The organism is Streptomyces sp. NPDC058371 (assembly GCF_042723265.1).
Taxonomy (GTDB): Bacteria; Actinomycetota; Actinomycetes; order Streptomycetales; family Streptomycetaceae; genus Streptomyces.
On the sequence record NZ_JBHXJC010000008.1, the window covers coordinates 255,931 to 313,601 of the forward strand.

General features: G+C 71.4%; 47 protein-coding genes (1 of these 47 running past the window's edge). 14 read left to right on the forward strand and 33 right to left on the reverse strand.

The genetic code is table 11. The features are described from left to right. Positions 1-126 precede the first annotated feature (126 nt). Complete coding sequence (gene leuA / locus ACFWM2_RS24205; protein ID WP_383283512.1) at positions 127-1,848, reverse strand: 2-isopropylmalate synthase; 1,722 nt, start codon at positions 1,846-1,848, stop codon at positions 127-129. Between the two features lie 321 nt (positions 1,849-2,169). Here leuA and ACFWM2_RS24210 point away from each other — a divergent pair, with 321 nt between their 5' ends. From ACFWM2_RS24210 to ACFWM2_RS24230, 5 genes are all read left to right on the forward strand, one after another. Beyond that, on the forward strand, positions 2,170-3,240 hold the full coding sequence (locus ACFWM2_RS24210; RefSeq protein WP_383283515.1) for a M4 family metallopeptidase: 1,071 nt from the start codon (positions 2,170-2,172) through the stop codon (positions 3,238-3,240). Positions 3,241-3,272: 32 nt separating this feature from the next. Further along, complete coding sequence (locus ACFWM2_RS24215; protein WP_383283518.1) at positions 3,273-3,539, forward strand: protealysin inhibitor emfourin; 267 nt, start codon at positions 3,273-3,275, stop codon at positions 3,537-3,539. A gap of 73 nt (positions 3,540-3,612) precedes the next feature. Next, complete coding sequence (locus ACFWM2_RS24220; protein WP_383283521.1) at positions 3,613-4,929, forward strand: GH1 family beta-glucosidase; 1,317 nt, start codon at positions 3,613-3,615, stop codon at positions 4,927-4,929. Beyond that, positions 4,926-6,188 carry an MFS transporter gene (locus ACFWM2_RS24225; protein WP_383283524.1) on the forward strand — a complete coding sequence of 421 codons (1,263 nt, stop codon included), beginning with the start codon at positions 4,926-4,928 and terminating at the stop codon, positions 6,186-6,188. Before ACFWM2_RS24220 ends, ACFWM2_RS24225 begins: the two co-directional genes overlap by 4 nt. 316 nt (positions 6,189-6,504) lie before the next feature. After that, positions 6,505-7,314 (forward strand): GNAT family N-acetyltransferase, encoded by an 810-nt coding sequence (locus ACFWM2_RS24230; RefSeq protein ID WP_383283527.1) that lies wholly within the window; start codon positions 6,505-6,507, stop codon positions 7,312-7,314. A gap of 214 nt (positions 7,315-7,528) precedes the next feature. Here ACFWM2_RS24230 and era read toward each other — a convergent pair whose 3' ends face one another. Further along, the gene (gene era / locus ACFWM2_RS24235; protein WP_383283530.1) at positions 7,529-8,497 is read right to left on the reverse strand and encodes a GTPase Era; all 969 of its coding nucleotides are present in this window, start codon (positions 8,495-8,497) and stop codon (positions 7,529-7,531) included. 169 nt (positions 8,498-8,666) lie between these two features. On the opposite strand from era, the gene ACFWM2_RS24240 reads away from it, so the two are divergent. After that, a complete protein-coding gene (locus ACFWM2_RS24240; RefSeq protein WP_383283533.1) occupies positions 8,667-9,980 on the forward strand; it encodes an ammonium transporter in 1,314 nt (437 codons plus the stop codon). Continuing rightward, positions 9,977-10,315, forward strand: a complete 339-nt coding sequence (locus ACFWM2_RS24245) for a P-II family nitrogen regulator (RefSeq protein ID WP_383283536.1) — start codon at positions 9,977-9,979, stop codon at positions 10,313-10,315. Before ACFWM2_RS24240 ends, ACFWM2_RS24245 begins: the two co-directional genes overlap by 4 nt. A 68-nt stretch (positions 10,316-10,383) precedes the next feature. On the opposite strand, the gene ACFWM2_RS24250 is transcribed toward ACFWM2_RS24245, so the two are convergent. The 3 genes from ACFWM2_RS24250 to ACFWM2_RS24260 all read right to left on the reverse strand — a co-directional run bounded on the left by ACFWM2_RS24250 (position 10,384) and on the right by ACFWM2_RS24260 (position 12,663). Further along, entirely contained in the window at positions 10,384-10,860 is a 477-nt protein-coding gene (locus tag ACFWM2_RS24250) for a hypothetical protein (protein ID WP_383283539.1), read from the reverse strand. Between the two features lie 446 nt (positions 10,861-11,306). Continuing rightward, positions 11,307-11,660 (reverse strand): cytidine deaminase, encoded by a 354-nt coding sequence (locus ACFWM2_RS24255; protein WP_383283542.1) that lies wholly within the window; start codon positions 11,658-11,660, stop codon positions 11,307-11,309. 82 nt (positions 11,661-11,742) lie between these two features. Then, the gene (locus ACFWM2_RS24260; protein ID WP_383283544.1) at positions 11,743-12,663 is read right to left on the reverse strand and encodes a helix-turn-helix transcriptional regulator; all 921 of its coding nucleotides are present in this window, start codon (positions 12,661-12,663) and stop codon (positions 11,743-11,745) included. Between the two features lie 47 nt (positions 12,664-12,710). Between ACFWM2_RS24260 and ACFWM2_RS24265 the strand changes: the two genes are divergently transcribed. After that, on the forward strand, positions 12,711-14,153 hold the full coding sequence (locus ACFWM2_RS24265; protein ID WP_383283547.1) for an MFS transporter: 1,443 nt from the start codon (positions 12,711-12,713) through the stop codon (positions 14,151-14,153). A gap of 71 nt (positions 14,154-14,224) precedes the next feature. Here ACFWM2_RS24265 and ACFWM2_RS24270 read toward each other — a convergent pair whose 3' ends face one another. The 7 genes from ACFWM2_RS24270 to ACFWM2_RS24300 form a co-directional block, all read right to left on the reverse strand. Then, positions 14,225-14,584 carry an MmcQ/YjbR family DNA-binding protein gene (locus ACFWM2_RS24270; RefSeq protein WP_383283550.1) on the reverse strand — a complete coding sequence of 120 codons (360 nt, stop codon included), beginning with the start codon at positions 14,582-14,584 and terminating at the stop codon, positions 14,225-14,227. Then, positions 14,581-15,888 (reverse strand): hemolysin family protein, encoded by a 1,308-nt coding sequence (locus ACFWM2_RS24275; protein ID WP_383283553.1) that lies wholly within the window; start codon positions 15,886-15,888, stop codon positions 14,581-14,583. The genes ACFWM2_RS24270 and ACFWM2_RS24275 overlap by 4 nt, the downstream gene beginning before the upstream one ends. A 19-nt stretch (positions 15,889-15,907) precedes the next feature. After that, positions 15,908-16,405 (reverse strand): rRNA maturation RNase YbeY, encoded by a 498-nt coding sequence (ybeY, locus tag ACFWM2_RS24280; RefSeq protein WP_383283556.1) that lies wholly within the window; start codon positions 16,403-16,405, stop codon positions 15,908-15,910. Positions 16,406-16,417: 12 nt separating this feature from the next. After that, on the reverse strand, positions 16,418-17,485 hold the full coding sequence (locus ACFWM2_RS24285) for a PhoH family protein (protein ID WP_383283559.1): 1,068 nt from the start codon (positions 17,483-17,485) through the stop codon (positions 16,418-16,420). A gap of 214 nt (positions 17,486-17,699) precedes the next feature. Continuing rightward, complete coding sequence (locus ACFWM2_RS24290; RefSeq protein ID WP_383283562.1) at positions 17,700-18,809, reverse strand: carbohydrate kinase family protein; 1,110 nt, start codon at positions 18,807-18,809, stop codon at positions 17,700-17,702. A gap of 150 nt (positions 18,810-18,959) precedes the next feature. Then, positions 18,960-20,255, reverse strand: coding sequence for a glucarate dehydratase family protein (locus ACFWM2_RS24295; protein WP_383283565.1), 1,296 nt, complete (start codon positions 20,253-20,255; stop codon positions 18,960-18,962). Next, complete coding sequence (locus tag ACFWM2_RS24300) at positions 20,252-21,247, reverse strand: 5-dehydro-4-deoxyglucarate dehydratase (protein ID WP_383283568.1); 996 nt, start codon at positions 21,245-21,247, stop codon at positions 20,252-20,254. Before ACFWM2_RS24300 ends, ACFWM2_RS24295 begins: the two co-directional genes overlap by 4 nt. A gap of 113 nt (positions 21,248-21,360) precedes the next feature. On the opposite strand from ACFWM2_RS24300, the gene ACFWM2_RS24305 reads away from it, so the two are divergent. Further along, positions 21,361-22,152, forward strand: a complete 792-nt coding sequence (locus ACFWM2_RS24305; RefSeq protein ID WP_383283570.1) for an IclR family transcriptional regulator — start codon at positions 21,361-21,363, stop codon at positions 22,150-22,152. 495 nt (positions 22,153-22,647) lie between these two features. On the opposite strand, the gene ACFWM2_RS24310 is transcribed toward ACFWM2_RS24305, so the two are convergent. The 10 genes from ACFWM2_RS24310 to hrcA form a co-directional block, all read right to left on the reverse strand. Then, positions 22,648-23,640, reverse strand: a complete 993-nt coding sequence (locus ACFWM2_RS24310) for an adenosine deaminase (protein ID WP_383283573.1) — start codon at positions 23,638-23,640, stop codon at positions 22,648-22,650. A 104-nt stretch (positions 23,641-23,744) separates the two neighbouring features. Further along, positions 23,745-24,650 carry a ribonuclease Z gene (locus tag ACFWM2_RS24315; protein ID WP_383283576.1) on the reverse strand — a complete coding sequence of 302 codons (906 nt, stop codon included), beginning with the start codon at positions 24,648-24,650 and terminating at the stop codon, positions 23,745-23,747. 6 nt (positions 24,651-24,656) lie between these two features. Continuing rightward, entirely contained in the window at positions 24,657-25,010 is a 354-nt protein-coding gene (locus tag ACFWM2_RS24320) for a histidine triad nucleotide-binding protein (RefSeq protein WP_383283579.1), read from the reverse strand. 141 nt (positions 25,011-25,151) lie between these two features. Beyond that, positions 25,152-28,421, reverse strand: a complete 3,270-nt coding sequence (locus ACFWM2_RS24325; RefSeq protein ID WP_383283582.1) for a S41 family peptidase — start codon at positions 28,419-28,421, stop codon at positions 25,152-25,154. A gap of 82 nt (positions 28,422-28,503) precedes the next feature. Further along, complete coding sequence (locus tag ACFWM2_RS24330; RefSeq protein WP_383283585.1) at positions 28,504-29,073, reverse strand: hypothetical protein; 570 nt, start codon at positions 29,071-29,073, stop codon at positions 28,504-28,506. Between the two features lie 96 nt (positions 29,074-29,169). Further along, on the reverse strand, positions 29,170-29,562 hold the full coding sequence (locus ACFWM2_RS24335) for a VOC family protein (RefSeq protein ID WP_383283588.1): 393 nt from the start codon (positions 29,560-29,562) through the stop codon (positions 29,170-29,172). A 24-nt stretch (positions 29,563-29,586) separates the two neighbouring features. Continuing rightward, positions 29,587-30,336, reverse strand: a complete 750-nt coding sequence (locus tag ACFWM2_RS24340; protein ID WP_383283590.1) for a 16S rRNA (uracil(1498)-N(3))-methyltransferase — start codon at positions 30,334-30,336, stop codon at positions 29,587-29,589. Continuing rightward, entirely contained in the window at positions 30,333-31,418 is a 1,086-nt protein-coding gene (locus tag ACFWM2_RS24345) for a nitronate monooxygenase (RefSeq protein WP_383283593.1), read from the reverse strand. The genes ACFWM2_RS24340 and ACFWM2_RS24345 overlap by 4 nt, the downstream gene beginning before the upstream one ends. Positions 31,419-31,585: 167 nt before the next feature. Next, positions 31,586-32,722 (reverse strand): molecular chaperone DnaJ, encoded by a 1,137-nt coding sequence (gene dnaJ, locus ACFWM2_RS24350; protein ID WP_383283596.1) that lies wholly within the window; start codon positions 32,720-32,722, stop codon positions 31,586-31,588. Further along, positions 32,723-33,739, reverse strand: coding sequence for a heat-inducible transcriptional repressor HrcA (gene hrcA / locus ACFWM2_RS24355; protein ID WP_383283599.1), 1,017 nt, complete (start codon positions 33,737-33,739; stop codon positions 32,723-32,725). Between the two features lie 204 nt (positions 33,740-33,943). Here hrcA and ACFWM2_RS24360 point away from each other — a divergent pair, with 204 nt between their 5' ends. Both ACFWM2_RS24360 and ACFWM2_RS24365 read left to right on the forward strand, forming a co-directional pair. Continuing rightward, the gene (locus ACFWM2_RS24360) at positions 33,944-34,684 is read left to right on the forward strand and encodes an MBL fold metallo-hydrolase (protein WP_383283602.1); all 741 of its coding nucleotides are present in this window, start codon (positions 33,944-33,946) and stop codon (positions 34,682-34,684) included. Positions 34,685-34,729: 45 nt separating this feature from the next. Beyond that, positions 34,730-35,533 carry a DUF3097 domain-containing protein gene (locus ACFWM2_RS24365; protein ID WP_383283605.1) on the forward strand — a complete coding sequence of 268 codons (804 nt, stop codon included), beginning with the start codon at positions 34,730-34,732 and terminating at the stop codon, positions 35,531-35,533. Between the two features lie 103 nt (positions 35,534-35,636). Here the strand turns inward: ACFWM2_RS24365 and hemW are convergent, their stop codons facing one another. Both hemW and ACFWM2_RS24375 read right to left on the reverse strand, forming a co-directional pair. Continuing rightward, the gene (gene hemW / locus ACFWM2_RS24370) at positions 35,637-36,869 is read right to left on the reverse strand and encodes a radical SAM family heme chaperone HemW (protein WP_383283608.1); all 1,233 of its coding nucleotides are present in this window, start codon (positions 36,867-36,869) and stop codon (positions 35,637-35,639) included. Positions 36,870-37,052: 183 nt separating this feature from the next. Continuing rightward, on the reverse strand, positions 37,053-39,158 hold the full coding sequence (locus ACFWM2_RS24375) for a SpoIIE family protein phosphatase (protein WP_383283611.1): 2,106 nt from the start codon (positions 39,156-39,158) through the stop codon (positions 37,053-37,055). A gap of 183 nt (positions 39,159-39,341) precedes the next feature. Between ACFWM2_RS24375 and ACFWM2_RS24380 the strand changes: the two genes are divergently transcribed. Further along, complete coding sequence (locus ACFWM2_RS24380) at positions 39,342-43,496, forward strand: HAMP domain-containing protein (protein ID WP_383283614.1); 4,155 nt, start codon at positions 39,342-39,344, stop codon at positions 43,494-43,496. A gap of 14 nt (positions 43,497-43,510) precedes the next feature. Next, the gene (locus ACFWM2_RS24385) at positions 43,511-44,095 is read left to right on the forward strand and encodes a two-component system response regulator (protein ID WP_383283616.1); all 585 of its coding nucleotides are present in this window, start codon (positions 43,511-43,513) and stop codon (positions 44,093-44,095) included. A gap of 74 nt (positions 44,096-44,169) precedes the next feature. Here ACFWM2_RS24385 and ACFWM2_RS24390 read toward each other — a convergent pair whose 3' ends face one another. Then, positions 44,170-46,056: an AMP-dependent synthetase/ligase gene (locus tag ACFWM2_RS24390; RefSeq protein WP_383283618.1), complete on the reverse strand. Its 1,887-nt coding sequence runs from the start codon at positions 46,054-46,056 to the stop codon at positions 44,170-44,172. 305 nt (positions 46,057-46,361) lie between these two features. Continuing rightward, positions 46,362-48,230, reverse strand: coding sequence for a translation elongation factor 4 (lepA, locus tag ACFWM2_RS24395; protein ID WP_383283621.1), 1,869 nt, complete (start codon positions 48,228-48,230; stop codon positions 46,362-46,364). 666 nt (positions 48,231-48,896) lie between these two features. On the opposite strand from lepA, the gene rpsT reads away from it, so the two are divergent. Next, positions 48,897-49,163 (forward strand): 30S ribosomal protein S20, encoded by a 267-nt coding sequence (rpsT, locus tag ACFWM2_RS24400; protein WP_383283624.1) that lies wholly within the window; start codon positions 48,897-48,899, stop codon positions 49,161-49,163. Between the two features lie 585 nt (positions 49,164-49,748). Here the strand turns inward: rpsT and holA are convergent. From holA to ACFWM2_RS24435, 7 genes are all read right to left on the reverse strand, one after another. Further along, a complete protein-coding gene (gene holA, locus ACFWM2_RS24405) occupies positions 49,749-50,735 on the reverse strand; it encodes a DNA polymerase III subunit delta (protein WP_383283627.1) in 987 nt (328 codons plus the stop codon). 515 nt (positions 50,736-51,250) lie between these two features. After that, entirely contained in the window at positions 51,251-51,496 is a 246-nt protein-coding gene (locus ACFWM2_RS24410; RefSeq protein ID WP_383283629.1) for a hypothetical protein, read from the reverse strand. Between the two features lie 135 nt (positions 51,497-51,631). Next, complete coding sequence (locus ACFWM2_RS24415) at positions 51,632-52,444, reverse strand: arylamine N-acetyltransferase (RefSeq protein WP_383283632.1); 813 nt, start codon at positions 52,442-52,444, stop codon at positions 51,632-51,634. A gap of 103 nt (positions 52,445-52,547) precedes the next feature. After that, positions 52,548-55,094, reverse strand: a complete 2,547-nt coding sequence (locus ACFWM2_RS24420) for a ComEC/Rec2 family competence protein (protein ID WP_383283634.1) — start codon at positions 55,092-55,094, stop codon at positions 52,548-52,550. Next, positions 55,091-56,206, reverse strand: coding sequence for a helix-hairpin-helix domain-containing protein (locus tag ACFWM2_RS24425; protein WP_383283749.1), 1,116 nt, complete (start codon positions 56,204-56,206; stop codon positions 55,091-55,093). Before ACFWM2_RS24425 ends, ACFWM2_RS24420 begins: the two co-directional genes overlap by 4 nt. A 463-nt stretch (positions 56,207-56,669) precedes the next feature. Next, positions 56,670-57,515: a DegV family protein gene (locus tag ACFWM2_RS24430; protein WP_383283637.1), complete on the reverse strand. Its 846-nt coding sequence runs from the start codon at positions 57,513-57,515 to the stop codon at positions 56,670-56,672. Positions 57,516-57,587: 72 nt separating this feature from the next. Then, positions 57,588-57,671, reverse strand: the 3' portion of a protein-coding gene (locus tag ACFWM2_RS24435; protein WP_383283639.1) for a hypothetical protein. 645 nt of this gene lie beyond the right edge of the window; 84 of the gene's 729 nt are visible here — the last part of the coding sequence; the start codon falls outside the window, past its right edge; its stop codon occupies positions 57,588-57,590.

Here is a 57,671-nt window from a genome sequence, read left to right on the forward strand (position 1 = left end):
GTTGGGTGGGGGGGAGGAACCAGGGGGGAAACCCCAGGGATCTTGAACGGGGGGTTGGCAGGGAAAGACTGGGCCCCCCTCGACCCAAAAGGGCGGACGGGGCCACAAAAGCGCCGGTCAGGCTCCTCAGCGAGCCGCGCGGTTGACCGCGGAGACGACGGCCTTCAGCGAGGCACGTGTCGTATTCGCGTCGATGCCGATTCCCCACAGAACCTGGCCGTCGATCGCGCACTCGATGTACGAGGCGGCCTGCGCGGACGCGCCCTCGCTCATCGTGTGCTCCTGGTAGTCCAGCAGCCGTACGTCGATGCCGATGGACTGCAGGGCGTCGAAGAACGCGGAGATCGGGCCGTTGCCGGTACCGGTCAGCACCGTGTGCTCTCCGTCCACCGACGCCTCGACGGTCAGCGCGTCGATGCCGTCGCGGTCCGTCGTCGTCTGGCCCGTCTTGACCTGGACACGGCCCCAGGCGTTCTCGGGGTTGGGCAGGTACTCGTCCTGGAAGATCGCCCAGATGTCCTTCGGGGTGACCTCGCCGCCCTCGGCGTCCGTCTTCGCCTGGATGATCTTCGAGAACTCGATCTGCATCCGGCGCGGCAGGTCCAGCTTGTGGTCGTTCTTCAGGACGTACGCGATACCGCCCTTGCCGGACTGCGAGTTGACCCGGATGACGGCCTCGTACGAGCGGCCGACGTCCTTCGGGTCGATCGGCAGGTACGGGACGGCCCACTCGATGTCGTCAACCGTGACGCCCTTGGCGGCCGCGTCGGCCTCCATCGCGTCGAAGCCCTTCTTGATGGCGTCCTGGTGGGAGCCGGAGAAGGAGGTATAGACCAGGTCGCCCACGTACGGGTGGCGCGGGTGGACCTCCATCTGGTTGCAGTACTCGGCGGTGCGGCGGATCTCGTCGATCTGGGAGAAGTCGATCTGCGGATCCACGCCCTGGCTGAACAGGTTCATGCCCAGGGTGACCAGGTCGACGTTGCCGGTGCGCTCGCCCTGCCCGAACAGGCAGCCCTCGATGCGGTCGGCGCCGGCCATCAGCGCCAGCTCGGCCGCCGCCACCGCCGTACCGCGGTCGTTGTGCGGGTGGACGGACAGGCAGACGTACTCGCGGCGGGACAGGTTCCGGCTCATCCACTCGAAGCGGTCCGCGTGCGTGGACGGGGTCGAACGCTCCACCGTGGCAGGCAGGTTGAGGATGATCTCGCGGTCCGGGCCGGGCTGCCAGACGTCCATGACCGCTTCGCAGACCTCCAGGGCGAAGTCGATCTCGGTGTCCGTGAAGATCTCGGGGCTGTACTGGTAGCCGAAGGCGGTCCGCTCGTCCAGCAGCTTCTCGGCGTACTCCACGACCAGCCGGGTGCCGTCGACGGCGATCTGCTTGATCTGGTCCTTGGAGCCGCGGAAGACGACCCGGCGGAAGACGGGGGCCGTGGCGTTGTACAGGTGGACCGTCGCACGCTTGGCGCCGACCAGGGACTCCACCGTGCGCTCGATCAGGTCCTCGCGGGCCTGGGTCAGTACGGAGATCGTGACGTCGTCGGGGATCGCCGTCTCGTCCTCGATGATCGAGCGGACGAAATCGAAGTCGGTCTGGCCGGAGGCGGGGAAGCCGACCTCGATCTCCTTGTAGCCCATCTTCACCAGCAGGTCGAACATCTCGCGCTTGCGGGCGGGCGACATGGGGTCGATCAGCGCTTGGTTGCCGTCACGCAGGTCGGTGGAGAGCCACCGGGGAGCGACGGTGATCCGCTGGTCCGGCCACGTACGGTCGGGGATGTCGACCTGGTCGTACGGGTGGTACCGGTGGATCGGCAGGGAGGTGGGCTGCTGACGGTTCGGCATGATGCGAGGGCTCCTCGAAGGTGTCCGAAAGGACGGCCGACGGCGCAACGCCAGACTCCGCGGGGAGGGGGTCGGCCTACGACTACAGGCCCTCGCCGCGGCAGCTAAGGAGAAGCAGCCCGAAACGCATGATGCTCCGCAGCCTAGCCGAGCCGAGCCGGTCGCGGGGGCCTGTATCAGTATGCGGGACCGGCGACACGATCCAGACAAAAAGTGCGCCATACCACTTACGGGCGGAGGGCATGGTTCCTTATTGCCGCATTTCACCAATCATGGTTGCAGGTGGTGACAGGCATATGACTCAGTGCAAGGGTGCCGGGCATGACCACCAACGGGGGCTTCGAGCCCGTCTTCTGCACCATCGTCCCGCCCCATGTCCTCGACACACTCGCCCAGCAGGAGGACCCCGCGCTCGCCGGTCCGGCCCGCCGCACCCTGGAACGCGACGCCCTGGAGCGCACCCACCGCCGGCTGACGACGGTCATCGGCGCCCCCGCCGTCGCTCCCCCCAAGGACGCGGCCGAGGACAAGCCGCACCGCACCCTCTACGACGCCCGCCACCACCAGGACCTGCCCGGCCGGAAGGTGCGCGGCGAGGGCGACAAGCCCGGCAAGGACGCCACGGTCAACCGCGCCTACGCCGGCCTCGGCGCCACCTTCGAGCTCTATCTGAAGGCGTACGCCCGCAACTCGATCAACGGCGAGGGCGTGCCGCTGAACGCCACCGTGCACTTCGACCGGGACTACAACAACGCCTTCTGGAACGGCGAGCAGATGGTGTTCGGCGACGGTGACGGCGAGATCTTCCTCGACTTCACCATCCCGGTCGACGTCATCGGTCACGAACTGACCCACGGCGTCACGCAGTACACCGCGAACCTCACGTACTTCGGCCAGCCGGGCGCCCTCAACGAGTCGATGTCCGACGTCTTCGGCTCGCTCATCAAGCAGTACACACTCGGCCAGACCGCCGCCGAGGCCGACTGGCTGATCGGCGCCGGCCTGCTCGCCCCGCGCGTCACCGGCAAGGCGCTGCGCTCCATGAAGGAGCCGGGCACCGCGTACGACGACGACGTGCTCGGGAAGGACCCGCAGCCGGCGACCATGGACGACTACGTCCGCACCGGTCGCGACAACGGCGGTGTCCACATCAACTCGGGCATCCCCAACCACGCGTTCTACCTGGCCGCCAACGCCCTCAGCGGCCACGCCTGGGAGCGGGCGGGCCAGATCTGGTACGACGTGCTGACCGGCGGTGAACTGGGCCAGCAGGCCCTGTTCACCGACTTCGCCAAGCTCACGGTCGCCGCGGCACGCACGCGCTTCAACGACGGCGAGGAACTGCAGGCCGTCCTGAAGGCATGGGAACAGGTCGGAGTACCTACGTCCTAGCCCCCGGCCCCGACTCGCACTAGACAGGACCCATGCGTATTCAGGTAAGGCGCACGGGCGGATTCGCGGGCATCGAGCGTCATGGCGAGGTGAACACCTCGGGGCGCCCCGATGCCCACGAGTGGCACACCCTGGCCGAGCAGGCGCTCGCCGCCGGCCGGGGCGCCGCCCCCATCGGCGTTCCGGACGGCTTCAGCTACGAGATCACGGTGGACGGAAAGACGGTGTACGCAGCCGACCCGAAACTGACGGAGGAGCAACGCCAGCTGATTTCCCGGGTGTTGAAGGAGGGCGCGTAAAGGGCGAGGGCGCCCCACAATCCGTAACTGCCGTTTCACACCGCCCCGTTGACTTCCGTTACCGCCGGTACGGATGATCGCGCGCATGGCGACGAACCCCCTTCCGCAGTTCCCGCCCGGCTTTCTCTGGGGCGTGTCCACCTCGGCCCACCAGATCGAGGGGGCCGCCGACCTGCGCGAACCCTCCGTCTGGGACGCCTTCACCGCCGAGCCCGGACGGGTCAAGGACGGCTCGACGGCGGCGGTGGCATGCGACCACTACCACCGCTATCAGGAGGACGTGGCGCTCCTCGCCGGTCTCGGTGTGGACGCGTACCGCTTCTCCGTCTCCTGGCCCCGGGTGAACTCCCCCGGCGGTCTGGACTTCTACGACCGCCTCGTCGACGAGCTGTGCGCGGCTGGCGTACGGCCGGTGCCGACGCTCTTCCACTGGGACCTGCCGGTGGACCTGGACTGGCTGAACCGCGACACGGCGGAGCGCTTCGCCGAGTACGCCGCGGTCGTCGCCGGGCGCCTCGGCGACCGCGTGCAGAAGTGGATCACCCTCAACGAGCCCGCGGAACACACCCTGTTGGGGCACGCCCTGGGTGCGCACGCGCCGGGCAAGCAGCTGCTGTTCGACGCGCTGCCGGTGGCCCACCACCAGCTGCTGGCGCACGGTCTCGGTGTACGGGCGCTGCGCGCGGCCGGCGTCACGGACCTCGGGATCGCCAACTCGCACGGCCCGACCTGGGCGGCCTCGGAGCGGCCCGAGGACGTGGCGGCGGCCGACTTCTACGACATTCTCCTCAACCGGCTGTTCGCGGACCCGCTGCTGCTGGGCCGCTACCCGGACGGCATCGCCGAACTCCTCCCGGGCGACGTGGAGTCGGACCTGAAGGTCATCGCGGAACCACTGGACTGGTACGGGATCAACTACTACCAGCCGACCAAGGTGGGCGCCCCCGAGGGCGCGGAGATCGAGTTCTCCGGCCTCACGCTCCCAGCCGAACTCCCCTTTTCCGTAAGGGAGCTGACGGGCTATCCGGTCACCGACTTCGGCTGGCCCGTCGTACCGGAGGCGCTGACGGAGCTGCTCACCGGCTTCCGCGACCGCTACGGCGACCGGCTCCCGCCGGTCGTCATCACCGAGAACGGCTGCTCCTACGAAGGCCTGGACGACCAGGAGCGGATCGCGTTCCTCGACGGCCATGTCCGGGCGCTGCACCGGGCGTGGGAGGCCGGCGTCGACGTACGCGGCTACTTCGTGTGGTCGCTGCTGGACAACTTCGAGTGGGCGGAGGGGTACGCCAGGCGCTTCGGGCTGGTCCACGTCGACTACGACACGCTGGAACGGACACCGAAGGCGTCGTACGCCTGGCTGCGGGACGCCCTGCGGACCCGGGGATGACGGCGGAGCCGGCACCACCCCTGGCGCCGGCCCTCGCCGAGCCGGTCGAGCGGGTCGGCCGCGGCTGGACCGCGTCGCTCTCGCTCGCCAACGGGGCGATCTGGGTGGGCTGGTACGGCCCGCTGCAGATCCTGCTGGCCTCCCAGGCGGCGGACTTCGCGCCCGGCACGGGGATGTCGAAGGAGACCGTGCTGGCGTGGGTGACGGGCGCGGGCGCGGTCGTCTCGCTGGTCGCCAACCCGTTCTTCGGCGCGCTGTCGGACCGCACGACGGCACGGCGGGGGCGCCGTACGCCGTGGATCGTCGCGGGGGCGGCGGGCGGCGCGCTGTCCCTGCTGCTCCTCGCGGGCGCGGGCGGGGTGTGGACGATGGCGGCGGGGTGGTGCCTGGTCCAGTTGACCCTGAACGCCGCCTTCGCCGCGGTCACGGCGGCGGTGCCGGACCGGGTGCCGCGGCTCCAACGGGGTTCCGTGGGCGGCTGGTTGGGGGCCGCGCAGATCCTGGGCGTGGTCGGGGGCACGGGGCTGGCGACGGTGACCGGCGGGGTGGTCGCGGGCTATGCGGCCTGCGCGCTGTTCACGCTGGTGGGCGTCCTGCCGTACGTCCTCGGCCACCGGGATCTGCGGCTGCCGCCCGCGGCCCGGCCGCCCTGGTCCCGGCGCGCCTTCCTGGCCTCCTTCTGGCTGAGCCCCCGCCGCCATCCGGACCTGGCCTGGGCCTGGCTGACCCGCTTCCTGATCAACCTGAGCAACGCGCTCGTACTGCTCTACCTGCTCTATTACCTGCGGGACCGGCTGCATTACGCGGACCCGGAGGAGGGCGTGCTGATCCTCACGGCGGTGAACGGGGTGACACTCCTCGCCACGGTCGTGGTCGGCGGCGCCTGGTCGGACCGGGTGGGCCGCCGCAAGCCCTTCGTCATCTGGTCGGGGGTGCTGATGGCGGTGGCCACGGCCGCCCTCGCCGGCCGGCAGACCTGGCCGGGCGCGATCGTCGCCGCGGCGGTCCTCGGCGTCGGCTTCGGTGTCTTCACCTCGGTGGACTTCGCACTGATGACGGACGTCCTGCCCAGAGCGATGGACCGCGGCAAGGACCTCGGGGTGATCAACGTGGCCAACGCCCTCCCCCAGGTCGCCGCCCCCGTCCTGGCCGCCCCGCTCGTGACGTACCTGGGCGGCTATCGCGTCCTGTACCTGGTGGCTGCGGTGATCGGGCTGGCCGGGGCGCTGCTGGTGGTGCGCATCAAGGGGGTGGACTGAGCCGGCGGAGCTCACTCGACAGTCGCCGGGGCCGGGTTGGCGCCTTACCGAGGCCGGGTTGGCGCCCTACCGAGGCCGGGTTGGCGCCTTACCGAGGCCGGATCGGCGCCTTGCCGGGGCAGCGTTGACGCCTGCCGGGGCCCGTTGGCGCCTTGCCGAGGCCCGTTGGCGGCCGCTGAGGCCGCGTTGACGGCCACCGGCCCGGCCCGGCGATGACCGTCGGAACCGAGCTCCATGGTCGCCGGGGCGGGCTGTCGATCGCCGCCGGGGCCGAATTCAGGTGCCAGGGCGGGGCTGTTCGTCTTGGATGGCGGCCATGACCACCCTGCATCAGTCCCACGGCCGGCTCGAGCGCTACTACGACGCGGTACCGCGCGCCTCGGCCCGGGCCGAGGACTTCGGACCACTCACCCTCTTCGTCCGGGAGACCACCGGCTTTCCGTACTACGCGCGGCCCACGCAGGGCTGGACGGGCCGGGCGGCCGGCGCCGAGGACATCGACCGGGTCCGGGCCCGGCAGCGGGAGCTGGGAGTGCCCGAGGCGTTCGAGTGGGTGGCGGAGGTGACTCCGGACCTGCGACGGGGAGTCGAGGCGTCGGGCCTTCGGGTGCACGACCATCCGCTGATGATCCGGGACGGGGACGCGCCGCTGCCCGCGCCGCACCCCCTGGTCCGCATCCTCGGCCCCGAAGACCCGCTCCTGGCAGGCGCGTTGGCGGTGCCGCACCTGGCCTTCGCGACGCCCGGCACCGCGGTGGGCGAGGCAGGACCCGCCGAACTGACCGCCGAGACCACCGCCCGCGCCGGTGACGTGCCCGCCGCCGCGGACCGCATCCGGGCGGGCCGCACGGTGCTGGCCGCGGCGGTCGAGAACGGCGGCGTCCTCTGCTCCGGGATGCATCTGCCCGTCGGCGGGGTGAGCGAGATCGCGGGTGTCGGCACCCTGCCGTCCGCACGCCGGCGCGGCCTGGGCCTCGCCGTCACCGCCGCCCTGGTGACCGACGCGAGGACCCGCGGCGTCGAGACGGTGTTCCTGTCGGCCGGGGACGACGACGTGGCCCGCATGTACGGCCGGCTCGGTTTCCGGCGGGTCGCCACGGCACTCATCGCGGAGCCCCCGGAATAGCTGCAGCGTCCGTCCCCATCCGGCCCGGTCCGCTGCTGATCCCCGACCGGCTCACGACGCACCCGCGCAGATCATGACCGTCTACGGCGGTGTCCTCGCCCGGAACGCGAGGGCGACGCCGCTCGCGGGCGAGGCGGCAGCCGACTGCAATGTCGTACGGCGTCTCTTCACGGACCCGCGGGCCCTGGCCTGCGGATCCCCAGGACCCGGACCCTCAGAAGCCCAGCTTGCGCAGCTGGCGGGGGTCGCGCTGCCAGTCCTTGGCGACCTTCACATGGAGGTCGAGGAAGACCGGCGTACCCAGCAGTGCCTCGATCTGCTTGCGGGACTTGATGCCGACCTCCTTCAGCCGCTTGCCCTTGGGCCCGATGATGATGCCCTTCTGGCTGGGCCGCTCGATGTAGACGAAGGCGTGGATGTCGAGCAGGGGCCTGTCGGCGGGCCGGTCCTCGCGCGGCAGCATCTCCTCGACGACGACGGCGATGGAGTGCGGCAGTTCGTCCCGCACTCCCTCCAGGGCCGCCTCGCGGATCAGCTCGGCCACCATCACCTGCTCGGGCTCGTCCGTGAGGTCGCCCTCGGGGTAGAGCGCGGGTCCCTCGGGCAGCAGCGGGACGATCAGATCGGCCAGCAGGTCCACCTGCTCGTCGGCGACCGCCGACACCGGCACGATCTCGGCCCACTCGAAGCCGAGCTCCGTACCGAGCTGGTCGATCGCGATGAGCTGCTCGGCGAGTGTCCTGCCGTCCACGAGGTCGGTCTTCGTGACGATCGCGATCTTCGGCGTCTTCTTGATCGACGCCAGCTCCTTCGCGATGAAGCGGTCGCCGGGGCCCAGCTTCTCGTTCGCGGGCAGGCAGAAGCCGATGACGTCGACCTCGGCCCAGGTGGTGCGGACGATGTCGTTGAGCCGCTCGCCGAGCAGCGTGCGCGGCTTGTGCAGCCCGGGGGTGTCCACCAGGATCAGCTGGGCGTCCGGGCGGTGCACGATGCCCCGGACCGTGTGCCGCGTGGTCTGCGGCTGGTCCGCGGTGATCGCCACCTTCTGGCCGACCAGAGCATTCGTGAGGGTGGACTTGCCCGCGTTGGGGCGGCCCACGAAGCAGGCGAAGCCGGCGCGGTGGGGTGCCTCCGAAGATTCCGGCGGCTCGGGAGGCTGGGTACGAACGCTCATGGCGCCCATTGTCCCTGATCGTCGGAGGCCCGGTGCACGCCGTGCGCCCCGGAGCGCCGCGGTGAGCTTCCGGAAACGCCCTCGCAACACGAAACACGCCGGAAACGCGGGTGTGCGCCGTCCGAAACGCGGGCCGGTGACCCTCTGACGGACGCCCCCGCACCGAGGAGATCCGTCCGTGGAGACCGTCCCCCTGGCCGCCGCTCGCATCGACACCGGCGACACCGCCTGGCTGCTCGCCGCCACCGCGCTCGTACTGCTGATGACCCCGGGCCTGGCCCTCTTCTACGGCGGCATGGTCCGCACGAAGAGTGTCCTCAACATGCTGATGATGAGCTTCGTGTCGATCGCCCTGGTCACGGTCGTCTGGCTGGCCGCCGGCTACTCCCTCGCGTTCGGCGACGACGCGTTCGGCGGGCTCGTCGGCGACCTGCGGCACGCCGGCATGGCGGGCCTCGGCCCGGACAGCGTCCACGGCACCGTGCCCACCCTGCTCTTCGCGACCTTCCAGCTGACCTTCGCGATCATCACGGCCGCGCTGGTCAGCGGCGCGATCGCGGACCGCGCGAAGTTCGGGGCATGGCTGGTCTTCGTGCCGCTGTGGGCGCTGCTCGTATACGTTCCCGTCGCCCACTGGGTGTGGGGTCCCGGCGGCTGGATCCTGGACAAGCTGGGTGCGCTGGACTTCGCGGGCGGTCTGCCGGTCGAGATCACCTCGGGTGCCTCCGGACTCGCCCTGTGCCTGGTCCTCGGCCCGCGTCTTGGCTTCAAGAAGGACGCGATGCGCCCGCACAACCTGCCGATGGTGATGCTGGGCGCCGGTCTGCTCTGGTTCGGCTGGTTCGGCTTCAACGCCGGCTCGGCGCTCGGCGCCAACGGCCTGGCCGCCGCCGCCTTCCTGAACACCCTCGCCGCCGGCTGCACCGGCCTGCTCGGCTGGCTCTTCGTGGAGCAGCGGCGCGGCCACCCCACCACCCTGGGCGCGGCGTCCGGCGCGGTCGCGGGCCTGGTCGCCATCACCCCGTCCTGCGGGTCGGTGTCGCTGATCGGCGCGCTGGTCGTGGGTCTCGCCGCCGGTGTCGTCTGCTCGTACGCCGTGGGCTGGAAGTTCAAGCTGAACTACGACGACTCGCTGGACGTCGTCGGTGTCCACCTGGTCGGCGGCATCATCGGCACGCTGCTCATCGGCGTCTTCGCGACGGAGGCGATGACGGGCGGGGCGGAGGGCCTCCTGTACGGCGGCGGACTCGCCCAGCTCGGCAAGCAGCTGGTCGCCGTCGCGGCCGTGGGGGCGTACGCATTCGTCGTCACGTACGGCATCGGCAAGCTGCTCGACCGGCTCCTGGGCTTCCGGGCGGACGAGGAGCAGGAGCAGACGGGTCTGGACCTTACGGTGCACGCCGAGAGCGCCTACGATCACGGGGTCCTGGGCCACGGGGCCCCGGTCTCCTCATCCGTCCCCACCGCGCAGAAGGTCAAGACCCAGGCATGAAGCTCATCACCGCCATCGTCAAGCCGTACCGCCTCGACGAGGTCAAGACCGCCCTCCAGGAACTCGGCGTGCACGGCCTGACCGTCACCGAGGCCAGCGGGTACGGCCGTCAGCGCGGCCACACCGAGGTGTACCGCGGAGCCGAGTACCGGGTCGATCTCGTCCCCAAGGTCCGGATCGAGGTCGTCGTCGACGACGCCGACGCGGATGCCGCGATCGACGCCGTCGTCAGGGCCGCGTACACCGGGAAGATCGGTGACGGGAAGGTCTGGGCGGTACCGGTGGAGACGGTGGTGCGGGTGCGGACGGGTGAGCGCGGGCCGGACGCGCTCTGACCTGACCACCGGAACCGGTGCCGCGCATGCGCGACACCGGTCCTCGGCTGCGGGCTCGCCCCGGAGCCCTACTCGAACACGAAGGGGCCCGGGGACTGCGGCCCGCCCGCGGTACAGGTGATGGTGATCCCGAAGACCACCATCTTCAGATCGCCGCCGAACGCCTCCAGGCTGTCCCCGGCGGCGACGGTGCCGTCCAGCGGTCCTACGGTGACCCCGCCGCCCGCGGGGATCGCGGGGTTCTTCTGGCCGGTGAAGACGGAGTTCCCGCCGCCGGCCTTCACCAGCGTCAGGGTGGAGGCGATGGAGTCCTGGCCCACCGAGAGCGGGGCCTTGATCTCGGTCGAGGTGAGGGTGATGGTGGCCGCGGTGCCGGTCTGGGTGGCCGTGAGCGTGGCCGCGCCGGTGCCGCCGATGCTGCAGGTCGCGTTGATGGTGGCCGACTGCGGGGTGACGGCCGCGGCGGTCGGCGCGAGCGCCAGGCCGGTCGCGGCCAGGGTGCCGGCAGCTAACGCCGCGCCGATTCCCAAGCGGGTGCGTGTCATTGGATTCCCTTCCCTTGTACGGGAATTGCCATGTGGGGGGACAGCCGCCGACCGTCGGCCGGGCATACGGGATCGGCACCGGGACGCCGGTGCGGACGGGGGGAGATGCGTGCACGGCCGTGCCGTGCGCAGGTGCGGCACGCGGTGCGGCGACCGATCTGACGGTCCGTCGGAATTACCGGTTCCATTGATGCGCGAGCGGCCTGGGATTGCAAGGGATTCCCACGGGGTCCCCAAAAGTGGCCGAAGTTGGCCCTGCGGAACGGCCGTGTTTCGCCCCCTCCGCCCCGGACCCCGTTCCTCAATCACCGGAGGGGCTATTTCTTAGCCCGTCCGGCGATTGAGGACGAGCGCGTCAGCGCGACACGGGGGTCTGGGGGCGGAGCCCCCAGGTACGGGACGGGCAGGGGCGGCGGGGGCGGCGGGGGCGAAAACCCCGTAGGGCCTCAGCCCGCAGTCAAGGTGGAGCGCAGGGCCCCGTCGGGCCCCGCGACCAGCACCGGGGTCCCGGGCCCCCCAAGGTCCCGCACCGCCGCAAGATCAACCGCAGACGCGGTTGCCGCCTCGGACACCACCGCCGCCGCCTCCAAGGACGTCGCCCCGGACGCCACCGCCATCGCCACCGCGGCCTGCAACGCGCTCAGCTTCAGCGAGTCGAGGGCAACGGTCCCGGCCACATACGTACGTCCGGTCTCGTCCCGTACGGCCGCCCCTTCGGGCACACCGTTACGCGCCCGCGCGGAGCGGGCCAGGGTGACGATCTTGCGGTCCTCGGGGTCGAGCGCGCTGCTGTCGGTCATGCCCCGAGCATACGAAGGACCCCCCGGACCGCGCGCAGCGGTCCGCGGTCACCAGTGATCCGCGGCGATCAGCGGTCCGCGGCTACCCGGCCACCGGGTACATCGACCCCCGCCGCCCCTCGGGCGAGGCCAGCCACTCCAGCTTGGCGGCGGTGTTGGCCTCCGGCAGCGGCGTGTGCAGCACGATGGTGAGATCCGGCCGCGCCGGCACCTTCATCGCGGTGGACTCCAGGCTCAGCAGACCGACCAGCGGATGGTCGAGCTCCTTGCGGATCTGCCCCGCGTGCTCGATGTCCCGGCGGTCCCAGAGCGCCCCGAACTCGGCGCTGACCTCGCGGAGTTGGGCCAGCAGCGCCTGGAAGCCCTCGTCCTCGGGGGCGGCCGCGCAGGAGGCACGGAACTGCGCGACGACCGTGCGGGCGTTCACCTCCCAGGTCCGGGAACGGCCCCGGTAGAGCGGGTCGGTGAAGAAGTCGACGACGCAGTTCTGCGAGTTCTCGGGACGCATGCCGAGGGCCATGCCTGCGGCGTCGTTGTACATCACGCAGTTGTAGTACGGGTCCATGATGTGCGCCGGATACGGCATCCACGTGTCGATCAGCCGCCGCAGCCCGTCGCACATGTCCCGGTCCCCGGGGGCGACTTCGGGCGCGGGCGGGTTCAGCCCGGCCAGCACGTACAGGTGACGGCGCTCGGCGTTGCTGAGCCGCAGTACGCGGGCGACCGAGTCGAGCACCTGCGGCGAGACGGAGATGTCCCGCCCCTGCTCCAGCCACTGGTACCAGGACGCGCCCACGCCCGCGAGGACGGCGACCTCCTCGCGGCGCAGGCCGGGTGTGCGGCGCCGGGCACCGCCGGCGGGGAGTCCCGCCTCGGCCGGGGAGACCCGGGCCCGGCGGCTCATCAGGAACTCGCGCAGCTCGCGCAGCCGATGGGCCTTCAGCGCGTCCTCAGCCACGGTACGAATCCCCCTCCGGATGACTGGTGGTGCGACCACCAGCATAAGTTCGCGCTCCCCACGGATATTCCGGCCGCTGGAAGCTCTTGCCCATGGCGATCGACACGACCCTCACCCCCTCCGCTCCCCCACCGACGTCCCCGGCCGGCGGCCGGCTGTCGACGCGCGACAAGCTGGTCCTCTTCGTGCTGTGCGCGGCGCAGTTCATGGTCGCGCTCGACTTCTCCGTGCTGAACGTGGCACTGCCCGTGCTCGGCGAGGACCTGGGCATGAGCCAGGCCGGACTCCAGTGGGCCGTCACGGCGTTCGCGCTGCCCTCCGGCGGCTTCCTGCTGCTCTTCGGCCGGATGGGCGACCTGTACGGCCGCCGCCGGCTGTTCCTGACCGGGCTCGCCGTCTTCGGCGCGGCCTCGCTGCTGGCGACCTTCGCCTGGGACCCGGGATCGTTCCTGACCGGACGGGCCCTGCAGGGCCTGGGCGCGGCGGCCATCGTGCCGACGGGCATGTCCCTGCTGACCACGACCTTCGCGGAGGGCCCCGCCCGCGACCGCGCCCTCGGCATCTCCGGGACGCTCCTCTCGCTCGGCTTCACCGTCGGCATGGTGGCGGGCGGAGTCCTGACGGACCTGCTGACCTGGCGCTCCACGATGGGTCTGCTCTCGCTCTTCGCCCTGATCGTGCTGCCGCTGGCCCCGGGCCTGCTGCCCGGGTCACGCCCCCGCGACCCCAAGACCACGGGCGGCTCGCCCGATCCGGACCGACCGCGGCTGGACGTACCGGGTGCGGTCACGGTCACCGGCGGCCTGCTCTCCCTGATCTACGCCCTGTCGACGGCGGCCGAGCGCGGCTTCGGCGGCGCGGACGTCGTCGCGACACTGATCGTCGGCGTCCTGCTGCTCGCCGCCTTCGTGTACGTCGAGTCGCGCACCGCGTCTCCGCTGGTCAGTCTGCCCATGCTGAGCCGGCGCACGGTCGCGTGGGGCAACCTGGGCGGCCTGGTCACCTTCTCGATGATGTCGACGGTGGTCTTCGTCCTGACCCTGTACCTCCAGGAGACCCTGGGACTCTCCGCCTTCCGGGCGGGTCTGGTCTTCGGCGTGCAGGGCGTCATGTCGGCCGTCGCGGGCGTGTACGCCCCGAAGGTCATCGGCCGCTTCGGCGCCCGCCGCACGCTGGTCGGCTCGCTGGCCGGTCAGGGTCTGTTCATCGGCGCGCTGCTCGGCGTCGGCGAGGGCGGCGGCTCGGTGTGGCTCGCCACCACGGCCGTCTCACTGGCCAGCATGTGCCATCTCGGCGCGATCATCTCGTACGGCCTGACCGTCACCTCGGGCGTACCCGACGCCGAACAGGGCCTGGCCACAGGCCTGGTGACCTCGACCCAGCAGGTCGGCCTCACCATCGGCATCCCGCTGCTGGGCGTCCTCGCCACCACGTCCCCCGACCTGCTCTCCGGCGTCCACACCGTCCTGCTCCTGGACGCGGCCATCGTCCTGGCGGCGTCGATACTGGTCGCCTTCGGCCTGAGGCGCGGATGATTCTCAGCCCGGTCTCAGCCCGGTCTCAGCCCGGTCTCAGCCCGTCCTTCTCAGCCCGGTCTCAGCCCGTCCTACGGCCGGTCCAGCCGGAGCCGCTCCGCCCGGGGAAGCCCCGCGACCACCAGATCGTACGAGTCCTCGACAAGCTCCCGGACGAGACGCCCGGGCAGCGAACCATCCACCGTCACCGTGTTCCAGTGCCGCTTGTTCATGTGCCACCCGGGCACCACCAGCCCGGGGTGCTCCTCACGAAGCCGCACCGCGTCCTCCGGATCACACTTCAGATTCACCGTGAGCGGCCGCCCACCCAGATGACTCAACGCGAACACCTTCCCGAGCACCTTGAACACCGAGGTGTCCGGATTGAAGGGAAAGTCCTCGACGGCCTCGTTGAAGGACAGGCAGAACGCGCGCAGTTCGTCGGGCGTCACTCCGGCTTCGCCTCCGCGCCCGCCTCGGGAACCGGCCCCGTCGGCTCCACCAGGACCGTCACGATCTTGTTGCGGCGCCCGGCGGCGGCCTCCGCGGTCAGCCGCAGCTCCCGGCCGTCGGGGAGCTGGACGGCCGAGGAGGCGCCGGCGATCGGCACCCGGCCGAGCGCCTTCGCCAGCAGTCCGCCGACCGTCTCCACGTCCTCGTCGTCGTACGCCTCGAAGCCGTACAACTCGCCGAGGTCGCCGATGTCCAGCCGGGCCGTCACCCGGAAGCGGTCGTCGCCGAGGTCCTCGATCGGCGGCAGCTCCCGGTCGTACTCGTCGGTGATCTCGCCGACGATCTCCTCCAGGATGTCCTCGATGGTGACGATCCCGGCCGTGCCGCCGTACTCGTCGATGACGACGGCGACGTGGTTGCGCTCCTGCTGCATCTCGCGCAGCAGGTCGCCCGCGTTCTTCGTGTCGGGGACGAAGGTGGCGGGCCGCATCGCCGTGGACACCAGCTCGCTCTCGGCGTCCCGGCTGATGTGCGTCTTGCGGGCCAGGTCCTTCAAATACACGATGCCGACGATGTCGTCCTCGCTCTCCCCGGTCACGGGGATCCGGGAGAAGCCGGAGCGCAGGGCGAGCGTCAAAGCCTGGCGGATGGTCTTGAAGCGCTCGATGACGACGAGGTCGGTCCGCGGGACCATCACCTCGCGTACGAGGGTGTCGCCCAGCTCGAAGACGGAGTGCACCATGCGGCGCTCGTCGTCCTCGATGAGGGACTCCTTCTCCGCGAGGTCGACGAGCGCACGCAGCTCGGCCTCGGAGGCGAACGGGCCGCGGCGGAAGCCCTTGCCGGGGGTGAGCGCGTTGCCGATGAGGATCAGCAGGGGCGGGATCGGGCCCATGACCCGGGCCAGCGGGAGCAGCACGTACGCGGCCGCCGTCGCCGTGTTCAGCGGATGCTGGCGGCCGATGGTCCGCGGGGAGACCCCGACGGCGACATACGACACGAGCACCATCACGCCGATGGCGACCGCGAGGGCCTGCCACGTCTTGTCGAACTCGTTCAGACAGGCGTAGGTGACCAGTGCGGCGGCGGCCATCTCGCAGGCGACGCGCACCAGGAGGGCCACGTTGAGATAGCGGGTCGGGTCGGCGGCGACCTGCGCGAGCTTGGCACTGCCGCGCCGTCCGCTGCGTACGGCCTCCTCCGCCCGGAAGCTGGAGACGCGGGCGAGGCCCGCCTCCGCGCAGGCGGCGAGCCAGGCGACCACGACCAGCGCGATGGCGCCGACGACGAGCTGGGGACTCATGAGTACTCGGCTCCGACTGCTAGGCGACGGTCGGGGCCGGTGACGGGCCGGTCAGCCCCTGCTCCGCGCGCCAGCCGTCCACGATGGCCGCCTGCAGACCGAACATCTCGGCCTTCTCGTCGGGCTCCTCGTGGTCGTAACCGAGCAGGTGCAGCACCCCGTGGACGGTGAGCAGTTGGAGCTCCTCGTCCTTGGAGTGCTGCGTCGGGGCGTCCTTGCCCTGCTGCTCGGCGACCTCCGGGCAGAGCACGATGTCGCCGAGCAGGCCCTGCGGCGGCTCGTCGTCGTCCTTCATCGGCGGACGCAGCTCGTCCATCGGGAAGGACATGACGTCCGTCGGACCGGGCAGGTCCATCCACTGGATGTGCAGCTGCTCCATGGCGTCGGTGTCCACGACGATCACCGACAGCTCGGAGAGCGGGTGGATGCGCATCCGCGCGAGCGCGTAGCGGGCGATGTCGAGGATCGCCTGCTCGTCGACCTCGGTTCCGGATTCGTTGTTGACGTCGATCGACATGGGCGTGCTGGTCTACTTCCCTCGGTTGCCGGCTTTGCCGCGGCCCTTGTGGGAGCCGTTCTCGGTGCCGTTCTCGCTGTCGTACTTCTCGTACGCGTCGACGATACGGCCGACCAGCTTGTGCCGAACGACATCCTGGGACGTGAGGCGCGAGAAGTGGACGTCGTCGAGGCCCTCCAGGATGTCCTGGACCTGGCGCAGACCGGACTTCGTACCGCTGGGGAGGTCGACCTGCGTCACATCACCCGTGATCACGATCTTCGACTCGAAGCCGAGCCGGGTGAGGAACATCTTCATCTGCTCGGGGCTCGTGTTCTGGGCCTCGTCCAGGATGATGAAGGCGTCATTGAGGCTTCTGCCCCTCATATATGCCAGCGGCGCGACCTCGATCGTGCCCGAAGCCATCAGCTTCGGGATGGAGTCGGGGTCGAGCATGTCGTGCAGCGCGTCGTACAGCGGGCGCAGATACGGGTCGATCTTCTCGTAGAGCGTGCCGGGCAGGAAGCCGAGGCGTTCGCCCGCTTCCACGGCCGGGCGGGTGAGGATGATCCGGTTGACCTGCTTGGACTGCAGGGCCTGCACGGCCTTGGCCATGGCGAGGTAGGTCTTGCCGGTGCCGGCGGGTCCGATGCCGAAGACGATCGTGTGCTTGTCGATGGCGTCGACGTACCGCTTCTGGTTGAGCGTCTTGGGGCGGATCGTGCGGCCGCGCGAGGACAGGATGTTCTGTGTGAGCACCTCGGCCGGGGTCTCCTGGCCGTCACCCTCCCCGTTCCCGCTCGCCCGGAGCATGGCGATCGAGCGTTCCACTGCGTCCTCCGTCATGGGCTGTCCCGTGCGGAGCACGAGCATCATCTCGTCGAACAGACGCTGGACGAGAGCGACTTCACCGGCGTCGCCGACCGCGTTGATCTCATTGCCCCGGACGTGGATGTCGGCCGCCGGGAAGGCCTTCTCGATCACGCGCAGGAGGGCGTCCGCAGAACCCAGCACGGTCACCATGGGGTGCGCGGCCGGAACGGTGAACTGCGCTCTTGCCTGCCCCTGCGCGGGGCTCTGCACTGTGGGTGTGTCAGTCATGGGCCGGCTCTGTAGGCCTTGCTCGTCCTCCTCGTACGGGGGCGCCGGCGCGGGGCCGGCTTGGCACTGCCAAGGGTACGTCGCAGCACTGACATCGCCGTAGGGCTTTTCGTACGCCTCTGCGACCGCACCCGCATCCGAGGTCTCCCGTGTCGGCGTGGCCGGCGTCCGAGGAGCCGGGTTCCGGCAGGCCCCGGGCAGGCCCCCGGAGGCCTCACGCCGAGCGGCCGAAGCCGATCGTGGGGACCGCCCGCCGCAGCGGCCACGGCCGGCTCTCCTCGGGGATCAGGCCCTCCAGGAACGCGTACCGGGCCAGCGCCGCCGGATCCTGGTCCTCGACCGACTGCACCCGGCGCCACCACGCGGAGATCTCGGACCAGCCGGGGGCCGACAGGGAGCCGCCGAACTCCTGGACGGAGAGCGCGGCGGTCAGCCCCGCGAACGCGAGCCGGTCCGCGAGCGGCCAGTCGGCCAGCGTTCCCATCACGAATCCGGCGACGAAGACGTCACCCGCGCCGGTGGGGTCCATGGCCTCGACGGCGATCGCCGGGACCTCGGCGCTCTCCCCGGTCCGCCCGTCGACGGCGTACGCGCCCTCGGCCCCGAGGGTGACGACGGCCAGCGGTACGTGCGCGGTCAGCTCGTGGGCGGCCGCCTTGGGGCAGTCGGCGCCGGTGTAGCGCATGGCTTCCTCGGCGTTCGGCAGGAACGCCTCGCAGTGCTCCAGATCGGCGAGGCCCGCCAGGTCCCAGCGGCCGGTGTCGTCCCAGCCGACGTCCGCGAAGATCCGGGTGCCCGCCCGGGCCGCCTCGGCGATCCACGGCGCGCGCGTGCCGGGTGTCAGCGAGGCGACGGCGGCACGCGCGCGGGGTGCGTGTTCCGGCGCCGGCTCCTCCGGCGGCGGCTCGTGGCCGTGGCTGACCATCGTCCGCTCGCCCTCGTACGCCATCGACACGGTGACCGGCGAGTGCCACTCGGGCACGGTGCGCGACGGCGAGAGGTCGATGCCCTCGCCCCGGGCGAGCGCGTCCCAGCAGTACTCCCCGTAGTGGTCGTCCCCGAAGGCCGCCGCCAGGGAGGTCCGCAGTCCCAGCCGGGCCAGTGCGGTCGCCATGTTCGCCACCCCGCCGGGGCTCGACCCCATTCCGCGGGCCCAGGACTCGGTGCCGCGCACCGGGGCGGAGTCGAGCCCGGTGAAGATGATGTCGAGGAAGACGGTGCCCGTGAGGTAGACGTCCCAGGGCGGGTCCCCGGGGGTGCGCAGCCCGTCGAGCGGGTCGACCCTGGCGGGGCAGTACGGTCCCTCTCCCTTGGACGCGATCACGGTGGGCTCCCTGGCGTGGTGCGGATTCAGGCCAGTGTGCCACCACTTTTTGCACGCCCCCGGGTCGTACGGCACGGGCCGCACCCGGTGTCGCCCTCGGCGCCGGAGCGGCCGCGCGGGCCGTCTCCGGATCCGGTCGTCGCGCCGCCGCTACCAGCGGGGGACGGGGGGAGTGACCCACTCGGGGTCGGCGACCCGCATGGCGGCCGCGTCGTCGCGGTCGCGCAGGGAGCCGTCGTCGTCGAGCCAGCGGCGGTGCAGGACGGCCAGCTTGGCGCGGTCGAGTTCGACCCCGAGACCGGGCGCGTCGGACACCGTGACCGATCCGCCCTCGAAGGCGAGGCGTTCGGTCAGTACGTCCTCGGACTGCCAGGGGTAGTGGGAGTCACAGGCGTGGTGCAGGTCGGGGACGGTCGACGCGACATGCGTCATCGCGGCGAGCGAGATCCCCAGGTGGGTGTTGGAGTGCATCGACACGGCGACGCCGAACGTGCGGCAGATCGCGGCCAGTTCACGGGTGTTGCGCAGTCCGCCCCAGTAGTGGTGGTCGGACAGGACGACCTGTACGGCCCCCTTGGTGAAGGCCTCCTCGATCTCCGCGAAGGTGGTCACGCACATGTTGGTGGCGAGCGGTACGTCCGTCTTCGCGGCCACCTCCGCCATGGCGGGCGTACCGAGCGCGGGATCCTCCAGGTATTCGAGCACGTCGCCCAGTTCGGCCGCGACCTTGAGCGAGGTCGGCACGGACCAGGCGCCGTTGGGGTCGAGGCGCAGCGGATGGCCGGGAAAGGCCGCCGCCAGGGCCCGTACGGCGGCGATCTCCTCCTCCGGGGGAAAGACACCGCCCTTGAGCTTGAACGAGGTGAACCCGTACCGCTCGGTGAACTTCCGTGCCTGCTCGACGACTCCGGCCGGATCGAGGGCGGCCCCCCAGTCGTCCTTCTCGCCGGTGACGCCCTCCGGGTGGTCGGCCCACTTGTAGAAGAGATACGCGCTGTACTCCACGGCGTCGCGCACCTTGCCGCCGAGCAGCGCGTGCACGGGCAGTCCGAGGGCCTTGCCGAGCGCGTCCAGACAGGCGACTTCGAAGCCGGAGACGACCGACAGCCGCAGTTTGTCGGCGGTCTGGACGCCGCGCAGGCCGCCCACGTCGACCTGGTGGTCGACCCGTCCCTGATCGACGGCGACGTCGTCGGCGATCCCGAACAGCCCGTTCACATCGGAGACCTGACGCCCCAGCAGCTTGCCGGCGAAGGGCTGGGCCAGCTCCAGGTACTTGCTGTCGCCGTAGGTCTCGCCGATGCCCGTCACGCCGTCCGCGGTGACGACCTCGACGATCAGCCGGGGGGTGTACGGCTGGTGCACTCCCTGGGTGTTGAGCAGCGGCGGGTCGGCGACCAGGATCGGGGTCAGCCGGACCTCGGTGATGGTCAGGTCGCGGGTCACAGGGCGGCTCCTACGGGGACGAGGGCGGACACCAGGTCGAGGCCGGTCGCGAGCAGCGCCTCCAGGTCCGCGAGGTCGGCGGCCGAGGGGTCGGTGAGAGGGGCGCGGACGGGTCCGACGGGGCGCCCGCGCAGTCGGGCGGCGGCCTTCACCAGGGATACGGCGTATCCGGGCCGCCGGTCGCGGAGTTCGACGAAGGGGACGTAGAACTCGCGCAGCAGTCGGTCCATCACGGCGTCGTCACCGCGCGCGTGGGCCGCGAAGAAGGCGTCCGCGATCTCGGGCGCGAAGGCGTGCACGGCCGACGAATAGGCGGGCACGCCGACGGCGGCGTAGGCGCGGGCCTGGATCTCCGCGGTGGAGGCCCCGTTGAAGAACAGGAAGCCGTCGGGCGCGGCGAGTGTGAGCCGCTGCAACCGGTCGAGGTCGCTGTGCCCGTCCTTGAGTCCGACGACCCCGGGGATACGGGCGATCCGCCGCAACGAGTCGACGTCGAAGGCGACTTGACCGCGCTGATACGCGATGAGCGGCAGCCGTGTGCGGGCCGCCAGCTGCTCCAGCTGCCCGACGAGCCCGTCCTGCGGCGCGGCGACGAGGTAGTGCGGCAGTACGAGCAGGGCGTCGGCACCGGCCCGCTCGGCGATCCGTGCGAAGCGGGCAGCCTGGGCCCAGCCGTATCCGGTCCCGGCGACCACGGGAACGCGGCCCGCGGTCACCTCGACGGCCGCGGCGATCACCTGCCCGTACTCCTCCTCGTCCAGCGAGAAGAACTCTCCGGTGCCGCAGGCCGGGAAGACGGCTCCGGGGCCGGTGGCGAGCTGCGCTTCGAGGTGCGTACGGAAGCCGTCGAGGTCGAGGGAGCCGTCGTCGTGGAAGCTGGTGAGCGGGAAGGACAGCACACCGTGGGCCATCCCGCGGCGCAGTCGCGCGACGAGGTCGTGCACGCCGCCCCCCGCCCCGCTGTCCGCGTCCGTGTCCGAGCTGTTGCTCATCCCGACCCGACCCCATCTCCGTATGTGGATGCCATCTACGTATGAAGATAAAGATTAGATAGACGAACGATGGGCGTCAATGGTCCGGCGCCTTCCGCTTTACGATCGGGCACATGCCGGAACCCATGGACGAGCGCGGAGTGCGCGAGGTGAAGTCCGCCGCGCGCACGGTCGAGCTGCTGGAGCTGCTGGCCGCGCGCGGGGACCGTCCGGCACGTCTCCAGGAGCTCGCGGACGAACTCCGGGTCCCCCGCAGCTCGATGTACGCCCTGCTGCAGACCCTGATCCGGCGCGGCTGGGTCCGTACGGACGTCACCGGGTCCCTCTACGGCATCGGCATCCACGCCCTGCTGACCGGCACCAGCTATCTCGACACGGACCCGCGGGTACGCGCCGCCCGTCCCTACCTCGACGAGGCGTCCCAGGCGCTGGGCGAGACGCTTCATCTGGGGCGGCTGGACGGCTGGGACGTGGCGTATCTGGCGACGCGCGAGTCGCACGAATACCTGCGCACGATCAGCCGGGTCGGCCGGCGGCTGCCGGCCCATGTGGGCGCGCTCGGCAAGGCCCTGCTGGCCGAACGCCCGGACGACGTCCTGCCCGAGGGCCCCTACGTCGCCGCCACCCCCAACACCCACACCGACCGCACGTCCCTCACGGCCGACCTGGCCGCGACCCGCGCCCGCGGTTACTCCGTCGACCGCGAGGAGGGCGTCCTCGGCATCGTCGGGTTCGGCTTCGCCCTGCGGTACGACGCTCCCGCCCAGGACGCGATCAGCTGCTCGGTGCCGGTGGTGCGGTTGACAGCCGCGCACGAGGACCGGATCGTCGCGGTGATGCGCGAAACCCGAGCCAAGATCGAGGCCGCCCCCTTGACCAAGGCCGGCTCCCCCAACTGGCGCTGACCCTGCCGGGGTTGCCGCCCGGGTGAGCCCACCCCTACCGGCGCGGCTGCTTGCGTTGAGGTGAGTCAGCGAGCCCGGCGCCGAGGGGTGCCGCGCCGCCCCCTCCCCCAGCGGCACACGTGCCCGCAGCTATAGCGGTCCGCCGCCCCCGGGACGCCCGCTCCCCACAGCAAGACGGTTGCCGCTGCCCGCAGCGCAAAGGCAGCAACGGCGGGCCGCCCCACCCGCAACCCCCACGCACCCGCAGGCGCCGAGGCACGCAAGGGGCCGTGCCGGTACATCAAATGCCCGTCGCCATGCGTCAGGGTGGACAACCGAGCGCCCCCAGAAGACAGCACAGCCGGTAGGGCGACGGGCGGATGTACCGGCACGGCCCCGACCCACCCACCGGCGAGACGCGACGCGAGGCAAGACGAACCAGCACCCACCCACCGCCCCAAGGCGACCCGAGGCGAGGCAAACCCGCACCCACCCACCGCCCACCCCCACCGCGGCCTACTCGAACTCGTACGCCTCGACCTCAGCGAGATACCGGGCCCGCAGCTCCTCGTCGTGCTCCAGGAAGGACGCGACGAACGAGTTGCGGGCGAGCTCCCGCAGCCGCTCCCGATCGAGCCCGAGCGCCTCGTGCACGGCGTGGAAGGTGTCGCCGACGTACCCGCCGAAATACGCGGGGTCGTCGGAGTTGACGGTGCACAGCAGCCCGGCGTCCATCATCGCGGGCAGCGGGTGGTCCTCCAGGAGGTCCACGGCACGCAGCCGGACGTTGGACAGCGGGCACAGCGTCAGCGGCACCCGTTCCCGGACGAGCCGCTCGACGAGTCCGGGGTCCTCCATGCAGCGCAGCCCGTGGTCGACGCGCTCGACGCCGAGCACGTCCAGCGCCTCGGCGATGTACGCCGGCGGCCCCTCCTCACCCGCGTGCGCCACCCGCCGAAGTCCCAGCGCGGCAGCAGCCTCGTACACCTCGCGGAACTTGGCCGGCGGGTGCCCGACCTCGGCGGAGTCGAGGCCGATGCCGACGATCCGGTCGAGATACGGCCGGGCCGCCTCCAGCGTCTCCAGCGCCGACTCGGCGGACTCGTCCCGCAGGAAGCACATGATCAGCTGCGTGGAGATGCCGTGCGTCGCGACGCCCGCGTCCAGCGCTCGCGCGAGCCCCTCGACGACGGTGCCGATCGGGACACCGCGCGCGATGTGCGCCTGCGGGTCGAAGAAGATCTCCGCATGCCGCACGCCCTGCGCGGCGGCCCGCGCGAGATACGCGTCGGCGAGGTCGGCGAAGTCCTGTTCCGTCCGGAGCACGGCCATGAGCTCGTAGTACAGGTTCAGGAACGACTGGAGATCGTCGAAGAGATACGCCTTGCGGAGCTCTTCGGTGGTGGCGTACGGCAACTCGACGCCGTTGCGCGCGGCCAGCGCGAACGCAAGCTCGGGCTCCAGGGTGCCTTCGATGTGCAGGTGCAGCTCAGCTTTGGGGAGGGGCATCGAAGCATCGTACGGTCGATCCCCCACCCCTCCGAAAACTACCGCACCCACCGGGCACGGGTCGCCGAAGACCCCGGCACGTCCACCGGATACGCCCTGACCGCTCACCCCCGCTTCGGCAACGGCACCCGGATCAGATCGTGTGCCACGGTCAGCTCGCCCTCGAAGCCGGCCGCCCGGGCCTGCCGTTCGAACTCGTCCGGTTCGGAGTAGCGCTGGCTGAAGTGGGTGAGCACCAGGTGCCGTACTCCCGCGTCCTTCGCGACCCGCCCCGCCTGGCCGGCCGTGAGATGCCCGTGGTCGGTGGCGAGCCGCACATCCTCGTCGAGGAAGGTCGACTCGATGACGAGCATGTCGCAGCCCTCGGCGAGCGCGTACACGCCGTCGCACAGCCGGGTGTCCATGACGAAGGCGAACCGCTGCCCGCGCCGCGGCTCGCTGACGTCGTCGAGGCTTACGCCGCGCAGCGAGCCCTCCCGCTGGAGGCGCCCGACATCGGGTCCCTGGACGCCGTGCTCCGCGAGCAGCCGCGGCAGTATGCGCCGGCCGTCGGGCTCGACCAGCCGGTAGCCGTACGACTCGACGGGGTGGGAGAGCTGGCGGGCCTCCAGGGTGTACGCGTCGGTGGTGGCGAGCACTCCGTCGGCGTCGACCGGGGCCTCGGTGAGCGCGACGGTCTCGCGGTACGCCGTCGCGTACCGGAGGCGGTCGAAGAACCGCTGGCCGGAACGCGGATAGTGGGCGGTCACCTCGTGCGGCACCCGGTCGAGGTTGATGCGCTGGATCACCCCGGCGAGCCCGAGCGAGTGGTCGCCGTGGAAGTGCGTGACGCAGATCCGGTGCAGATCGTGCGCGGCGACCCCGGCGCGCAGCATCTGCCGCTGGGTGCCCTCCCCGGGATCGAAGAGGAGGCCCTGGCTGTCCCAGCGCAGCAGATAGCCGTTGTGGTTGCGGTGCCGGGTGGGGACCTGGCTGGCGGTGCCGAGGACCACCAATTCGCGTACGGACACGTCGGGTTACCCGGGCGGCCACTGAAGCCCGCGCCCGCCCAGGACGTGGGCGTGCGCGTGGAAGACGGTCTGTCCGGCACCGGCACCGGTGTTGAACACGATCCGGTAGCTGTCCAGTTTCTCGGCGCGGGCGATCTCGCCGGCCTCGCGCAGCACGTCCGCCGCGAGAGCGGGTTCGGCGGCGGCGAGGGCAGCCGCGTCGACGTGGTGGGCGCGGGGGATCACCAGCACATGGGTGGGCGCCTGCGGGTTGATGTCCCGGAAGGCGAAGGTGGTCTCCGTCTCGCGCACCACGGTCGCCGGGATCTGCCCCGCGATGATCTTGCAGAACAGGCAGTCGTCCTGCGGCTCTCCCGACATGCGTGTGCCTCCTCGCGCCCACTGATCACTGACGCCCGCATCGTATCCGCCCCCGCGTCGGCGCTCTCCACCCACGGGGCGCGGCCACCGGCGGGGACCCGCGGGATCACAGTTCGGCGGAGCGGGCGCGAACTCGCCCGGTCACAGCTCGGGCAGAGCCGGCGCGGCCTTCGCCGGGTTCTCGGTGAGGGCCGCCAGCGCGATCCGGATCGCCTCGTCCAGCTGGACGTCACGGCCGGCCGCGTGGTCCTGGGGGGTCGGGACGACCTCGACGTCGGGATCGACGCCGTGATTCTCGACGCCCCAGTCGTAACCCTCCAGCCAGATCGCGTACTTGGGCTGGGTGACGAGCGTGCCGTCGACGAGGCGGTAGCGGCTGTCGATGCCGACGACACCGCCCCAGGTCCGCGTCCCGACCACGGGACCGATGCCCAGCGCCTTGATCGCCGCGTTGACGATGTCGCCGTCCGAGCCGGAGAACTCGTTGGCGACGGCGACGACGGGTCCGCGCGGCGCGTCCTCCGGGTAGCTGTAGGGCCGCTGTCCGCGCGGCACGTCCCAGCCGACGATGCGGCGGGCGAGTTTCTCGATGACCAGCTGCGACGTATGCCCGCCGCGGTTCTCGCGGACGTCGACGACCAGTCCGTCGCGGGCCACCTCGACCCGCAGGTCGCGGTGGATCTGGGCCCAGCCGGGCGCCTGCATGTCCGGCACGTGCAGATAGCCGAGCCGCCCGGCGGACTTCTCGTGGACGTAGCCCCGCCGGTCCGCGACCCAGGCGTGGTACCGCAAGGGCTCCTCGTCGGCGATCGGGACGACCACCGCGTGCCGGTGATCGCCGCCGCCGGACGGGGAGATGGTGAGCTCCACCGGTCTGCCCGCCATGCCGACGAGCAGCGGCCCGGGGCCGGTCACCGGATCGACCGGCCGTCCGCCGACCGCGACGATCGCGTCACCGGCCCGCACCGCGACCCCGGGCGCGGCCAGCGGTGCCTGCGCGTCGGGGTCGGAGGTCTCCGAGGGCAGGATCCGGTCGATGCGCCAACTGCCGTCCTCGTGACGGGAGATGTCGGCCCCGAGCAGCCCCTGCGCCCGGTCGCCGCCGCGCCGTCCGCCGCGCGGGCTGACGTACGCGTGCGAGGTGCCGAGCTCGCCCTGCACCTCCCACAGCAGGTCCACCAGGTCGTCGTGGGTGGCGACCCGGTCCAGGACTGGCCGGTACCGGTCGAGCACTCCGTTCCAGTCGACCCCGCCCAGGTCGGGCCGCCAGAAGTTGTCCCGCATGAGGCGGCCCGTCTCCTCGTACATCTGCCGCCACTCGGCGGCCGGATCGACGGTCTGGTGCACCCGCGCCAGGTCGACGGTGATGTTGGAGTCGCTCTCGTCGTCGTTCGAGGCACGGCGGTCGCTGGGTACGACCTTGAGCTTGCCGTCGGTCCACAGCAGGACCCGCTTGCCGTCACCGCTGACCGCGAAGTGGTCGGCGTCCGCGGTGAGATGGTCGATGCGCCGCTGGGCGAGGTCGTAGCGCTCCAGCTCGCTGCGCGGGTCCGGGTCGTCCGGGGTGGCGCGGGAGGAGCCGAGCACTCCGCGGACCGGGTGCCGCAGCCACAGCACTCCGTCCTTGGCGGCCCGCAGCCCGGAGTAGCGGGCGGCCTCGACGGGGAACGGCACGATGCGGTCGCCGAGCCCGTCGAGGTCGATGCGGGTCGTCGGGGTGCCCTCGCTGTCGGGGGTCTCGTCCTTGTCGGGCGCCTCGAAGGGGCGGCCGTGGCGCTGCGGTCCGAAGGGCGAGGGCGTGGTCGCGGCCAGCGTGATCAGGTGCGGTCGCGAGCCGCCGACGAACGCGAGGTCGAAGACGTGCTCGTCGTAGACGGGGTCGAAGGAGCGCGCCGACAGGAACGCGAGGTGCTTGCCGTCCAGGGTGAACGCCGGTGCGTAGTCCCGGAAGCGCAGCGGTGTCGCCTCGGTCACCGACAGGTCGGCGGTGTTGGCGAGCTTGAGCTGGCGCAGCGGGCGCGGGCCGGGGTGCGACCAGGCGAGCCAGGCGGAGTCGGGCGAGAAGACGAGGCCGGAGACCTCGCCGTCCTCGCTGCGGTCGACCTCCCGCACCTCGCCCGTCTCCCGCTCGACGAGCAGGACGCGTCCGTCGTGCGCGGCGACGGCGGCGCGGCTGCCGTCGGGTGCCATGGCGAGTCCGAGGACGCGTCCCAGCTGTCCGGCGGCGAGCCGGCGCGGGGTCGCTCCGGGCGCGACGCCGGTGGCGGGCGCGAACTCCAGGGCGTCGTCGCCCTCGGCGTCGGTCACCCACACCACGTACTCCTCGCCGTCGGCGCGGAAGGTGCGGGGCAGCCGGGCGCGCACCCCGTGCTCGGCGGCGAGCGCGCGGGCCGGGCCGGAGCGGTGGGTGACCCAGTGGACGGCGCCGCGCACGGCGATCGCGCTGCCGCGGCCGGTGTGGTCGGGCGCGCCGGCGCCGAACCAGCGGGCCGCGCTGACGGGGTGCGGCTGGAGGTCGACACGCTGCCCGCCGAGCCGGATGTCGAGGCGGCGCGGCTCGGCGCCGTCCAGGTCGTCGAGCAGCCACAGTTCACCGGCGGAGGAGTACACGACCCGGGTGCCGTCGGTGGCCGCGTGCCGGGCGTAGAACCCGCCGCCGCTGCCCGCCCCGTCCCCGTCTCCGTCTCCGTCCACGACTCCCGTGTGCCGGCGCAGGTCGGACCCGTCGGCGAAGGAGGAGTAGAGCGCGCCGACGCCCTCGTGGTCGGACAGGAAGGCGACCCGCTCGCCCACCCAGAAGGGGTACTCGAGGTTCCCGTCCAGCTCCTCGTGCAGCCGTACGAACTCCCCCTCGCCGTCCCGGTCGATCCACAGCTTGCCCGCCGTGCCGCCGCGGTACCGCTTCCACCAGGCCGCCTCGCGGCCCATCGGAGCGGACAGCAGAAGGACCCCGGGACCGCCGAAGGCGACATCGCCGACGGGCCCGTACGGCAGGGTGGCCGCGGGTCCGCCGTCGAGCGGGACCGCATGGGCCCAGCTGCGGCGCAGCGAGGGCTGCCCGTGGGTGCTGAGGGCGAGGACGTGTCCGTCCGGGGTCCAGCCGCGCACCTGGGTGCGCGAACTGCCCCAGTACGTCAGCCGCTTGGCCGCTCCGCCGTCGAGCGGGGCGACCTGCACCTCGGGAGCGCCGTCCCGGGTGGAGGTCCAGGCGACGGCGGTGCCGTCCGGGGAGATGCGCGGATGGTTCACCGGTACGTTGTCGGCGCTGACCCGCCAGGCGCGGCCACCGCCGTCGAGCGGGGCGACCCAGACGTCGTCCTCGGCGGTGAAGGCGACCAGGTCGCCGTGCAGGTGCGGGAACCGGAGATACGCAGAGGGCGCCGTGGGCGCACCGGGTACGGACTGTGTCACCCGATCACCCTATGCAGCGACCGGACAACCGGTCAGCGGTTTCGATCACTTGACCCGCGGCGGCCCGGCACGGCCTGTGCACCTACTTGCCCTCGACGGGCCGGCAGGTGGGGTCGCCCTGGCACCAGATGGTCTCGGTCACGGTGACCGTCACGGTGGGGCGCGGCTGGCCGGGGGCGTAGGTGACGGGCGGGGTGTACGTGGGCGTACTCGCGGCGCTGCAGTTGCCCAGCACGTCCAGCCGGAACCACCGCTTGCCGCCGACCTCGGCGGTGAGGTCGCCGCGCACGCACTTGCCGTCGATCTCGCGGGTGACCTTCCCCTTGATGGTGATCTCCCGGCCGTCCTTGGTCTGCCCCTGGCAGTCCGCGTTCGCCACCGTGTGCGCGCTCGACGAGGGTGTCTTGCCGGGCGTGAACGCCTTGTTCCCGTCGCCGTAGTTCGCCGTGCAGCTCAGCCACTGCACGTCGGCGCCCCGGCGCTCCAGTTCCTTGGTCCCCGTCTGGTCCGTGGTGTACGCCACCGCGGCGGAACTCAGTCCGTCCCCCGGCTCGCACGCGACCGTGCCGAACACCCCGACCGCGCCCAGCGCGACCGCGGCGAGCACTCTCCTACGGCCCGGCGGGCGCCGTATACGCCTCAAAACCCCCATGGACGGCAGCGTGCCACCGCACCGGGCCGGGCGGTAGACCGCATGCGGCCACTCCCCGGCACGGGTGACACCCCGCTGCGCTGTTCGAGGCCGGCGTCAGCTGAGCAGCAGAAGCCATTCCTGGAGTTCGACCAGGTTGCCCTCGGGGTCCTTGAGGTGGGCGACGCGCATGCGCTCGGTCATGGGGGCCGGGCCGTGGATGAGGGTCCCGCCGCGGGCGGTGACGGCGGCGCAGTAGGTGTCCAGGTCGTCGACGCGCAGCACGACGAGGGAACGGTGGCCCGTCGCCGAATCGCCCAGTTCACCGAGGACTTCGGCCATCATGGCGCGGTCCTGGAGGGCGATGCCGGCCGAGCCGGTGATGGGGCTGAACTTCTCGTACGGTCCCTCTGTCGCGCCCGACTGGGGCTTGAGGTCGAGGACTTCGGCGTAGAAGCGGTAGCAGGCGGCGAAGTCCGAGACCAGCAGCCGTACTTGTGCGAGTTCCACCAGTCCCCCATGGAGTCGGTTCGGTCAGGACCAGCGGCCGGTGCGGCCCAGCAGCAGCGCCGCGGCCGCGGTACCGGCAGTCGATGTACGCAGCACGCTACGCCCCAGCCGGTACGCCTTCGCGCCCGCCTCGGAGAACAGCGCCAGCTCCTCGGGGGAAACGCCCCCTTCGGGGCCGACGACCAGCACGATCTCCCCGGAGGCGGGGAGATCCGCGGTGGCGAGCGCCGTGCTGCCGTACTCCCGGTCCTCGTGGAGCACCGCGGCCAGGTCGGCTTTGGCGAGAAGTGCGGCAACCTGCTTGCTGGTCATCGCGTCCGCGATCTCCGGGAAGCGGACCCGGCGGGACTGTTTGCCGGCCTCCCGGGCCGTGGCCCGCCACTTGGCGAGGGCCTTCGGACCCCGGTCGCCCTTCCACTGCGTGATGCAGCGGGCGGCGGCCCAGGGCACGATCGCGTCCACGCCGGTCTCCGTCATGGTCTCGACGGCGAGTTCACCGCGGTCGCCCTTGGGAAGGGCCTGGACGACGGTGATCCGGGGTGCCTCGGGCGGTTCCTCGGCAACCGAGTCCAGCTGGACGATCAACCGGTCCTTGCCCTCGGTGTCCGTGACGACGCACTCCGCCCAGCGGCCGGCCCCGTCCGTGAGGACGACGTCCTCGCCGGGCCGCAGCCGCTTCACGGAGACGGCGTGCCGTCCTTCGGCGCCGTCGAGCACATAGCGTCCGCCGTCGTCCGCGCGGAAGTGCTCGACCACGAACACCGGCGCCGTCATCGGGCCGCACCGTCCGCCGGGAACGACGACAACGCTGTCTTCGCCGCTTCGAGTTCGGCCGCCAGCACCTCGACCAGCTGCCCGGCGGGCAGTTCGCGGGCCATGCGGTGTCCCTGGCCGGCCCACAGCGCCATGCCCTGCGGGTCGCCGGCCTTGGCCGCGGCCTTGCGCAGCGGGGAGGTGAGGTGGTGGATCTCGGGGTACGCGGCGGGCGCGTACGGGCCGTGCTCGCGCAGGAAGCGGTTGACCAGGCCGCGGGCCGGACGCCCGGAGAACGCCCGCGTCAGCTCCGTACGGACGAAGAGCGGGTTGGTCAGCGCCTCCTTGTGCACGGCGTGGGCGCCCGACTCGTGGGTGGCGAGGAACGCCGTGCCGAGCTGGGCCGCGGTCGCGCCCGCGGCGAGCACCGCGGCGATCTGGCTGCCGCGCATGATGCCGCCGGCCGCCACGATCGGGAGGTGCACGCTCTCGCGGACCTGGGCGACCAGGGAGAGCAGCCCGATGCCGGCACCGTCCGCCTCCGGGATGTCGCGGTGGGTGCCCTGGTGGCCGCCCGCCTCCACGCCCTGCACGAGCACCGCGTCGGCGCCCGCCCGCTGGACGGCCAGCGCCTCGTCGACCGTGGTCGCGGTGACCACGGTCCGGGTACCGCCCCGGGACAACGCCTGAAGGACCTCGGGGGCCGGGCAGCCGAAGTGGAAGGAGACCACCGGCACCGGGTTGTCGAGGAGTACGGCGAGCTTGGCTTCGTAGCCGTCGTCGCGTCCGCTGTCCGGGTCGCCGAGCTCGGTGCCGTACCAGGCGGCCTCACCGGCGAGCTGATGGGCGTACACGTCCACGGCCGCGGGGTCCGCGTACTCCGGCTGCGGCATGAAGAGGTTCACGCCGAAGGGACGGCCGGTGAGCCCGCGCAGCTGCTTGATCTCCTGGTACACGCCGTCGGCCGTCTTGTACCCGCCGGCAAGGAATCCGAGCCCGCCCGCCTCGGAGACGGCAGCGGCCAGCCGCGGCACGGATACACCGCCCGCCATGGGGGCCTGCACGATCGGATACCGGAAGAGATCGGTCAGCGCGGAGGACATGACGGCATGTTGTCACGTCCTCCGAACAAGTCCGAATCCGGCCGCTCACGGGCCTGGACGGCCGGATTGGGGTGGCGGTACCAGCCCGTCCGGCGCTTGCGGACGAGGCCGTTCAGACCGAACGGGGGTCTGGGGGCAGCGCCCCCAGACCCACGGGCTGGCGGCGCTCAGCGCCCGTTGAACGCATCCTTCAGTCGAGAAAAGAGTCCCTGCTGCCCAGGCTGAAACTGGCCCGTGGGGCGCTCCTCGCCGCGCAGGACCGCGAGCTCCCGAAGCAGCCGCTCCTGCTCAGGGTCGAGTTTCGTCGGGGTGGTGACCTCGACGTGGACGATGAGGTCACCGCGGCCGCCGCCGCGCAGATGCGTGATTCCGCGGGCATGCAGCGGGATCGACTGACCGGACTGTGTGCCCGGGCGGATGTCGACCTCCTCCAGGCCGTCGAGGGTCTCCAGCGGCACCTTCGTGCCGAGGGAGGCCGCGGTCATCGGGATCGTGACCGTGCAGTGCAGATCGTCGCCGCGACGCTGGAAGGTCGAGTGCGGCAGCTCGTGGATCTCGACGTAGAGGTCGCCGGCGGGGCCGCCGCCGGGGCCGACCTCGCCCTCGCCCGCGAGCTGGATCCGCGTGCCGTTGTCTACGCCGGCCGGGATCTTCACGGTCAGGGTCCGCCGGGAGCGCACCCGCCCGTCGCCCGCGCACTCCGGGCACGGCGTCGGCACCACCGTGCCGAAGCCCTGGCACTGGGGGCAGGGGCGGGACGTCATGACCTGGCCGAGGAAGGACCGCGTCACCTGGGACACCTCACCGCGACCGCGGCACATGTCACAGGTCTGCGCGGAGGTCCCCGGCGCTGCGCCCTCACCGCTACAGGTGGTGCACACCACGGCCGTGTCGACCTGGATGTCCTTGGTCGTACCGAAGGCGGCCTCGTCGAGGTCGATCTCCAGCCGGATCATGGCGTCCTGGCCGCGGCGCGTGCGCGACCGCGGGCCGCGCTGCGACGCCGTGCCGAAGAACGCGTCCATGATGTCCGAGAAGTTCCCGAACCCGCCGGCGCCGAAGCCGCCCGCACCCGCGCCGCCGCTCTGCGAGAGCGGGTCGCCGCCGAGGTCGTAGACCTGCTTCTTCTGCGGGTCCGACAACACCTCGTAGGCGGCGTTGATCTCCTTGAAGCGCTCCTGCGTCTTCGGATCGGGATTGACGTCCGGATGCAGCTCGCGAGCGAGCCTCCGGAACGCCTTCTTGATCTCGTCCTGGGAAGCGTCGCGGCGCACGCCGAGTACGGCGTAGTAGTCCGTGGCCACTTACGACTCCGCCAGGATCTGTCCGACGTACCGTGCCACTGCGCGTACCGCTCCCATCGTTCCCGGGTAATCCATGCGGGTCGGACCGACCACGCCAAGTTTTGCTACTGCTTCGACGCCCGAACCGTAGCCGACCGAGACCACGGACGTGGAGTTGAGGCCCTCGTGGACGTTCTCGTGACCGATCCGTACGGTCATGCCCGAATCCGTCGACTCCCCAAGCAACTTGAGGAGCACGACCTGCTCCTCAAGGGCCTCCAGCACCGGCCGGATGGTGAGGGGAAAGTCATGTCCGAAGCGGGTGAGATTGGCGGTCCCGCCGATCATCAGCCGCTCCTCGTTCTCCTCGACGAGTGCCTCCAGCAGAGTGGAGAGCACCGTCGCGACCGTACCTCGGTCCTCGGTCTCGAAGGCATCCGGCAGATCTTGCACCAGTTGCGGCACATCCGCGAAACGACGGCCCGCGACCCGGCTGTTGAGCCGCGCGCGCAGATCCGCCAGTGACGTCTCGCCGAAGGGCGCCGGGCAGTCGATCATCCGCTGCTCGACCCGGCCGGTGTCCGTGATGAGCACGAGCATCACGCGCGCGGGGGCGAGCGAGAGCAGCTCCACGTGCCGCACGGTCGAGCGGGTCAGCGAGGGGTACTGGACGACGGCGACCTGCCGGGTCAGCTGCGCGAGCAGCCGTACCGTGCGGCCCACCACGTCGTCCAGGTCGACGGCCCCGTCGAGGAAGTTCTGGATGGCGCGGCGCTCGGGCGCCGTCATCGGCTTGACGCCGGCCAGCTTGTCGACGAACAGCCGGTAGCCCTTGTCGGTGGGGATGCGCCCGGCGCTGGTGTGCGGCTGCGCGATGTACCCCTCGTCCTCCAGGGCCGCCATGTCGTTGCGGACGGTGGCCGGGGAGACGCCCAGGCGGTGCCGCTCGGTCAGCGCCTTGGAGCCGACCGGCTCCTCGGTCCCGACGTAGTCCTGGACGATGGCGCGCAGCACTTCCAGCCTGCGTTCGCTGAGCATCGCGCACACCTCCTGAAGTCGGCACCGTGGTCTTCGCTGACCTTCGTCCTGGCACTCAGCGCGTGCGAGTGCCAGCGTTCCCCGAGCCAGTGTACGGCGGGGAGGTACGGCCCCGGCAAGGGCGGCCCCAGGACACCGCGCCGGGTGTACGGACGTGTCCTGCGATGTCGTGCCGTCGTAGTGCCCCGCGGCTAGCGTCATCGTATGAAGCTGACTTGGGAAGAGCTGGGATGGGAGGAACTCGCACCCCGCGTGGGGCGGCGGCGCCTTCCGGTCTGGGACTGCACCACCGGGCTCGTGGTGGGCGAGGGCGCGGCGCTCATGATCGACGCCGGGTCGAGCCGGGCCGAGGGCGCGCGGTTGCGTGCCGCGGCGCAACGGATCCTCGGCACCCGGTGCCGTGTGACCCATCTCGCGCTCACGCATCCCCACTTCGACCATGTCTTCGGCGCGAGCGCCTTCGCCGAGGTGGAGGTGTTCGGCGCGGTGGGCGTGGACGCCGCCCTCACCTCCGCGTCGGGCCGCGAGGAGCTCCGGGCGGACGCCGTGCGCAACGGTCTCGACCCGGACGAGGCCGCCGAGGCCGCGCGGCTGCTCGCCCGCCCGGACTACTCCGTGTCCGGCGAGTGGACCCTGGACCTGGGCGGCGGCGTACAGGTCCTGCTGGCGAATGTGGGCCCCGGCCACACGCGTCACGACCTGGTGGTGCTGGTGCCGGGCGTCGACTGTCCGGAAATCGTCTTCTGCGGCGACCTGGTGGAGGAGTCCGGCGAGCCGCAGGCCGGACCGGACGCCGTTCCCGCCCGCTGGCCCGCGGCCCTGGACCGGCTGCTGGATCTGGGCGGCGAGGACGCGGTGTACGTACCGGGGCACGGGGACGCGGTGAATGCGGCGTTTGTCCGGGCCCAGCGGGACGCGCTGGCGACGCGCTTCGGCGTGTCGTAGAAGGCCGTACGGCGCCGCGGTCCGCCTTCTCCTATCGTCATCCGAATGCGCCAGTACTCTCCGGATCTCACGCCGCCGTGGAAGAAGCCCAAGCCCGTGCCCGAGGTCCCGGCGGAGCCCGGGCTGGTGGTCGAGGAGCCCGGCACCGGCTTCTGCGGCGCGGTGATCCGCTGCGAGGCGGGCACGGTGACGCTGGAGGACCGCTTCGGCAAGCACCGGGTGTTCCCGCTGGAGCCGCGCGGCTTCCTCCTGGAGGGCAGGGTGGTCACCCTCGTCCGCCCGTCCGCCGCTCCGGCACGTCCCTCCCGTACGGCCTCCGGTTCGGTCGCCGTGCCCGGTGCGCGCGCCCGCGTGGCCCGGGCCGGGCGCATCTACGTGGAGGGCCGGCACGACGCCGAGCTCGTCGAGCGGGTCTGGGGCGACGACCTGCGCATCGAGGGCGTCGTCGTCGAGTACCTGGAGGGCATCGACGACCTGCCCTCGATCGTCACCGACTTCGCGCCCGGTCCCGATGCCCGGCTCGGCGTCCTCGTCGACCATCTCGTCCCCGGTTCGAAGGAGTCCCGTATCGCGGAGGCCGTCACCAGCGAGCACGCGCTCGTCGTCGGTCACCCGTACATCGACATCTGGGAAGCGGTGAAGCCGTCCTCCGTCGGCATCCCCTCCTGGCCCCGCGTTCCCCGCGGCCAGGACTGGAAGACCGGCGTGTGCCGCGCCCTCGGCTGGCCGGAGAACACCGGCGCGGCCTGGCAGCACATCCTGTCCCGCGTCCACTCCTACAAGGATCTGGAGCCGGAGCTCCTGGGCCGCGTCGAGGAACTCATCGACTTCGTCACGGCCCCGGAGTAGGTGGGGCTGGATCCGGCCCCACCCGGCGTTTGAGGACGAGCGCGTCGGCGCGAAAGGGCCCCCGGGTACGGGACGGGCAGGGGCGGCGGGGCGGGAGAACCCCTCAGTCCACCAGGTCGCGGACCACCGCGTCCGCGAGCAACCGCCCGCGCAGGGTGAGGACGGCAAGCCCGGCCTCGTAGGGGCCGGGCTCGAGGAGCCCGTCGGACAGCGCCCGCCGGGACGCCGCCAGCCCGTCCGGGCGGAGCAGCGCCAAGGGACACCCCTCCCGAAGCCGCAGCTCCAGAAGGATCCGCTCCACCCGCCGGTCCTCCTCGGAGAGGACCTCGCGCCCTGCCCCGGGAGACCTCCCGGCAGCCAGCGTCCCGGCATACGCCCCGGGATGCTTCACGTTCCACCACCGCACCCCGCCCACATGGCTGTGGGCCCCGGGCCCGGCCCCCCACCAGTCGGCACCGCGCCAGTACAGCTCGTTGTGGAGGCAGCGCCCGGCGTCGGACGTGGCCCAGTTGGACACCTCGTACCAGTCGAAGCCCGCCGCGGAGAGCACCTCGTCGGCGATGAGATAGCGGTCCGCGTGGACGTCGTCGTCCGTCATCGGGACCTCACCGCGGCGGATGCGCCGGGCGAGCTGGGTGCCCTCCTCCACGATCAGGGCGTAGGCCGAGACGTGGTCGGGACCGGCGCCGAGCGCGGCTTCCAGCGAGGCGCGCCAGTCGTCGTCGGACTCACCCGGGGTGCCGTAGATGAGGTCCAGGTTCACGTGGTCGAAGCCGGCCGCGCGGGCCTCGGCCACACAGGCCTCGGGGCGGCCGGGGGTGTGCGTGCGGTCGAGGACCTTGAGCACGTGCTGCCGGGCGCTCTGCATGCCGAAGGAGATCCGGTTGAAGCCCCCGGCACGGAGGGTCGCCAGATACGCCGGGTCGACGGACTCCGGATTCGCCTCCGTGGTGATCTCCGCGTCGTCCGCGAGCCCGAACTCCTCCCGGACCGCGGCCAGCATCCGTACGAGATCGTCGGCCGCCAGCAGTGTGGGCGTACCGCCGCCGACGAAGACCGTGCGGACGGGGCGCGGGTCGTCGCCGAGCACCTTGCGGGCCAGGCGGACCTCGTCGATCAGGGTCGACGCGTAGTTGTCGCGGGAGGCGAGCACACCTCCGGTGCCCCGCAGCTCGGTGGCCGTGTAGGTGTTGAAGTCGCAGTAGCCGCAGCGGGTCGCGCAGTACGGCACGTGGAGGTAGAACCCGAGGGGGCGCTCGGCGGCTCCGGCCAGGGCCTGCGCGGGCAACGCGCCGTCGTCGGGGACGGGCTCACCGTCGGGGAGTGCGGAAGGCATGCCTTCCATTGTCCAGCACCGGCGCACATCCCCGTCCCGGCCTCGGGAACCCGCTCCCCCTCCGCCCTTCCCCCGCCCCCGCCCCTGCCCCTGCCCCTGCCCCTGCCCCTGCCCCTGCCCCTGCCCCTGCCACGGAACCCCCTCTCCCCTCCGCTGCACCGCTCCGGCTCGTGCCGCTGCTGTTCATTCCGCCTGGAGCACCAGCAGCGCCAGATCGTCGTCCGGCGGTTTGCCGCCGAACTCGTGCACCAGCCGCCGGATGCGCTCCGCGATCAGCTCGGCGCCCATCCCGGCGCAGCCGGCGAGGGCCGTCGCGAGGCCGTCCCCGTCGTCGAACTGGCGGGGGCCGTCGCGCCGCTCGGTGACCCCGTCGGTGACACAGAGCAGGCTGTCACCGGGATGCAGCTCGAAGTCCTCGGAGGTGTACGTCGCGTCCTCCACGACCCCGAGGAGGGTCTGCGGGCGGGCCACCTCCCGCACGCCGCCGTCGGGCCCCAGGAGCAGCGGCAACGGGTGCCCGGCGGAGGCCAGCGTGCAGCGCACTCCGCCGTCGAAGGGCACCAGCTCGCCGTAGAGCATGGACAGGAAGCGGGTCTGCGGGCCCTCGGGGTCGGCGAGGCCCGGTCCGCCGGCCGCGACCAGCGCGCGGGCTGCCGCGTCCGCCGCCTCCGTCGCGTCGTCGAGCAGCAGCTGGTTGAGGCGGTCGAGGACGTCCGCGACCTGGTAGCCCTCGCGGGCCAGCAGCCGTACCCAGGGGCGGGCGAGCCCGATGACGACGGCGGCCTCGGGTCCCTTGCCCTGAACGTCGCCGACCGCGAAGCACCAGCGCCCGTCGCCCGCCGGGAACAGGTCGTAGAAGTCGCCGCTGGGTCCGCCCTTGTCGCACGGCTCGTACACGAGCGCGCTGCGCACCTTGGGGATCTCGGCGACGGCTCCGGGCAGCAGGCCGCGCTGGAGGACCCGGCTGATGGTGGCCTGGCGCGCGTACTGGCGGGCCGCGCCGATGGCGAGGGCCACCCGCCGGCTGAGGTCCTCGACGAGCCCGCTGACCTCGTCCGAGAAGGCGGGCAGTCCGGCCCGTCCGATGACCAGGGTGCCCAGCGGCCGCCCGCCGGCGATCAGCCGGTACGCGAGGGCCGCCCCGCTCGCCGCGTGCGCGCCCAGTGCCTCCCCGGGCCAGGGCACGGGTACGGCCCGGGAGCGCACCGAGTCGGACAGCCGCGGCGGGTCCTTCTCCAGGGCTCGGCGCAGCTCCTCGATGCGGTTCTCGCTGCCGTGCCAGACGCGGGCGAGGCGTGGTCCCGCGCCGCTGCCCGCCCGCTCGGACCCGCGCCAGCCGGTGATCTCGTCCTCCAGCCAGACCGCACACCAGTCGGCGATCCGGGGGACGAGGAGCTGACCGGCGAGCGCGGCGACCAGGTCCTCGTCGAGCTGTCCGGCGAGCAGGTCGGAGGCCTCGGCGAGGAAGGAGAGGGCACCGCGGCCCACCCAGTCGTGATCCTGCGGGAGGCTCCGCCGCGGTTCGGGGGCGAACAGGTCGGCGACCGTGGCGCCGTGCTCGAGGACGGGCTCACCGGTGTACGTCTCGGTCGTCGGCTCGGCGGCCGCGGCCCCGCCGACGGGCAGCCGCGCCCATACGGTCTTGACGCCGGGGCGGTACGTGACGCCCCACTCGGCGGAGAGCGCGGAGACGAGTCGCAGTCCGCGCCCGTACTCCGGGGTGCCGTAAGGGTGTTCGGTGCCGCCCTCGCGCACGGCACGGGAGGGGTGGTGGTCGGAGACCTCCACGACGAGACCGGCCGGCGGGTCCGCGCCGGCGGACGGATCCGCCGCGGGACCGGTGGGGGCGATCACGCCGGGACCGGTGGAGGCGGTCACTCCAGGGCCGGTCGATGCGGTCGCTCCGGCGCCGTTCGGCACGTCCGCCCCGAGGCGCGCCGGCTCCCCACCGTCCGCGGTGGCGCTCATGGAGCCGTCCCCGTTGAGGCTGATGGAGCCGTCCCCGGCGAGGCTCATGGGACCGTCCCCGGCGGCGACCGCCGGTTCCGCTCCGGAGTGGTCCGCGCCGGCGTGGTCCATACGGCACAGCAGCTCGATGTCCGTGCCGGCGTGCACGACGGCGTTGGTGACCAGCTCGCTGACGATCACCTCGGCGTCGTCGGCGAGCCGGTCGCTGAGGAACGCGGCGCCGGGCAGCTCGCGGTCGGTCCAGTCCGCGAGCGCGGCACGCACGAATCGGCGGGCGGCGCCGGGTGCCAGAGAGCTGCCGGGCAGCCTCGTCCGGGCCACCGGTCGCCGCCCCGCACCCTGGCGGGTGGGCGCACCGCAAGCACGCGACACGGTCTCCCGTTGCGTCGGTATGGCCCCCACTTGCCACTCCCTGAGCAGTTCGGACGAATAGGCCTCGGTCAGTCCGGACAGGGTGACAGACTGGCCGCGCCCATAAGCGCCGAGTTACCGAAGTGGGCCGCCATGAGTGAGAACAGTGCTACGCATGTGCTCGAAGACGGACAGATTCGAGCATCGGATCTGCGTCCGCTGCTCGCCGCGATGACCGCCGCGCGGGACGGAAACTTCACCAGGCTGCCCGAGACATCCGACGGATTGGTGGCCGAGCTGGGCACGGTCTTCAACCAGATCATGGACCGCAATCTGCACTTCACCTCGGAAGTGCAGCGGGTCCGGCGGGAGTTGGTCCGGTACGGCCGGCTGGACGAGCGACTTTCGGCCAGTCCGGGCCAGGGGCACTGGACCTCTCGCGTCAATGACGTCAACCAACTGCTCGACGCCCTGGTGGCACCGGCGGCGAACGCGACGCGCGTGCTGGACGCGGTGGCCGGCGGCGACCTCACCCAGCGGGTCGACCTGCACGACGGCAACCGTCAACTCCGGGGTGACTTACGCCGGTTGGGCAGAGCCGTGAACAAGATGGTCGACCAGCTGTCGCTGTTCACCGGTGAGGTGACCCGGGTCGCGCGCGAGGTGGGCACGGAGGGGCGGCTCGGCGGGCGCGCCAAGGTGACCGGCCTGTCGGGCAGTTGGCGGGACGTGACGGAGGCGGTCAACACGATGGCCTCCCGGCTGACGGCGCAGGTGCGGGACATCGCCCTGGTGACCACGGCGGTGGCGCGCGGCGACCTGACCCGCACGGTGACCGTCGAGGCGACCGGTGAGCTGCTCGAACTGAAGCTCACCGTGAACACGATGGTCGACCAGCTCTCCGCCTTCGCCGACGAGGTCACCCGCGTCGCGCGCGAGGTGGGCACGGAGGGGCAGTTGGGCGGCCGGGCCCAGGTGCGGGGTGTCTCCGGGGTCTGGAAGGACCTCACCGACAACGTCAACTTCATGGCCTCGAACCTGACCTCACAGGTCCGCAACATCGCGCAGGTGACCACCGCCGTGGCCAACGGCGATCTGAGCCAGAAGATCACGGTCGACGCGAAGGGCGAGATCCTCGAACTGAAGTCGACCATCAACACCATGGTCGACCAGCTCTCCGCCTTCGCCGACGAGGTCACCCGCGTCGCCCGCGAGGTCGGCACCGAGGGCAACCTCGGCGGCCGGGCCCAGGTGCGGGGCGTGTCGGGCGTCTGGAAGGACCTCACCGACAACGTCAACTTCATGGCGGACAACCTGACTTCACAGGTGCGGAACATCGCCCTGGTGTCCACGGCCGTGGCCCAGGGCGACCTCGGCAAGAAGATCACCGTCGAGGCGAAGGGCGAGATCCTGGAGCTCAAGTCGACCATCAACACCATGGTCGACCAGCTCTCCGCCTTCGCCGACGAGGTCACCCGCGTCGCCCGCGAGGTCGGCACGGAAGGAAACCTCGGCGGCCAGGCCCAGGTGCGGGGCGTGTCGGGCGTCTGGAAGGACCTCACCGACAACGTCAACTTCATGGCCCTGAACCTGACTTCGCAGGTGCGCAACATCGCGCAGGTGACGACGGCCGTGGCCAACGGCGACCTCTCCAAGAAGATCACCGTCGACGCCCGTGGCGAGATCCTGGAGCTGAAGGACACCGTCAACACGATGGTGGAGCAGCTGCGCGCCTTCGCCGACGAGGTCACCCGGGTGGCCCGCGAGGTCGGCACCGACGGCCGGCTCGGCGGCCGGGCGCAGGTGCTCGGCGTCTCCGGCGTCTGGCGCGACCTCACCGACAACGTGAACTACATGGCCGACAACCTGACCTCCCAGGTGCGCAACATCGCCCAGGTCGCCACCGCCGTGGCCCAGGGCGACCTCTCCAAGAAGATCGACGTGGACGCGCGCGGCGAGATCCTGGAGCTCAAGACCACCATCAACACCATGGTGGACACCCTGTCGTCCTTCTCCTCGGAGGTCACCCGGGTGGCCCGCGAGGTGGGATCCGAGGGCCAACTCGGCGGCCAGGCACGGGTGGAGGGCGTGTACGGCACGTGGAAGCGCCTGACGACGAACGTGAACGAGCTGGCCTCCAACCTCACCACCCAGGTCCGCGCCATCGCCGAGGTGGCGTCCGCGGTGGCCCAGGGCGACATGTCCCGCGCCATCACGGTGGAGACCAAGGGCGAGGTCGCCGAGCTGAAGGACAACATCAACCTGATGGTGGCCAACCTCCGCGAGACGACCCGCGCGAAGGACTGGCTGGAGTCGAACCTCGCGCGGCTGGCCGCGCTGATGCAGGGCCACCGCGACCTGATGGAGGTCGCCGACCTGATCCTGCGCGAGCTGACGCCGCTGGTGAACGCGCAGTACGGCGCCTTCTTCCTGGCCGACCCGGAGGAGGACGAGGCGTCGCTCCGTACGGCCGTACCGGCCAAGGGACTTGCCTTCATCGCGGGGTACGGATCGGCGCAGGGCGCCACGGTGGACACGGGCGGTATGCCGGTCCACGGGCTGGTGCGGCAGGCGGCCCGCGAGAAGAAGCGGATCCTGGTCGAGGAGGCGCCGCCGGACTACATCAAGATCAACAGCGGTCTCGGGGAGGCCGCGCCCGCCAGTGTCGTCATCATCCCGATCCTCTTCGAGGACAAGCTGCTCGGGGTCATCGAGCTCGCCTCGTTCTCCCGCTTCTCCGACGTCCACCTGGCCTTCTTCGACCAGTTCGTGAACACCATCGGCGTCGCGATCAACACCATCATCGCCAACTCCCGTACCGAGTCCCTCCTCGGCGAGTCGCAGCGGCTGGCCATCCAGCTCCAGGACCGCTCCGACGAACTCCAGTCCCAGCAGGCCGAGTTGCAGCGCTCGAACGCGGAACTGGAGGAGAAGGCGGCCCTGCTGGCGACCAGCTCCCAATACAAGTCCGAGTTCCTGGCGAACATGTCGCACGAACTGCGGACCCCGCTGAACTCCCTGCTCATCCTGGCCCGGCTGCTCTCCGACAACCCGGACGGCCGTCTCTCCGACCAGGAGGTGCAGTTCGCGACCACCATCCACCGCTCGGGCTCCGACCTCCTCCAGCTGATCAACGACATCCTCGACCTCTCGAAGATCGAGGCCGGCCGGATGGACGTACGTCCGAAGAGGCTGCCGCTGATCAAGCTGCTCGACTACGTCCACGCGACCTTCCGTCCGCTCACCATCGACCGGGGGCTCGCCTTCGAGGTGGCGGTCGGCGAGGACGTACCGCGGGAGATGTACTCGGACGAGCAGCGGCTCCAGCAGATCCTGCGCAACCTGCTCTCCAACGCGATCAAGTTCACCGCGAACGGCCGGGTCGAGCTGCGCGTCAACCGTCTCAAGGACCCGGAGCACCGCTTCACCCGGGAGAACAGCGACGACGTCGTCGCCTTCAAGGTCTCCGACACCGGCATCGGCATCGCCCCGGAGAAACTCCCGGTGATCTTCGAGGCGTTCCAGCAGGCCGACGGCACCACCAACCGCAAGTACGGCGGCACGGGACTCGGCCTGTCCATCAGCCGGGAGATCGCCGGGCTGCTCGGCGGCCGCATCGTCGCCGAGAGCTCCCCCGGCAAGGGCTCCACCTTCACCCTGTACGTCCCGGTCGTCAGCCCGGGCCACCCGGCGACCGGGCCCGTGGCCGAGGACCGTTCGCTGCCCGTGCCCGAGCAGCTGTCCACCGATCCCTACACCGCCCACGACACGGACGACTCCTGGCCCACGCCCACCAAGCTGGAGGCCTGGAAGTCGGGACGGGCGGGCCAGGTGCTGCCGGGCCGGCGGGTGCTGATCGTGGACGACGACATCCGCAACGTATTCGCGCTCACCCACGTACTGGGCCGGGTCGGCATGCCCGTCCTGTACGCGGAGAACGGCCGCGAGGGCATCGAGACCCTGGAGCGCAACCCCGACGTCGAACTCGTCCTGATGGACATCATGATGCCGGAGATGGACGGCTACGAAACGATCTCCGCCATCCGTCGCACCCCCCGCTGGACAGGTCTGCCCATCGTCGCGCTCACCGCGAAGGCGATGCCGGGCGACCGCGAGAAGTCCATCGCACGCGGTGCCAACGACTACGTACCCAAGCCGGTGGACGTCGATCAGCTGCTGACCGTCGTCTGCGCGCTCCTGGACCCGGTGAGCCCGGACAGCGGCGGTGAGCAGGGCGTCTCCGCCGAGTCCGGCATCCCGCGACCGGGCGTCACCGAGGAGCCCGCCGTCCCGCCGCTGACCGAGTAGAGGCAAACGTCACCATGAGCGCTGAAGCAACGAGCGACGAGCGCGCCGGCATCCTCCTTGTCGACGACATGGAGGACAACCTGGTCGCCCTGGAGGCCGTCCTGGGGTCCCTCAACGAACCGCTGGTGCGCGCGCGTTCGGGCGAGGAGGCGATGAAGGCCCTGCTGCGGCAGCGGTTCGCCGTCGTGCTGCTCGACATCCGGATGCCGGGCATGGACGGCTTCGAGACCGCCGCGAACATCAAGCGGCTCGACCAGACCAAGGACGTCCCGATCATCTTCCTGACCGGCACGGACGCCGACGCGGGCTACGCGTTCCGCGGGTACGCGACTGGGGCCGCCGACTATCTGACGAAACCCTTCGACCCCTGGGTGCTGCGCGCCAAGGTGACCGTCTTCCTGGATCTGCACCGCAAGAACCAGCAGTTGGAGCGAGTGCTCGCCCGCGAGCAGGAGCAGTTCGACGACCTGGCCGCGCACCTCAGGACGATCGAGACCCAGCTGGCGGCCACCAGCCCTCAGGACGTCCTCGAACTGCGCCACCAGGTACGGCAGATGGAGGAGCTGCTCCAGGAGATGCGGCGGGGGCGGGGCCTGTAGAGCTCTGCCGCGAGCCCTGCTGTGCACCGCCCCCTACACCGGCCGGGGTGCCCCGGCCGGCTCGCGCTGTCGGGTCACCCCTCGCGCGTCCCCGCGTACATCTCGTCGATCAGGTGGCGGTACTCGCGCTCGACCACCGGGCGCTTCAGCTTCAGGCTGGGCGTGATCTCGCCGTGCTCGACGTCGAGGTCGCGCGGCAGCAGCCGGAACTTCTTGATGGTCTGCCAGCGCTGGAGGCCCTGGTTGAGCTCCTTGACGTAGCCCTCGACGAGGGCGACCGTGGCCGGTGCCGCGACGACGTCGGCGTACGACTTGCCCCCAAGGCCGTTGCCCTTCGCCCAGTCCAGGATGGACGGTTCGTCGAGGGCGATCAGGGCGGTGCAGAAGTTCCGGTCGGCGCCGTGCACGAGGATGTTGGAGACGTACGGGCACACGGCCTTGAACTGGCCCTCGACCTCGGCGGGCGCGATGTACTTGCCGCCGGACGTCTTGATCAGGTCCTTCTTGCGGTCCGTGATCCGCAGATAGCCGTCGGGCGACAGCTCGCCGATGTCACCGGTGTGGAACCAGCCGTCGGCCTCCAGCACCTCGGCGGTCTTCTGGGGCAGCCCGTGGTAGCCCTCCATGACACCGGGGCCGCGCAGCAGGATCTCGCCGTCGTCCGCGATACGCACCTCGCAGCCGGGCAGCGGCTTGCCGACCGTGCCGGTGCGGTACGCCTCGCCGGGGTTCACGAAGGAGGCCGCGGAGGTCTCCGTCAGGCCGTACCCCTCCAGGATGTGGATGCCGGCTCCCGCGAAGAAGTAGCCGATCTCGGGGGCGAGCGCCGCGCTGCCGGAGACGCAGGCGCGCAGGTTGCCGCCGAAGGCCTCGCGGATCTTGGCGAAGACGAGCGCGTCCGCGACCTTGTGCTTGGCGCCGAGCCCGAAGGGCACTGACGCGCTGCCGGTGCGGCGGAAGTTGTCCTGGCTGACCTTCGCGTACTCGCGCGCGACCTCGGCCGCCCACTGGAAGATCTTGTACTTGGCGCCGCCGCCGGCCCGCGCCTTGGCCGCGACTCCGTTGTAGACCTTCTCGAAGATGCGCGGCACGGCGGCCATGTACGTCGGCTGCACCACCGGCAGATTCTCGATGATCTTGTCCACCCGGCCGTCGACGGCGGTGACGTGCCCGACCTCGATCTGGCCGGAGGTGAGCACCTTGCCGAAGACGTGCGCGAGCGGCAGCCAGAGGTACTGGACGTCGTCGCCGCTGACCAGACCGGTCGCGGCGATGGCCTTCGCCATGTACGACCAGTTGTCGTGCGGGAGGCGGACGCCCTTGGGGCGGCCGGTGGTGCCGGAGGTGTAGATGAGCGTGGCGAGCTGGTCGGCGGTGATCGCGCCGACCTTCTCCTTGATCAGGTGGGGGTTCTTCTCCAGGTACGCGGCGCCGCGGGTCTCCAGCTCGGCCAGCGAGAGCACCCAGTCGCCCTCGCCCTCCACGGACTCGACTCCCGTGGCGTCGATGACCACGACATGGCTCAGCTCGGGCAGCTCGGCCCGCTTCTCGCGCGCCTTGGCGAGCTGGGCCGCATCCTCCGCGATCAGGATCCGGCTCTCCGAGTCGGAGAGGATGAACGCGGATTCCTCGGCGTTCGTCTGCGGATACACGGTCGTCGTGGCCGCGCCCGCGCACAGGATGCCCAGGTCGGCCAGGATCCACTCGACCCGGGTGGCGGAGGCGAGGGCGACGCGCTCCTCCGGCTGCACGCCCAGCTCGATCAGGCCGGCCGCGATGGAGAAGACCCGCTCGGCCGCCTGCGCCCAGCTCAGCGACTTCCACTGGTCGGGGCCCTCACCGGCGGCCGGTGGTACGGGGTAGCGGTAGGCCTCGGCGTCCGGCGTGGCCGCCACGCGCTCCAGGAAGAGGGCCGCCACGGACGGCGGACGGTTATCGATCAGGGTCTGTGTGTCGCTCACGACATCCTCCGGGGCCCGCGACAGTGCGTGCGACTGGCTCGATCGACTGCTGTGCGGCTGGCTGGTTGCGGCTGTGTTTTCGTCACTCAGGGGACCTTGTTTAACTCGCGAGTAACTAGTCGAGCAGAGATCAGAGTAAGGCCCGACCGGCCGGTACGTAAGAGGCGGCGGCCTGTCACTTCCTACAGAGCGCAACCGTACGCATGCGCAGGGGCCCGCCTCGCGCGAGCGGGACGGGCCCCTGTCGCCCAGGTGATTTCCGGGCGTTGTCCGTGTATCGGACAGCTATCTTTCGGTCCGAGCCGTTACTTCTTGCCCTTGGCCGAGCCACCGCTGTCGTCACTGGACAGGACGGCGATGAAGGCCTCTTGCGGAACCTCCACAGAGCCCACCATCTTCATCCGCTTCTTGCCTTCCTTCTGCTTCTCCAGCAGCTTCCGCTTCCGCGAGATGTCACCGCCGTAGCACTTGGCGAGGACGTCCTTGCGGATGGCGCGGATGGTCTCGCGGGCGATGACCCGGGAGCCGATGGCCGCCTGGATGGGCACCTCGAAGGCCTGCCGCGGAATGAGCTCCCGCAGCTTGGCGACCAGCCGCACGCCGTACGCGTACGCCGCGTCCTTGTGCGTGATCGCCGAGAAGGCGTCCACCTTGTCGCCGTGCAGCAGGATGTCGACCTTGACCAGGCTGGAGGCCACCTCACCGGTGGGCTCGTAGTCCAGCGAGGCATAGCCCCTGGTCTTGGACTTCAGCTGGTCGAAGAAGTCGAAGACGATCTCCGCGAGCGGCAGCGTGTAGCGGATCTCGACCCGGTCCTCGGACAGATAGTCCATGCCGAGCAGGGTGCCGCGGCGGGTCTGGCACAGCTCCATGATCGAGCCGATGAACTCCGACGGCGCGAGGATCGTCGCGCGGACGACGGGCTCGAACACCTCGCTGAGCTTCCCCTCGGGGAACTCGCTCGGGTTGGTGACCGTGTGCTCGGCGCCGTCCTCCATCAGGACCCGGTACACCACGTTGGGAGCGGTGGCGATGAGGTCGAGTCCGAACTCGCGCTCCAGCCGCTCACGGATGACGTCCAGGTGCAGCAGCCCCAGGAAGCCGACGCGGAAGCCGAAGCCCAGCGCGGCCGAGGTCTCCGGCTCGTAGACGAGCGCGGCGTCGTTGAGCTGGAGCTTGTCCAGCGCGTCACGCAGCTCGGGGTAGTCGGACCCGTCCAGCGGATACAGGCCCGAGAAGACCATGGGCTTGGGGTCCTTGTACCCGCCGAGCGCCTCGGTCGCGCCCTTGTTCAGCGTGGTGATCGTGTCGCCGACCTTGGACTGCCGGACGTCCTTCACGCCGGTGATGATGTAGCCCACCTCGCCGACGCCCAGGCCGTCGGCCGGCGTCATCTCGGGGGACGAGACGCCGATCTCCAGCAGTTCATGGGTCGCGTTGGTGGACATCATCCGGATCCGCTCACGCTTGTTGAGCTGACCGTCGATGACTCGGACGTACGTCACGACACCGCGATAGGAGTCGTAGACCGAGTCGAAGATCATCGCGCGGGCGGGGGCGTCGGCGACACCCACCGGGGCCGGGACCTCCCTGACGACCCTGTCGAGCAGCGCCTCGACCCCGACACCGGTCTTGGCGGAGACCTTCAGCACGTCCTCGGGGTCGCAGCCGATGAGGTTGGCCAGCTCCTCGGAGAACTTCTCCGGCTGGGCGGCCGGCAGGTCGATCTTGTTCAGTACGGGGATGATCTTGAGGTCGTTCTCCATCGCCAGGTAGAGATTGGCGAGGGTCTGGGCCTCGATGCCCTGAGCGGCGTCCACGAGAAGGACCGTGCCCTCACAGGCCGCGAGGGACCGCGACACCTCATACGTGAAGTCGACGTGCCCAGGGGTGTCGATCATGTTGAGGATGTGGGTGTTGCCCGGGTCCTCGGTGGGCGCCCAGGGCAGCCGGACCGCCTGGGACTTGATCGTGATGCCACGCTCGCGCTCGATGTCCATACGGTCGAGGTACTGAGCACGCATCTGACGCTGGTCCACCACCCCGGTCAGCTGGAGCATGCGGTCGGCGAGCGTGGACTTGCCGTGGTCGATGTGCGCGATGATGCAGAAATTGCGGAGCAGCGCCGGGGCGGTACGGCTCGGCTCGGGCACATGGTTAGGGGTCGCGGGCACGCAGGGTCCTGTCTCTTGAGGCGCCTGTCGCCTCGGGTCGGATCGATACGTAGGCTCCATCGTCCCACGGGCGGGGCACTGCGACCGGTTTGGGCTTCGGCGGCGGGGGCCGGGGGGTGGACGAGCGGTCTTGGGCGGGGGCGCGGGGGCCGGGGCGGGCTTGGGGGGCATGGGCTTGGGGGGCGGCTTCGGGGGGGGGATCGGTGCGGGGGCGGGAGTTGCTGCGGGCTGCGGGGCGCGGGCTGTGGGGCGGAGGCCGGCGTGGGGACCTGCGTGCGGCTGCGGGGACGGAGGCTGGTGCGGGGGCCCGCGTGCCGCGGGGCGGTGGGCGGGCACCCGCGTGCGGCGGGGCGGTGGGCGGTGGCGGGGCACGGGCCTTCGGGAGGCTGGTTCGAGGGGGTCGGCAGGGGGCGGGGACCGGATTGGGCCGGTCGGACGTCGACTGGTAGCCTGGGTGGCTGTGTCTCATGCCCTCTCTGCAGGAGGCACACGGCTTCCCCGGGTCACCGGAGGAGCGTCGGCTCCGCCGGGAGACCAGCGGGGCATCGGCCTCACCGGGTGACCGGAGGGGCAACGACTTCGTCGGTTCACCGGCGGGTCACTCGAAGATCAATCACCGGCGCGTGCGGCTTGCCCTCGCGTGCCTGAACCTGAAAAGGCTCATTCGTGGCGAACATCAAGTCCCAGATCAAGCGGATCAAGACCAACGAGAAGGCTCGGCTGCGCAACAAGGCCGTGAAGTCCTCTCTCAAGACTGCGATCCGCAAGGCCCGCGAGGCCGCTGCCGCGGGTGACGTCGAGAAGGCCACCGAGTACACGCGCGACGCTTCGCGCAAGCTCGACAAGGCTGTCTCGAAGGGCGTCATCCACAAGAACCAGGCCGCCAACAAGAAGTCGGCGCTTGCTTCGAAGGTCGCCGGCCTCAAGGGCTGAGTCGGCTGAGCCCCTTCGGGCTCACGCCCTGACTTGACCGTCGGACGGGATCAAGCGGTCCCTCTCACCCGCTCCCGACCGACACCCCCGGATCCGTGCACGACCTGCGTTCGCCACGCGGGCACGGACCCACCCTTTTCATCCGAAGCCCCGCCTCCCTCCTTCCCCAGGAGGGGGACGGGGCTTTTGGCGTGCGGTGCGTTGTTCGTGAGGGGGGTGTTCGTGAGGCGCGTTTGATCATGCGTGGGTTGTTCGTTCGCGAGGCGGGTGCTCGTGAGGCGGGCTGTCCGTGAGGCGGGTATTCGTGAGGCGGGTATTCGTGCGGCGGGTATTCGTGCGGCGGGTTGTCCTCGGGTGCGGGTGGGTTGGGGCTGGTCGCGCAGTTCCTCGCGCCCCTGAGGTCTCGCAGCCGGGCCGCAACTTCAGCCCGTCCGGCGTTCGAGGACGAGCGCGTCAGCGCGATACGGGGTCTGGGGCGGAACCCCAGGGACACGATGGGGTACCCCCGCTCGAGCGAAGCCGAGAGCAGGGGAGGGCGAGGGCGGCGGGGGCGAAGAACTGTCAGCCGGCACCAGGGCGAAAACCCTAGCCCCGTCCGGACCTCGCGGCCCGAGCGATCGCGACGACCGCCTTCTCCAGGGCGTACTCGGGATCATCTCCACCGCCCTTGACGCCGGCATCGGCATCGGCAACGGCCCGCAGAGCGACAGCGACCCCGTCCGGAGTCCACCCCCGCATCTGCTGCCGGACCCGGTCGATCTTCCAGGGAGGCATCCCCAGTTCACGTGCGAGATCGGCGGGCCGCCCCCCACGCGCGGAGGACAACTTGCCAATGGCCCGCACACCCTGCGCCAGCGCACTCGTGATCAACACCGGCGCCACCCCGGTCGACAGGGACCACCGCAACGCCTCCAACGCCTCCGCGGCCCGACCCTCCACCGCCCGGTCGGCCACGGTGAAGCTCGACGCCTCGGCCCGCCCGGTGTAGTACCGCCCGACCACGGCCTCGTCGATCGTCCCCTCGACATCCGCCGTCAGCTGGGACACCGCGGACGCCAGCTCCCGCAGATCGCTCCCGATCGAGTCCACGAGCGCCTGGCACGCCTCGGGGGTGGCCGACCTCCCCAGCGTCCGGAACTCACCCCGCACAAACGCCAGTCGGTCCGCCGGCTTCGTCATCTTGGGGCACGCCACCTCCCGCGCCCCCACCTTGCGCGCGGCATCGAGCAGCCCCTTGCCCTTGGCCCCACCCGCGTGCAACAGCACCAGGGTGATCTCCTCGGCAGGCGCCCCGAAGTAGTCCTTCACATCCTTGATCGTGTCCGCCGACAGGTCCTGCGCGTCACGTACGACCACCACCTTGCGCTCGGCGAAGAGCGACGGGCTCGTCAGCTCGGCCAGCGTGCCCGGCTGCAACTTGTCCGGAGTCAGGTCCCGTACATCCGTGTCGGCGTCGGCGGCCCGGGCAGCGGTCACCACCTCCCGCACGGCACGGTCGAGCAGCAGATCCTCCTGGCCCACGGCAATCGTCACGGGGGCGAGCGGGTCGTCTTGTGCACTCTTCCTGGCCATCGCGCCAAGCATCCCACGCGTCACTGACAGCCCGGCTCCCAGCGGCAGATTCGGCCGGAGACGGGGGCGCACCGGGTACCGCGTACAGGGCGCCGGGTACGGGGCACCACGTACCGGGGCGCCGGGGTACGGGGCACCCCGGGCCGGTGTACGCCTGCGCGAGACTCCCGGACCGGGACGCGGGTCCGCCAGTGCCCGAAACGGGGTCGGTTCTCGGGACGGGGCACCGGCGCCCGAAACGGGGTCGGCTCCAGGACGGGCGCCGGTGCCCCCGGCAGGGTCGGCTCCCAGGCCAGGGCAGCGGTACCCGAAACGAGGTCGGCCCTCAGGACACGACACCGGCGCCCGAAACGAAACCGTCCCCCAGGACAGGGCACCGGCGCCCGAAACGAAACCGTCCCCCAGGACAGGGCACCGGCGCCCGAAGCGAAACCGTCTCCCCGGACAGGGCACCGGCGCCCCAGACGGCGCCGGCCCCACAGCTCCCCGGGCCCGCCCACAGCTCTCCGCACCCCCTACGGCTCCTCGCGCCAGCCGTCCCACTCGCCCGCGAACTCGTCCAGTTCCCTGGGGTCGAGCCGCTTCTCGGTGTCCAGCAGTACGACCAGCCACTGCGCGTCCTCGGCATCGTCCTCGCCGGCCAGCGCATCCCGTACGAGCCGCGGTTCCTCGGCCAGTCCGAACCGCTCCCCGAGCGCCTCCACCGCCTCCTCGGCTGCAGAGCGGTCGGGCAGTACCAGCACATGTCTCACATCACTCACGGAGACATTTTCCGCTACGCCCGGCACGGCCGACGACAGGGTGGCCCCGCCCGCCAAGACTCCCCGCACCCCGCACCCAGCACCCAGCACCCAGCACCCAAGGGACGCTCACAGATGACCGCCGTCACCACCGCCTCAAGCTCCCCGCACCACCGGAACCCGGTCCAATACGACCCCGAACCGCTCCCGATACGCCCCCAGCACCTCCTCGTCCGTGCCCAGCTCCGACACATTCTTCGCCCCGTCGGGCGAAGTCACCGTGAGGCTGCGGCCGCTCAGCGTGATCCTCCCGCCGTCCTCTGTGACCCGCGAACACACCAGCGACTGCGTGAAGTGCGACGTCGGAGACGTGCTGTGCCACCAGGCACCCGCGGCGAAGTCCCCGAGCAGTCGCCCCCGCGCCTCCAGCCGGTACTCGGGCTTCCCGTTCCGCAGCACATCGAGGTCCCCGTACTCCGAGAAGCCGCTCCCGCTCGGATCACCCGCCTCGATCACCCGGAACGTGCCCCCCGGGTCCACCTGCTCACCCCTCTCCCCGAAGGCCAACGGCCAGTGACTGTGCGCCCCGAACCCGACGTCGGCCAGCCAGTCACCGCCGTCCACCGTCCGCACCCGCAGGGCGAGATGGTCGTACGGAATCCCGAGCCGCCCCTCCTCCCCGTACACCCGGGCTGCCAGCAGCGTCACACCGAAGCCCAGGGCTACCAGCAACGCACCGAACGCCCCGTTCAGTTCGTAGCAGAAGCCGCCCCTGCGGGCGCCCACCACCTTGTCCAGCAGCCGCTTCTCCTCCAGCATGACCTCGTCCCCGAGGTGAATCGACAGATTCTCGAACGGCACGGTCCGCAGATGTTGGAGATGAAGCTCACGCAGGACATCGGTGGTGGGCCACGCGGGGTGCTCGACCCCGATACGACGGAGGTAGGCGTCAACCTGTGCGGAGTTCATCCCCCCAGTCTCCCGCCCGCCGACTGCTCTGGTCTTCACCGCCCGCAACGCGAGTCCCATCCCCAGCCACACGCGCTACCTGCCCACCCCCGCCACCCCCGCCTCAGTTCGCCGCCACCCGAAGACCTCCCCCCGCACCGGCGACCGCGATCGCCCCGTCCTCGTCCGTGCGCATCACCACGGCTCCCCCGGCCTTCAGCGCCGCAACCGTGCTCGGAGCCGGGTGACCGTACGGGTTGTCCTCGCCGCAGGAAATCAGCGCGAGCCGTGGAGCCACCCGGCGTATGAGTTCCGGATCCTGGTACGCCGATCCGTGGTGAGCGACCTTGAGTACGTCCACCGTGCCCAGCTCCGCCGCGGCAGGTGATCTCAACAGCGCCTGTTGGGCGGGCGGTTCCAGGTCGCCGAGCAGGAGCAGGGACAGCCCGGCCGACCGTACGAGCAGGGCGACGCTGGCGTCGTTCGGACCGTCCGGCGTCGGCACCGGGCCCGGCGCCGGCCACAGCACCCGCCAGTCGAGGGTTCCCGTGCGCCGCCGCTCCCCCGCCTGGGCCCGGGTCACCGGAATGTTCCGCGCGGCGGCCTGGGCCCGCACGAACTCCGCCTGCTCCGGCGGTTCCTCCAGGCCCGTCGTCTCAATCGCGCCCACCGAACGCCCACGCAGTACACCCGGCAGTCCCGCCACATGGTCGGCGTGGAAGTGCGTCAGCACGACGAGCGGAATCCGGGTGATACCGAGCGCGCTCAGGCACCGGTCCACCAGCACCGGGTCGGGCCCCGCGTCCACCACCACCCCCGTACCGTCACCTGCAGCGAGCACAGTCGCGTCGCCCTGTCCGACGTCGCACATCGCGAACCGCCAACCGGGCGGTGGCCAGCCCGTGATCACCCTGGCCAACGGGGGAGGCTGCACCACGACCAACAGAAACACCACGACACACGTGCCGCACAACCACGGGTACCTCACCACCCGTCGGCCCACGAGCACGACGACCGCCGTCACCAGGGCCAGCAACAAGGCACCCGTCCAGCTGCCCGGCCAGTCCACTCCCCCGCCGGGCAGCGCCGCGCCGGTACGGGCGATGTCCGCGATCCAGCCGACCGGCCAACTCGCGCACCATGCCAGGGCTTTGGCGACCGGCATCGCCAACGGCGCCGCCGCCAGGGCGGCGAAGCCCAGCACCGTGGCCGGCGCGACAGCGAACTCCGCGAGCAGATTGCACGGCACCGCGACCAGGCTCACCCGGGCCGACAGTACGGCGACGACCGGTGCGCACAGGGCCTGCGCGGCGGCCGCGGCCGCGAGTGCCTCGGCCATCCGCGGCGGGACCCCGTGCCGCCGGAGCGCGGCGCTCCACCGTGGCGCAACGGTGAGCAGGGCCCCGGTCGCCAGCACGGAGAGAAGGAAGCCGTAACTCCGCGCCAGCCAGGGGTCGTAGAGCACCAGCACCAGGACTGCGGTGGCCAGCGCGGGAATCAGGGATCGGCGACGGCCCGTCGCGATGGCGAGCAGCACGATCGCCCCGCAGGCCGCGGCCCGCAGGACACTCGGGTCCGGTCGGCACACGATCACGAAGCCGAGCGTCAGCACACCGCCGAGCAGCGCGGTCGCCCGCAACGAGATGCCGAGCCGGGCCGCGAGACCGCGCCGCTCGGCGCGCTGGGACAGTCCGGGTGGTCCGATGAACAGGACGAGCAGAATCGCGAGGTTGCCTCCGCTGACCGCGAGCAGATGCGCGAGGTCGGTCTCCTTGAACGCGGCGTCCAGCTCGGGCGTCACTCGCGAGGTGTCCCCCACCACCAGTCCTGGAAGCAGCGCCCGCGCGTCCGGGGCCAGCCCCTCCGTCGCCTCCCGCAAACCCCCACGCAGTCGCCCCGCGAACCGCTGCGCCCCCGACGGCTCGCCCACCACCTCGGGCGGCGCACCGCCCCTGACCCGCAGGACGCCCGCGACCCGGTCCCCGCCGGTCAGCGCGGGGACGAGCTGCGCGGACACCCGCACGCGTGTGGAAGGCAGCAGCTCCAGCCACGGCGAACGCCCCGGCCCGCTCAGCTCCTTGAGCGCACTCGCGTCGACGATCACGAGCACCGGCGTACGGGTCGCCACAACCGTCCCGTCCGACTTCCTCAGCCGTCGCACCTCCGCGTCCATCAGCACGGCAGCGGGAACCGCGTGATCTCCCCTGATGCGGGGGCGGGTGAGCCGTGGATCCGAGGTGACCTCCACGTCGGCGGTCACGTGCGCGTACTGGCGCGCCAGAGCGGGGACCGGGCCCCGGCGCAGGTCCGCTCCGTGCACCCCGGCGGACATGGCGGCCGCGGCCACGCAGAGCAGCACGGCGGCGACGGAGACCCGCGGCCACGCGGCACGCCCCGGTCCTCCCGCCCGCCTGCGGCGCACCGCCAACAGCCCGCCCGCCACGACCAGGCAGCCGACTGCCACGCCCGTGACCCACCCCGCGGAGGCGTCCACCGTCAACGCCGCCGTCGCCCAGGCCGCCAGAGCGGGCGGGACCAACCGGAGGTCGGTCGGCCCTTCCTGGCGAGGATTCGCCGCGCCGAGCCGTCTGCCGGAAGCCACGTGCACGGCCTGGCGGTCAGGAGCCCCGGCTCCTGCGGTGCGAGTCCCCCTGCTCTCCGGCGCGTTCATGGCCGTACGAGATTCCGCAGATCCGCGAAACGGCGATCGCCGATGCCGTTGACCTCACGGAGCTCGTCCACCGAACGGAAACCGCCGTGCTGGGTGCGGTAGTCGAGGATGCGCTGGGCCAGGACGGGGCCGACGCCGGGCAACGCGTCCAGCTGGTCCGGTGTGGCCGAGTTCAGCGAGACCGGCGCTGCGGGAGCGGCTCCGGCGGCGGACCCTGCACTGCCTGAACTCCCCGCGACGCCGGGGCCGGCCGCGGGTGCGGGGCCGCCGACGACCACCTGTTCACCGTCCACGAGGAGGCGGGCACGGTTGAGTCCCTCGGTGCTCGTGCCCGGACGCACTCCGCCCGCCGCCCGTAGGGCGTCCGCCACCCGCGAACCGGCCGGCAGCCGCTGGATCCCCGGGTTGCGGACCTTGCCGCTGACGTCCACGACGATCGCGGCCCCGGTCGCGCCCGCCGACACTGACGTATCCCCCGAAGGGCCCGGCCCCGCGGCCGCTCGCTCGCCCTGTCCGCCGTACGGAGTCGACGTCCGCACCACTTCGGGTGCCCGCACCGGCTGGGTACGGCCGGCCCAGAAGTGCTGCACGGCGAAGACCGCGGCCACGACGAGCAGGACAGTGAGCGCGGCCACGCTTCGGCGCTCCAGCCCGCACCGCGACTGCACCCACAGCGGCATCCGCTCCCGCACCGCGAGTCCGGCCCGCTCGCGCCACGTCCCCGGCGCCCTTCCCAAAACGCCGTCGTCATCGGGTGCCGTGCCCACGCGCAGGCCATGGCGCCGCCCTGCCTCGCCGGCGGGAATGCCGACGGTAATGCCGACTCGGGTGTCCGCATCCGCGAGCGGCGGTTCGAGCTCGTGTCCCGCGCCTCCCCGGGCGGCGGCGCCGCCAAGTTCCGTGGCCCTGACAGGACCTCTGTCCCCAAGCCCCCGCCCGAGCCCGTGGTCGATGCCACGCACTCCCGCAGCGGCCAGTCCCTCCGCCACCAGCGCGCTTCCACCGCCCCCAAGCCCAGCACGAGCACGACCGCCACGGCCACGGTCGCCGGCCGCACCCGCACCCGGGCCCGGGCCCGCACCACCGGAATCAGCACCGACCGGTCGCCCCACATCGACCGCACCCCAGCCCGTACCGGTAGCCCCTCTCGGATCCTCCCCATCCCGGTCCACCCCCGGTGGTCCGTTCCCCAACTCGGGCCGTTCTTTGATGCGTTCGGCGAACAGCGCCTCCGCGCGTCGGCGCAGCGCTTCGGCCGAGGCCTGGCGGCGGCGTCCGGCGCGGCTGCGGAAACGGTCATGACGATGGCGGGTGCGCCCGTCGGAGACGGGACCGCGGCCCGGGCCGCTCGTCGCGGCGGCTGTGCGTGACGGTGATCGAAGTGCCATGCGGCGAGGATGGGGCAATCCACCGCCCTCGCGATGATCTTGCTCAATTCCCGGGGATTACCGCCTGGTTGTGGATAACTCAGTCACCCACGCGAGTCACACACGTCACAGCACCCCCGGTAGGCCTTCCCAGCCTCACCGAAGCAGGGACAGCAAGCCTCACCAGTACGGGGACGATCAACCCGTTTCACCGAGGAGAGACAACCGCTCCCAGCAGTCCCGGACCCGTATGCGCCCCGATCACCGCGCCGACCTCACTCACATGCAGGTCCGCGAGACCCGGAACCCTCACCCGCAGCCGGTCCGCGAGGGCCGACGCCCGCTCGGGAGCGGCGAGATGGTGGACAGCGATGTCGACCTGCGCGCTGCCGGCGCGATCGGCCACGATCTCCTCCAGGCGGGCGATCGCCTTGGACGCCGTCCGCACCTTCTCCAGGAGTTCGATACGGCCGCCGTCCAGCTGAAGCAGCGGCTTCACGGCCAGGGCGGACCCCAGCAGCGCCTGCGCGGCACCGATCCGGCCACCCCGGCGCAGATAGTCGAGGGTGTCGACGTAGAAGTAGGCGGAGGTCCCCGCGGCCCGCTTCTCGGCGGCCGTCACCGCGTCGTCGATCGTGCCGCCCGCCTCCGCGGACTCGGCCGCGGCCAGCGCGCAGAAGCCGAGTGCCATCGCGACCATCCCGGTGTCCACCACCCGGACCGGTACGGGCGCCTCGCGCGCGGCGAGAACGGCCGCGTCGTAGGTGCCCGAGAACTCCGCGGAAAGGTGAAGGGAGACGATGCCCTCGGCGCCCGACTCGGCGACCTTGCGATAGGTCTGGGCGAAGACCTCGGGGCTGGGCCGGGACGTGGTGACGGACCGTCGCTTCTGCAGCGCCTGAGCGAGGGAACGGGCCGAGATCTCGGTGCCCTCTTCGAGCGCCTGGTCGCCGAGGACCACGGTCAACGGCACCGCCGTGATGCCGTGGCGCTCCATCGTCCGCGGCGGCAGGTAGGCCGTTGAATCGGTGACGATAGCGACATGGCGGGACATGAGCTGGAGGTTACCTGTCGGGGCGGGTGAGCGGCAGCCCGGCCCCTCTCACCTGCGGCCGGAGCGGCCGGATCAAGTCGTGCTCTCGGGGCGGGGCTTCTTCTGCCAACCGTAGACGGGCCGGGGGCTCGGCGGGGTGATGGCGGGGCGGCTCGG

Excerpts from the sequence above, each read along its gene's own strand:
- ACFWM2_RS24340 (WP_383283590.1), bottom strand. The coding sequence starts at position 30,336 with ATGACGGCGCCGGTGTTCGTGGTCGAGCACTTCCGCGCGGACGACGGC.
- ACFWM2_RS24320 (WP_383283579.1), bottom strand. The coding sequence starts at position 25,010 with ATGTCGGGAGAGCCGCAGGACGACTGCCTGTTCTGCAAGATCATCGCG.
- ACFWM2_RS24310 (WP_383283573.1), bottom strand. The coding sequence starts at position 23,640 with ATGCCCCTCCCCAAAGCTGAGCTGCACCTGCACATCGAAGGCACCCTG.
- ACFWM2_RS24285 (WP_383283559.1), bottom strand. The coding sequence starts at position 17,485 with ATGACTGACACACCCACAGTGCAGAGCCCCGCGCAGGGGCAGGCAAGA.
- ACFWM2_RS24220 (WP_383283521.1), top strand. The coding sequence starts at position 3,613 with ATGATCGCGCGCATGGCGACGAACCCCCTTCCGCAGTTCCCGCCCGGC.
- ACFWM2_RS24360 (WP_383283602.1), top strand. The coding sequence starts at position 33,944 with ATGAAGCTGACTTGGGAAGAGCTGGGATGGGAGGAACTCGCACCCCGC.
- ACFWM2_RS24330 (WP_383283585.1), bottom strand. The coding sequence starts at position 29,073 with ATGGGGGTTTTGAGGCGTATACGGCGCCCGCCGGGCCGTAGGAGAGTG.
- ACFWM2_RS24260 (WP_383283544.1), bottom strand. The coding sequence starts at position 12,663 with ATGCTGGTGGTCGCACCACCAGTCATCCGGAGGGGGATTCGTACCGTG.
- ACFWM2_RS24215 (WP_383283518.1), top strand. The coding sequence starts at position 3,273 with ATGCGTATTCAGGTAAGGCGCACGGGCGGATTCGCGGGCATCGAGCGT.
- ACFWM2_RS24300 (WP_383283568.1), bottom strand. The coding sequence starts at position 21,247 with ATGAGCAACAGCTCGGACACGGACGCGGACAGCGGGGCGGGGGGCGGC.
- ACFWM2_RS24225 (WP_383283524.1), top strand. The coding sequence starts at position 4,926 with ATGACGGCGGAGCCGGCACCACCCCTGGCGCCGGCCCTCGCCGAGCCG.
- ACFWM2_RS24275 (WP_383283553.1), bottom strand. The coding sequence starts at position 15,888 with ATGAGTCCCCAGCTCGTCGTCGGCGCCATCGCGCTGGTCGTGGTCGCC.
- ybeY (WP_383283556.1), bottom strand. The coding sequence starts at position 16,405 with ATGTCGATCGACGTCAACAACGAATCCGGAACCGAGGTCGACGAGCAG.
- era (WP_383283530.1), bottom strand. The coding sequence starts at position 8,497 with ATGGGCGCCATGAGCGTTCGTACCCAGCCTCCCGAGCCGCCGGAATCT.
- ACFWM2_RS24305 (WP_383283570.1), top strand. The coding sequence starts at position 21,361 with ATGCCGGAACCCATGGACGAGCGCGGAGTGCGCGAGGTGAAGTCCGCC.
- ACFWM2_RS24420 (WP_383283634.1), bottom strand. The coding sequence starts at position 55,094 with ATGAACGCGCCGGAGAGCAGGGGGACTCGCACCGCAGGAGCCGGGGCT.
- ACFWM2_RS24380 (WP_383283614.1), top strand. The coding sequence starts at position 39,342 with ATGAGTGAGAACAGTGCTACGCATGTGCTCGAAGACGGACAGATTCGA.
- ACFWM2_RS24250 (WP_383283539.1), bottom strand. The coding sequence starts at position 10,860 with ATGACACGCACCCGCTTGGGAATCGGCGCGGCGTTAGCTGCCGGCACC.
- leuA (WP_383283512.1), bottom strand. The coding sequence starts at position 1,848 with ATGCCGAACCGTCAGCAGCCCACCTCCCTGCCGATCCACCGGTACCAC.
- ACFWM2_RS24210 (WP_383283515.1), top strand. The coding sequence starts at position 2,170 with ATGACCACCAACGGGGGCTTCGAGCCCGTCTTCTGCACCATCGTCCCG.
- ACFWM2_RS24385 (WP_383283616.1), top strand. The coding sequence starts at position 43,511 with ATGAGCGCTGAAGCAACGAGCGACGAGCGCGCCGGCATCCTCCTTGTC.
- ACFWM2_RS24230 (WP_383283527.1), top strand. The coding sequence starts at position 6,505 with ATGACCACCCTGCATCAGTCCCACGGCCGGCTCGAGCGCTACTACGAC.
- hemW (WP_383283608.1), bottom strand. The coding sequence starts at position 36,869 with ATGCCTTCCGCACTCCCCGACGGTGAGCCCGTCCCCGACGACGGCGCG.
- ACFWM2_RS24430 (WP_383283637.1), bottom strand. The coding sequence starts at position 57,515 with ATGTCCCGCCATGTCGCTATCGTCACCGATTCAACGGCCTACCTGCCG.
- ACFWM2_RS24245 (WP_383283536.1), top strand. The coding sequence starts at position 9,977 with ATGAAGCTCATCACCGCCATCGTCAAGCCGTACCGCCTCGACGAGGTC.
- hrcA (WP_383283599.1), bottom strand. The coding sequence starts at position 33,739 with ATGCTCAGCGAACGCAGGCTGGAAGTGCTGCGCGCCATCGTCCAGGAC.
- ACFWM2_RS24345 (WP_383283593.1), bottom strand. The coding sequence starts at position 31,418 with ATGTCCTCCGCGCTGACCGATCTCTTCCGGTATCCGATCGTGCAGGCC.
- holA (WP_383283627.1), bottom strand. The coding sequence starts at position 50,735 with ATGGCCAGGAAGAGTGCACAAGACGACCCGCTCGCCCCCGTGACGATT.
- ACFWM2_RS24265 (WP_383283547.1), top strand. The coding sequence starts at position 12,711 with ATGGCGATCGACACGACCCTCACCCCCTCCGCTCCCCCACCGACGTCC.
- ACFWM2_RS24415 (WP_383283632.1), bottom strand. The coding sequence starts at position 52,444 with ATGAACTCCGCACAGGTTGACGCCTACCTCCGTCGTATCGGGGTCGAG.
- ACFWM2_RS24255 (WP_383283542.1), bottom strand. The coding sequence starts at position 11,660 with ATGACCGACAGCAGCGCGCTCGACCCCGAGGACCGCAAGATCGTCACC.
- ACFWM2_RS24365 (WP_383283605.1), top strand. The coding sequence starts at position 34,730 with ATGCGCCAGTACTCTCCGGATCTCACGCCGCCGTGGAAGAAGCCCAAG.